Genomic DNA, 57,671 nt, shown 5'->3' with positions numbered 1-57,671 from the left:
AACATACTCAATCCACTCATGTATTGTTCCTCCTCTAAAGTTAGGCTCCCCGCCGCAAGAAGCGGCGAAGAGCAGAATTTTGACATGACAAATAGCCCGTAACACAGGCAAGTTGAACAGGTTTCTTTTACAAACCCTCTGCTAAGTTAAACTCTTTATGAATCTCAAATCATTATGCTTTCCACGCTACATTACTTCGGCAGATTAAACGATACAGGCATATCGACATCTTCAAAGGTAAAGCTCACTTCTTCCTCCAACGCCTCCGCCTCGGTATCCAGGGATGCCATGATTACACTGTCGAGGTTGACGCCTTTGAGGGTCACCGTCTGTTTACCAATCGTAGAGGAAGGATCTTCGTTGGTCACTTCAATGTCGAAGTACGTGTCCACACCATTCTGCATGTACTGGAGCATCAGCTCGCGGAAACGGGAAGTGGTATAAAAGATTGTCATGGAACCCGAACCGGACCAACCGGTTGCTTTGTGCTGTACGCCGCGGCGACCCAAGGTTTTGACTTCTGCTTTTTGTTTCTCCACCGTTGCTTCCAGCGTCTTCACATAGAACATTTCTTCCGTCTGTCCGTTAATCGTTGCGTATGCGCGGCCTTCCTGGCCGGAGATTGTGTCGCTTGCTTTCAAAAATGCCATCTTAAACCACCTTCACTTTCATATATACTTTTTCAACGGAATCCACAGGTTGGACCTGAATCTCGATTAGAATACTGTCAGTTTCATTGCCCGGAGCAACAGTGATATCTGTTTTCGAATCAAAATTTTGAATCGCCCCAATATCCTGAAGCTGCTTCAGGTAGGTGACACATTGGGAACGGAACAGGCTGCGCCCATCTTCGTTATTGTTCACTTTGCCGATATAATAGGACTCGAAAATTCGTTTCATATCGTTAGCGATGCCATCGAGAACACGCACTACACGGTTTTTGGCAAAATGACGTGCCTTTTCCGGTGTTACGGAACGGAATGTATTTACATCCTGCTCTACCACTGCGCGGTTGCTGCTCGCTGTAAACACAAACTCACCATTACTCAGGGCTGCTTCTGTCTCGCTGTGTGTCAATCGACCATTAACATCCACAGCGTCGTCATATGCACGGAATGTCAGGGATTCATTCAGGTTAGCTCCCGCTGTTGCACCGGCAGTCCATGCTACGGTTTGTTTCGGCGTAAGAACGGTACCGTCTGCGAGCACAACACCATTTTTGACACTGATGATTCCTTCATGATCTGCTGCCGGATAATCGGACAGAACCAGTTGCACCTTCTTGCCTTCGGTATCACGCAAACGCTTGATGTAAGCTGTGTAGACTGACTTGAGTGTGGCATCGTCTGAGATCAGACCGACGGTGTTAAAATCCAGCACCTCCAGCTTGGTCAGGAAATCAGCATGCTCTTGGTTAGTTGCAGCACCATCCAATCCACCTGTTAGTGGAAGCGACGCTGTAGCTGTGAGTGCACCTTCACCAGTAAATGTGACGTATGCGTTGGATTCCAGAGCTTCGATGGTGGATGAAGTTTGTTTGTCGACTTCTTTACCCACAAGCAAAGTGGAGATATCCAATTGTTCCGGGTCATTGATATTCGCGGAGATTACAACTGCCAGGTCATTACCACGCACACCACCGTGTTGGGCTGTGACTGTCAGTTTATCCAAGTTTGCCTTGGCTTTGGTCCCTGCATTGAGTCGATATAGAAGCAAGGTCTGCGCTCGTTTCAATGCCTCGCGGATCAGCAGCAATTGCGGTGCTGTCCAGTCATAGCCCAATTTGGCTTGTACATCTTCACCTGCTTGTACCGTCAGGATTGTACCTGCTTCTCCCCATGACAATGGCAATGCCAAAGCCACCGTTCCCCGCTCACCTACCGTACCGGGCAACGAGCCCTCCGATGCAAAATTCATATATACGCCGGGGCGTACCTTGTTTTGTGTTGTCCATGTTCCTCCAGCCATTATTGTGCCTCCCCATTCATAAATTGTTGGATGTGTTGCTGTGCTTCTTGTAAGGTGTATGTTTCTTGTTCCAGCAGAACTGCTGCCAAAATATCTTTCTCGATCCGGCTAAGTTGCCGGGATTCGGCGAACTGTGCTTTGCTGTATTTTGGGTTGTTTTTCTGTTGAACTTCCGGATTTTTAGGATCCTGTTCTTTTTTCGTAAACATCGCCAATGCGCCTCCTATTCCTTTCATACTGATCCCCTCATTCGGTTAGTTAAGTTCAACTAAAGAATAGTTACATTTGCCACTCCGATGACAGAACAACCTTCCGATCGCTGTTATCCCCAGATTTTTTTGATTCCCTTTTTAAAGGGAAAAATCCGGGGATAAAGGCGCAGTGTATGCTTCCGAAGTAGCTTTCTTTCAGAAAGCTTTTAGCTCCGCTTCTTCAGGTTATTTCTGTCCTCTCCGTTTTTGTGTAGATGTTAGTTCAATTTATATAGTTATTCTTTAGCAGCTTTAAGCGCGGTAGGTCGCTGTTCAAGTTGTTGCATGGTAGCGGCGGACTCCGACACTTTGGTGGTTCGCATGGTGTAGTACACCAGCATTCGCGGAGTATCGTTCTCCGTCTCCCAGCGCATCTCCGTTGCACGATAGGGTGTGCCCTCCACGTTGATGGTTTCTAGTGCTTCGAACAACTCATCTGGCAGGGTTGCGGGGATGTTGTCTGTTTCGAGCCAGCGGATTTCAAAGGCGTGAGATTGCACGAAGCGATCGCTTCGTTCGCGGGTGAGTTGAGCGGATAACAGGCGATAGGAGATGCCTTTTTCAGCAGGAGTTGAGTTGCCACCTACTGTTGCTGGGTAGGTCGGAATGTTAGGGAAATGCTGTGTGAGCGTGTTTGCGACGGCTTTGGTTAGTTGGTTTGTGGTCATGGTTCACCTCCTTGTCATACACCGCGTTCCATATTACACAGATGCTCCATTAAACTATTATAAGGAAAGTTGACCTTTGGTTGTTCTTTATAATGTCTTCATGATCTTGAACTTAATCTATGACAATTATTAAAAAAGCAATACAATTAACACATCGAAAAATACTTAACAAAATTATAAGCAGTACAACAATTAGGTGAAAAGTCTAAAATATTTTTCAAGCTAAATACCATAAATATAGACTTGTTTTAGTCTGAAATTATTGGTGTATGAATTTGTAGTTCCATTATTCGTGTAATTACTTGCACTCAGGGCAATTGTCACACTATTAGAAGAAAATTTAGTACTGCTAGTCCTCCAGGCAAAATTTAGTGCGTTATAGTATCCATCGCCTCGACTATAATTCTGTAACTGTGATGTTGTCCTAGTCTTCAATACTCCATCAATGACGTCTGCGGTCATAAGCGCATCTATCTGGTTATCATAACTAGATCCCTGATTAAACCTAACAAAATTTGTAACCAAAACTTCAACTAAAATAGGTTTAAAAGGTAAGTCATTAATGACATAAGTAATATAATTATCACTGTCCTGAACAACATTCAACCCCGTAATTCTTGAAACTTTCATCCCTGTGGAAATCCCACCTACCCCGGAGACTAATTCAGAAAATGTGGCAACACTTCCGGCCTTAGAGACTGTGCTGCCTTTGCCAGTGATGGCTGTCTCAAGCAAACCTTTACCCTCACTGACAGATTGAAAAAGCGAGTTGATATCACCTTCGTTAGAGTACGGCACATCCCTTGCCCCCGGCGTAAGTTTGATACGGCTAAAAGCTTTTGTTCCCGAAACAAGTGGTCCACCTGCTGCAAGCCTAACTACAATATTTACACCATTCGGAATCGTAATAGTGGTGGTTTTTCTGTGCCATCCCGTATTTAGATCAGCGCTAACCCTTCCAATTTCGGAGTTGTCGGCTGCATTTAGAATTTCAACTCTAATCCCGCCAGTGGTCTGTCCAGTGGTATAAAACAAGGCTTGCAAATGATACGTTCCGCTGACAATAGACACAATTGTGTCGCTATCAAGAATTGCGTATTCGCCAGCATTAACTGAGGGTGTATGAGCAAAGTATCCACTTAACCTCGCATTTGTCGACGAGGTTATCCATGTGGATCCATTTTTAGCGGTCCAATTTGAAAGGCCCAACCCGCCTGATGAGTTTTTGATAACATTACCCCACATCAGTTCAGAGGGCTTATTAAAGTTAGCCTCAGCATAACTCTTAGCGTTTGTCTCAGCCTCAACCCTCGCATCCCTAACCGCCTTCTCCGTAGCAGCCACATCTTCACGGGTGCCATCAACTGCATTGGACAGTTGGACGATACCCTTATCTGTTAAGGATGCATCATTAATAACGATTTCCTCGACTTTCTGATCGGTGTATTCCTTTACCGCTTCAATATCGTCCCTTGTAGGTACCTTTATCCATGGCCCCCAACCGACATAGTAGTTCCTTTGAAAAACTTGCAGGTTACTCGGTTCAAAGGTTGTTAGAGTCTGGACCACACCAGCATGTTTTTCTATCGTCAAATGAAAAGCTACTCCTACTGGGGAATTAGCTAAAGTTCCTACTGTCGCATTCGTTGGGCAATAATATTCCCCTTCTGTAATATAGCTATTAAGATCAGATTCCGCAGGTATAAGGATGGATTCACGTGTCGCCACACCTGCATCAATCTTTTCAAAAATCCCGTTAATACTCTCCCGGGTCACATTCTCGTTCCCCAAGGGAAGAGGCAATTTGAGTCGATCTGTTTCTTTTGGCATTACGCCCACACCTCCAGTTCATTCCACGTCAAGGACGCGGCATCGAGTTCGTCCCATGTCATCTGTTTGTCGTCCAGATCATCCCAGACTAGATAACGGTATTTATATTCCACGGCCATATGGGCCGGTTTCAGTTCTTCAATCGCACGTTTGAGATCGTCGATATTGGGCGGGATGCCCATCGTATCTACAATGCTCACCGTAAAACTCCACGCTTCTGGTTGAAAAGTTACATCCACCTTGCCCCCGGCATACGCCTCAGCCACATTTGCAACCTGCCTACCAGAGAACTTCCCGGCACCCCGCAGCTTCGATTCCACCACGGCACGCCGCTGCTCCACAGGTTTGAGACGATCCGTCTCAATGCCGAGCTCCTGCTCCCAGAAGTCCAGCCCCCACGTCGCCGTACGGACAAAAAACTGCTCCAACGTCTTATCCAACGCCTGATACAGCAGATCCATCTCGGTGCCTTTGGCCTGCATATCAGCCTGCATTACACGAGAAGTCTCATAATACCTTGGCAAATATGAGAACAACTCCCGCCCTTTCTCACTCGTCAGTCCAACATCTACAATAGAAGGAGCACTCATGCCCTGTCCCCTCCCTTCCTTGCACATCATCATGAAACGTCTCTCTCACCAGCTCTAACTCAGATCGGCGTACTTCTCCCAATCTCCCTAGGCCTCCGCACTCCCAAACTACTTTCTCATCCACCATCTGCCCAACACTACTCATGCACATCCACCGTCCCCAGCACGGCCACCTGGCTCGCGGTCATCTCGATATTCTGGTCACTTACACCGTTCACAGTAAGCTCCGAATAGTCGATAATCGGCGGAATGTCCAGCAAAATCGCGGCAATGCGGGTGTAACGAACTAGTGGATCGGCAAAAGCCAACTGCTTCAGATACGCGGTCACCCCTCGTTCGATCAATGCTCGTACATCGGCCAACGTTGCATCACTGGCAAGAGTCAGCTTCACCTGAATGTTCATCGGCACTTCCTCAGCTGGCATCACGGACACGACCGGGCCTGCTGGGGCAACACCTTCACCCTGTCCATCCTGCGTGGGGTCAACGTACTTCTGTACCGCCGCCACCAAATCGGTGCCCGCAGCGCGCTTTTCCGTGTCCAGCAGATATAATCCCACCGTGCCAGGCCCTTGCCATAACGGAATAACCCGCGTTGCACCAACACCTGGCACTTCACTGGCCCATTGCACATATTGCGATTTGTTGCCACTGGTTCCTTGGTTGCGGACTTTGGCATAAAAGCGTTCCAACAACGCCGTATCGGCCTCAATATCTGCACCACCTTTGATCACATCAACGTTCGTGACAGAGGTCACGCCACTTACAGGTGTAGACAACACAGTTACCGTGCCCGCGGGCACATTGCTTTCTTTTCCGGCAACAAGCGCTCGCACGCCTACCACACCGGAGCCCTCAACATCCAGTTCCACACGTCCTACCGTCTCATATTCGAGCGAAGCTTCAGCAGACACTTCATCCGCGAGCGTAGCCACGACCGTTCCCGCAGGCACCACTTTCCCCGGCGTACCCATGAACCTCACTGCACCTTGTGCCGCCACCGCAGCTCGCCGTGTGATGCCGTGCTCTCCTGCCCGCAGATCCAGCTCTTCCGAACGAAAATTCGGATCACTGCTCGCAGCCGTACTTGCAAACCCCCGCCGCAATAATTCCTGTGCCCACAAAGCTGCCTCAGACAGCATAAACGCAACCGGAGCCTCCGCATCCCACAAGAACGAACCCTCCGACTTATCCAGATCCGCGGGCAGACGATCCAGCATGCGCTGCATAATCTGTTCCTCCGTCTGGTCCTCCAAATAACGCGGAATCTCAGCCATCCCGTCAGATCACCTCACTTTCCAGAATAAACATCTCTTCCTGCACACTCGCCACCCGGCACGAGAACATACACTGCTCCCGATTCCAATCAAACGTAAACTGGTCTACCGAATCCGTGCGTGGATCAGCCAGCAACGTTTCCGTCACCATCCGGGTAATCTCACTTTCCATGACACCCCGACTGTCACCCTGACCCACCAGTTCCTCCAGTTCCGAACCGTAGTTCCGGGAGTAAATCACATGTCTGTACCGCGGCGTCTTGACCGCCTTGATGCACCATTGCACCCAGGCTTCATGCCCACCAGCCGCGGCTACTTTGCCACTTGGAGTCAATACAAAATCCCCTGCATCGTAATCAAATCGCCAGCTCCGTCCAAAGCGTACCTCATCCGAAGCCGCCCCCGACAGATCCTCCTCATCTCCCCAGACCACACCCGTTTCCGGAAACAAACTAGGCATGCGCACTCACCACCTTACACAGCACCACAATGTCGTTACCGCCATTCACCCGCATCGCCAGCACACGATCTCCCGCTTTTAATCCTTTACCAAGAGACCACACCGCTTCTTCCACTTCCTCTTCTTGCAAAAGAAACCGTCCTGTGCCCGTCGTTCCGCCGTTTGCCACGTCAGTTATACCGGAGATCGCGCCAGCAGCCTCGCGCTCCGGCAGTCCAAGCGTGCCCGGCAACTCGGCCACGAGGTAATCCTGCACTTCGTGCTTGAAATCATCCAACTTCACGCCCGACGAGGTCATCGTACCCAGCACCGCACCTAGCCCGCTCACGGCCTGACGGGAATGTGTACTCATCGCACCCCGCATGACGTCGGCAAAATGCCCATACGGATCATCTTTATTCAAGGTAATACCTCCTTTTCACCAGCTCAGCAGTCCCCAGCTCCAACGTCATCGTTCCAGGTCCGGCAGACAGATCACGGCTGACCGACATGACGATTAGCTTCAGTCCTTTTAACAACACTGCGTCCCCGGCGCGAATCGTATTCACATCCGGTGCTGATATCGTAAAGGTCTCCTGAATACCCGTCAGATGACTTTTCGCCAGTTTTTTCGCCGCGGTTGCTGTTTTGACCTGATCGTCTTCAATCAGCTTTTGCAATGTGCCCAGTTCTTCCACACCATCCTGCTCAATCGCCAGCACTTTGGAAGGGACCTCTTTGCCACTCGTGGACTCCGAAGCTGCCATGACTTTAACTTTGGTAACCGCTCCTTCGAGCGTACGCATCTGGGTCAGATCAATTAGTCGATCCAGCTCATACACCTTTGCATTACTTCCCACTTGGAAGAGCTGCAAGCCACCGGGTGTCATCCGTGGATGGTACATGTCCCCGCCGGACTTCGCCGTTTCCTTCAGATCGGCAAACATCATCGAAAAGATCGTCTGTGACCGATACACGGCTTTTCCCAGCTTTGTCTTGGTTTCCGGCAGCGTAACATATGGAATCTTCCACTCTTTGGCGTAGGTTTTGAGTCGTTGTGTGGCAGTCTGATCCTTCGGCAGCAGGAACTCGTCCTCCGATTTTTCCAGATAAATCATCCGGTCGTACACTGTGAGGGACAGCCGCTTGGTGCCGCTGTTCGAGCTTTCTACCTCCCAGATGACTGCAGGATGCAGCAAATGAACCATGGATTTTTCGCCAAAAGAAACCCCGCTAATCCGCACCGCCATACCCGGTGAGATCGAAGGCAGACCGGAAGATGCAGGCACCGCCAGCCGGATGTTGGCCTGATAGGCAATCTGGTCGAGCGAGTCCTTCAGTGTAATCGTCTCCACCAGCTTGGTGATGTCATATTTGTCGTCGACAATGACCTTGTAGGTCATGGCATCACCAGCTTTTGTCCGGGCTTGATCCAGTTCGGATCACTCCCGATGATCTTTGCGTTGAGCTTGTAGATCTCGTTCCATTTGGAACTGCTGCCCAGCTCCAGCTTTGCTATTTTGGACAGGGAGTCGCCAGATTTGACGGTGTAGGTCTTGCTAGACTTTTTCAAATCCGTACGAGAACCTGACTTGCTCCCGGATGCGGCAGAACCCACCTTCTCCACCTTGGAATCCCGCCATGTGCGCAGGGTCAGGTCGAAGTAAATATCCCCTGTCTCCCCGCCGCGAAAGCTCGAATTAAGCGAAACAAGAAATACAGGAACGTTCACTCCGGTTTCGGAGATGATGAAACGCAGCGGCTTTTTGGAGATCAGAAAGGTGTTCAGCACATTCATCGCCACACGTGGATCTAGAAAAGATTTTTCATCCATGCAATAGGACGGATCAAATCTTTTGGGAAAAAAAGAAGAGAAAGTGATCTCCTTCACCTTCTCCCCTTGTGCAAAATCAAATTCGCCATGCTCCAACATATTGACCGTTTCATATCCCTTAGACCTGGAAATATTAACTTCTTCAGGGTTCACTGGGAATTGAAATGGAGTGTTGCCGTCCTTCAACGTAAATGACATTTTGTTAGGACCAACTTTATCTTCAAGTACTGACATATCTGCGGCCTCCTTTCTGCTTAGGCCATAATTGTTTTGCGATTTTGCATCGCACGGCGGAACTCGTTAGAGATCCGTTGCCCCACCTGATGAGAAACTGCGTCATAATCAATAGCGTTCTCCCGAACGGTCACTTGTACCGTACCCGGTGCAATATTCACAGCAATCTGGTTCGTCGTTTCCGTTTTGAAATCCTTAAGGTAACCTGCCAGACTGCTCATCTGTTCTTCGGAAATACGCACTGTGAGCGGCGAAGCTTTCTCATTGGGTTGACCCGCGTTATTCATTGCTACCGCTTGGGATTGCATCACACTTGTTCCCATAAGACCCGCAGCCGTCGGTGAACCAAATCGATTGTTCATGTAGGCTTCTGGACCGGTGATCGATAGAACTGCCGGCCTGTATGGAGGCGGCATCTGAGGTGCTATCGGTGGAGGGGGTGGTGTCTGCGTTGCTACAGGTGTTGAGGGTGACGTTATGACCGCTGCGGCTGGGGCGGTCTGCTCTTCCTTTTTAGAACCGAAACCAAAAAAACCTGCAACCCCATTGAACAAATTCGTCGTTTTCTCCGCCACGTAACTCGCTCCCTCAGAAGCAAATTTTGCTACTTTTGAGATGTCTTCCGCGTTGTTTTTTAGGAATCCACCTACCTTGTCACCCAGCCAACCGCCTGCCTTTTCACCCAGCCAACCGCCTATTGAACCGCCCAGCATGTTCCCAACCACCGGAATTGGAATTACACTGCCAAGTACGGTACCAATAGCTGTTCCTACTGCATTACCAGCAACCGAACCCACCGCACGAGCACGATCCTCAGGTGGGGCGCTTGCAAGTTCTTTAATATTGTTATACATACGGAGTGGTGCGAACAATTTTCCTGCTCCTTTAACGAGGTTGCCACCAAGCTTGCTTATGATGCCAGACCCACCACTGCCTCCTGCCCCACTTCCGCTTCCACCTCCACCAAAGAGACCTTTTACATCGCCCCACAATCCATCGAATCCACCGATCAAATCGGACCCTGCGGACGAGAAATCATTCACAAACTTTGCCCCACGTTTTGTAACCTTGAACGCCTTTTTAAATTTATTCCCCGGTGTGGCAGGTGTTGTGATTTCTTTCCATAGCTTCTTCCCACTATTTCTTGCATCAAAGACTTTCCCCACACCAGATGAGATTGATTTCCCACGATCAAACATACCTTTCATCTTCTGCAAAAAAGTTTTAGGTTTCGCTTCGGCCGCTGGTGCCGCTCCAATATTGATAGAGTCTAGCTTGGTACTCAGCATATTAATAGATTGGGTATTTGTATTCAAAGCATCGATCAGTGGCTGTGAATTCACATTAACGGATACACCTGAAATCTGGTGGCTGACTTTGAGCTGCACACTAGCTGTAGCATTCAACATCTTAGATCGGATTTGCTTCATTTTCCTCAACAAACCATTTAATGCTGGGGTAGCACGGTCAACCAGATCAACCGTCGGTGTAATTCGCAGCCTGCTGATTCGCACAGCCATACTATAAATATGCTCCAACCTGCGTCCGGTCGTTCTCAGTTCATTGTTCACCTTAATCAGACTCTGATAACGAACTCTGCCCAGACGTTCCGTGGAGCGTTGGATCTGATCCAGATAACGAAGGGTTGTCCGCATTTCCACATTGGACTTGGATAAACCTACAATTATTTCTGCCATTTTTTCACCTCCTGCCCTATATTGTTATCGATTCATTTGCGAGGTTATCGCTGCCATCTCTTCTTCCGAGAACGCAATTAACAGCGAGCGCTCCCCTCGTGGCAAAGACCAGAACTCTCCGGGCCGGAGATGATGACGTACCCACATGTGATACAGGAACGTGGTCATCCCGCCGGAGTGAATCAGTTTTTTAGGTCTTCAATCTCCACACCAAAGCCGGACAACTCCAGCACTTTATCACCTACGGCATCCAATTCACCAGCCAGCAACATACGACGTACCGCCTGTTCGCCACCAGATAGCTTCATACGGCCAGTAATACGGGTATCCCCCCAGCCGGACAATTCCAGGCTGCGGACTTTTAATTTCACCGTTGCTTCAGAAATGAGCAGCGCGTTAAACGTTTCGGTATCCACCTTTTCCTCGGTGCGGCCTTTGGTCGTTTTTCGAATCGTACAGCGTTCGCGAATGTGATCCACTTTGGAGGACGTCAGTCCACGCAAGGTCAACAGCAGATCCAGACGCTGAATGCGCACATTCTCCTCTGGCAAACGTTCTGCTGCTTCAAACAACTGATCCAAAATCTGTTCTTCAGACATATTTTCATTCATACTCATCGGGTGTAATCTCCTTCTCATTTCACAAATGGGTTTATCTAGGCCATCTTCCAAGCCTGTAGAGACAACAAAGAGACCGAGATCATCTCGGCCCGCATTGGTGTCCATATTATACGAAGTAACTATGCAATCACGCTTGAGCAAACCAGCTCAATCACGTGCCTATTTCAAAGCTTAGTTCGCTACGATCGGATTCAATAATTCAAATCCTTCAAACGTAAATCCCGTTTCCTCCGGTACTTCCTCACCCGCTGTCCAGTTGGCAAGCTGAATTTTGTCCACCATGCAACCTCTCAGCAAAACACTCTCGTGTCCATACGATTCAGGGTCGTTCAGCTTGGAAATAATCTCGAATTTGGTGAAGCCGCGCTGGATCATATCCGAAGTGACTTTGTAGCCCGTCATCGTGCCTGTTCCTTTTTTCGCGCCATTCTTGTGCACCTTCCAGTCGTTACCGACCAGATTCAGCTCACGCTTTTCAATCTCCACACTCGCTTCCAACTTGTTAATGTTTGTCTGCCACACACCATCGATATGCAACTGACCATGGGTACCGAGAATTACTCTTGACGCATCCAACATATATTTTCCTCCTTGGGTTGGTTGAACTAATAAATATTACACGGTATAACTCCGCAGTCAGAACAATCTTCCGATCGCTGTTATCCCCAGATTTTTTCTGCCCTCTACGTTATCGTGTATACCATCAGTTCAACGTATAGTAATTATTTTAGAAAAACAGTTCTTTCCTTCCACACAATCTTATTGCACGTAAAATGTACCAAACAACTGCTCCATTACATCCGTCAGCTTCACATTCCATTGCAGGAATACCTGATCTGCTTCCGGTTTGAGAACTGGTGCCGTGCCGTAATACGCCGGGTCAAGAATGACATCATAACCGTCAGCTTCAATAACATTGCTCTGTGCGAGCAGCCCCAAATAGGCCTTCATGGCACTAATCAGCGCCTGACGACCCTCTTCAGTATTGTTCACTTTACCGATATACGTATCTTCCGCGGAACGTTGCAGATCCGTGTTAATCGTGTCCAGCACTCGAATGGAACGGATTTTTTTCCACGCATTATTCTGTCCGGCTGCCGGAGTTACCAGTGTGTTTACACCGCGAAGTGCTTTCACCTGACGTCCATCATGGAAGAAAATAAATACGCCATTCTGTACCGCCTGCTCCTGTTCTGCTCGCGTCCAGCGACGTGTCACATCATCGAACGGAGTAGCTGCATAAGTTGTGGATTGGTTCAGACGTTGTCCTGCAATCAGTCCCGCAACATAGGCAGACGTTTCCGCCGAGCTGTAGAATGCATCTCCAAGGCGAACGCCTGTACCGACATTAATCACACCTTCATGGTTCAGCGCAAGCGAACGTGCTGCCGCTTTTTGTGCTGCTGTAGCAGAGGTATCATCCGCTGCGGAACCGCCAAATACAGCCACCACCGGTTTACCTTCACTACGCACACGTTTCACCCATGCCGCAAAGCTTGCAAGCAGAGGTGCATCTGCCGCCTGATCCAAAGCCAAGACGTCGAATCGCTCCCCTTCCAGCGCACCCTGTACTGCAATGTACTCCGCATTGGTCAGGTCATCGTTGCCACTTACGCCGCCTTTGAATGCCGCACCCGCAATTGTTGCAACTACACCTGCACCATCGCCAATCGCCTGAGCCGTTACCCAGACATTTTGTTCATCCGCGTTAATCTCTTTTGCCAGAGAAGCTGCTGTAATATCCGCTGTCAGGAGCGCATACAACATCCGGTTGCCTTCAAAAAGGCGCACTTCATGCTTCGTATTATCAATCACACCCGGCTGGATGGTGACGTAGAACCCATTCGCACGATCCCCCGGATACTTCGCATCCAGTTGCAGCACATTGGCATCACTGCTGTCCTTCAAAGTAAGCGTAGCTGCTTTGGCCGCAGCACTTGCTACCCGATAAGCGAGCAGCTTCTTCGGCCCACCCAACAGGGCAAGCTTCAAGGACGTATAAGCCGTACCGTTGTCCAGCACATTCGCTGCATAAATGCGTTCAATCGCCGCTTCGCTACCTACTTCAATAAAAGTCCCCACCGGACCCCAGTTGGCCTTAATCGGCACAACGACAGTTCCCCGCGTACCCGCTTGAATGGCCGAAGATGCTGCCGCCTGAAAATTCATATATAAGCCCGGAAGGACCGGACGATTCGTTTGCTCCCAAGTTCCACCTGCCATTATCCCTTCACCTTCACTTTCATAAATTGGTTAATTCGTTCCTGCGTTTCTTCAATGGAAAACGTCTCTTGCGCCGCTTCGTACAGCGCACCGTACAGCACCTCTGCCTTAACGGCAAAGAGGGCTTCTGCATGATTCATCAGTTCTGCCCGTGTATACCGCGGGGCTGTCTGTTTGCTTTTTTTCACTGAGCTTGCCATTGCCTTCTCACCTCATTGTTGGACTACTAATTTCGTGAATCGTTGATCTTTAAGGTTGACCTATGAATTTTTGATCCTATGAACCTATGAATTTGAAGCTAAACCAATCTACTCAAAGCTATAATCTGGAACCACCCTTATATAGAAGGTTCCTCTCGACTAACGTTTACTCCATGCCTTTGCTATGGTGAATCTCACGAATGAAAGGCACATTCGTACCCGGACGACGAATCCGCTGTTGCAACGTCAGGCGAATCTGTCCATTCAGATATGCATCCGTCTGCAGATCTGCCGTGACCTCATCCACCGTCACATACCTTGTGTTACCTTCGTGTTCTTCGCCACCCGTTTCAGTGATGGCAAGACGAGATTGCACTGCAAGTTGCTGGACCAACCGAGTAACGGTCTGGCGTGTTAACACCGAATGATCAGTTAGCACATGCCCAATCCACTGTTGTCGAACCTCCAATGCCGAAGTGCCCGCCACAGACGTGCTGCATCCAGCCAATCGCCATAACACAGACGGCATCTCATATCCACCGGGCCAGACATCCCCATATACCGACCAGTTCGAGCCAAGCTCTTGCTGTGTCCAGTCTTGAAGCGCAGCTAGCCACGCATCCTCTGATTCAACGAGAGCAGCTCCCGAGTCTTCGGGAACATACACTCCGAACCGCAGACTGCGCGTAAACATTCCAGACTCTGCATCCACCCGGTCACTATCTGAAGAACCCAAATAGATGCAAGTGAAGGCCTCGCCTGCTTCATCCACCAGTCTTACCTGGTGCAACCCTTCGATTAGATCCGCTGACCAAGCTTCCACTTGTTCAGCGCCACCATCTTCCGGGCGAGCGTAGGGTGAGATTTTAATAATCCGTCGATATCCCGCCCAAGCAGACTTCGGCACTTCTTCGGCAAACGCAACGACTGCACAAGGCCCGGCCAACACTTCGCCTGACGCAGGTACATCCAGCACACGACCGTTCCACTCTGGAACAAGTACCGCCAGCTTCTGTTTCAGCGTTTTTTTAATGAGCGTACTCATTTTACTGGTACTCACGGCAGTGCTAGTCTCATTATTCATAGACACATTCATTTCGCCCCCTTTGGCTGCAAGTTTGAGATCTGCCCACACCATGCAGCGACAATGCAGCAGCAGTAGACTCCCCCTTTTAACTCAGAGTCGTATTCCGACCGAACCAGTGCCGGGACTACATTCACCGCATCAAAAAGACCGGCCACCTGGCCGGTCTGTAAATTAGCGTATGTGCTTTCGGTGCGTCCCTTGCTATTGATCCGATAATACAATCTTACACCCTTTCATTCCTAGCGCGGATGGTGTTCCGTACGACTTCGGTGCGATTAAGGGAGTCGTTCGGGTGGAAAAAAGACGATTCTGGAAGCATCATTTTAAAAAATAACCAACTAAGCATTAAATTGATAAATATACCCAAATATATTAATATTTCATTATTAAATTCATTGTCGCTTACGTGAAAGAAGGAGAAATACCTATGAGTAAAACATTCAAGGCCACTTCACTTGTCATCTTAGCACTTATACTCGGGATATCCTGCTGGGCCTACTTCGAACTGCTTGGTAATCCGCTCAAGAAAAATGACGCTGAACAACAGGTAACCACTTACCTGATTGAACAGAAGGGTTATTCACCCGAACAGCTTATCGAAGTACAAGGTACGTACTCTTCAAAAAGCTCTGCAGCACCTTACGGTGCTTTCGTAACATTCGCGGATGAACCCGAAGCGAAGTATCAATACATCATTTTTAACAACGGCGAGATTAAGCAGTACAGTCATAACAGTGATTATCCCAAACATGAGGAGCCCATGGTGAGATAGCAATTTAGTTCAGCGTTACCTGCGGGTTCAACGTAATCTCAAATGCTCGGCCCCAGATAAAATCTGGATTCGCATATTCCAGCAGCGCACTGCCATACGTCGCGTAAGACAATTCACCATCACAGATCTCTTTGATCGCCACATTGCCTGTCTGGAAGGCTGTTTTATTCGCAAGCGCCGTGGTATAAGTCTGCATCAAATCACGGAGCAATGTTTGCAAATGGGCATAGTCTTCCTCTGAGTTGAACAGCAACATATTTTGATCCGAAAGTGTAGCCACGTTGGTATACAGCGCATGGGCTCGGGAATACGTACGGATGTCCGCAATCGCTACCGCTTTGTAGTAATAATCCTTCAGGAAACGCTTAAACAACAGCGAGCCATGCGCATTCATAGCATCTCGCAACTTATGCTCATGCTTCTCTGTTGTGATCAAAGCGTACCTCGACTGTCCCATGCCTACGGCAATACCGATCTTGTTACCTGGTGTATTCCAGGCACTGTATCCCAGAACCCGCCCGGTATACGGACTGTTTAGCAACGCTTCAGCAACATCAACATTGGCTGGTCCTTTACCCACAAAATCAATCAATACCGAAGGCAGACCTTGCTCACTATTCAGCGTCAACTGCTCCAACGCAGCCTGCACCTGATCCAGAGCGCTAATCGCAATAATCTCGATGTCGATGCCTGTGTTGTCTCCGGAATTGCCCGAGTGACCCTTGGTCATACGATCCAGTTCGGAGGCCATGTCAAACGGAACAACTCCCTCGGCTGATACAGCCACCAGCTGTTCATTTTCCAAGCCAGCACTCGCCTCCGTCACCACCTCCGGTTCAGAATATGCCGAATCTGCCACAAGCACACCGCCCACAATATCCACATGACGAACCACATTCTCGTGTACATCCATGTATTCATATGTGTTAATGATGGTATTGCCGTGAGGACCAAAATATTTCACTCCGTAACGTATCTTCGCACCGCCTCGGAACAACTGGTTCGCCATGCGAGCGACCAATGCGTGCCCCAGACCATCTGCATCCGGCAGGATGATAGCACGATCTGGATTTTGTCCATTGGTTCCACCGAGCCATTCATTGATCCGTGCTTCCACGTATTTGATTTCATTGATCTGAACACCCTGCGTGTTGGCATCGTCGACGCCAACCGCGAGGAAATCGATATAACCTGTGCGGGTCAGCTGATCCAGAATGTATAGATTCGTTTTGAATTTATGCTGTCTTGTGTTGTAATATTGTTCTTTATCAAAATAGGTCGTTGTCCCATACTCCACCCCATCCGGGGATTGGTTATAACCTTGAATAATATCTTCAAACTCGGTGTACGTCTGACGTGGCTGCTGCATCAATGCACGGGACTCATTATATGCATCAAGCGCCAAGCCATCTGCAAACGAGGTTGTAGCCAGACGCATAATGGTATCCATTACGAATACGGGTTTGCGCGGATATTTCTGCTTGATCACCCGGATCACATCCAGTAAACGAGTGGTTTCCTCATCGTATTCCGGATAGGTACCTCCCCCATCTTCGCGGAGCTGACGACTGCCAATCAGACCGCCATAGGCAAGCATATCGGATGAGATAATGAATCCGTCGACTTTGGCAGCATGTTTCAGAATAAAGTCATGAATGTTGGATGGTTTACCATACACTGGCGTGGAGGTGCCGAGCAGCGTAGTGCCATTTACGGTTTTCTCCGAGTCCAGACGATTCTTAAGATCACTCAGGTTTGGTGTAACGATATGGATACCGGCTGCTTTCCCTTGCACAATCACATCATCCAGATTCGCTGGACGATCATCCAGTGGAACATACAATACTGTTTTCATATCACGTAGCCTCCTGTTATCTATTTAGTCTTTAATACCCGATCAGGGCAAGGAGGCAATCACCGAATTAAAAAACCGGCTCGATGGCCGGTCTGTACTTTAGCGTATGAGCTGTCGGTGTGTCCTCTTTGCTGCTGATCCGATAATACCATCTTACCGCCTTTGCCCACTCGTGCTGATGGTAATCGGGATGAAATACGCATGAATGTAGTTGTCTCTATGGCGGTTAATTGTCGGTTTTAATCTGTATAAAGCTAAAGTGCGTCTTTCAATTCAGGCAAGCTATACGGTGATGGATGTCAGCGTCCAAACCTCTTGAATTTCAGACCCGCTAATCCTGGCGAATAGGTAGATGATTTTCTAAGGAACACAGAACGTCTTATTTGGCCTTTGGGTCCTCTTTTTAAATTGTAAGGAACATCAGACACGCTATTTCCTAAAATGCCCTGACAAAAACGCCGAAAACAGCTTTTTATTCTAATATAGCGTGTCTCAGGTTTCTTAGATTTGTGAAGTGCTTCAAATCCTTGAATAAGACGTCTCAGATTCGTTAGCTCTCGCTTCATGTTCTGCTCCAAGCAAGAGCCGTTAAAACGACTTCGAACCCCGCCTCTAACAGAGCTTTTCATAGGAAAAATATCCGCGTTTGCGGTAACGTCTTGAGCACTTGCTCACGCACGCAAACGAGAGCATACCCCTTCCGACCATACACTCATGAAGCTGTGAACTTACCTGCTCCGGGTACGTTCGGATCTGCTTCGGCTTTCACTTTCAGTAACTTTGAAGACATTCTCCAAAAGCTCCAATAAAACAAGCACCTGCCAGCTTTGGCAAGTGCTTGTTGTTTTCATATTCTTGGTTCCATCTACGCAATGATATAACGAAAGTTTTCCCACGTTTCCGGTACGGGCTCCCCGTTCTTGGCATGATGATAGAAGCTGAACGGGAATTTGAACACATGACCGCCGTACCAGTCACGAGAACGTCTGTCGGTGAGCCAGTATTCCAATTCATGGGGGAGCGCCACCGATCGTTCCGCCCGCTCCAGTGGCAGCAAGTCTACAGGTGATTGCAGTGTCGGCATCTCCTGTTCGCTGTTCACATCTCGGCTTAAGCGTAGCGCCTTTACCATCGTAAGGAAAGGCGGAATGCCTTTGTGGAATAATGCCGGATAACCCAATTCATATAATATATTAAGCGCATGTCCATAGGTCAGCATATGGCCGATCAGGTCATGATGCGCTTCCGCGTGATAGATAGTCTGGAACGCACCAAGCTCTTCCAGAATCAGACGTGACAATTGCGTTGGATCTTCAATCTCAGGGAAACCATCGCTCTTCTCCGGCTTCAAACTGCGAATTTCTTTCACGGTTGTGTTCATCCATGATCTTCCCGGGATAGTTCGATCGAATGAATCGATCAGTTCAACCAGCCGACCAATATCCTCGGCAGTACCCCATCCATCCAGTTCGCGAATGGCTTTCAGACTGATTGCCCCGTAGATGGCCTGGTGTCCAACCCAGTGCAGCTCTCCAATCGTTCGATCCAATGCGTCCGTAATACGCGCTTCGGCATCTTCCCTGGGCATCATTTCACCAATCGGAGAGGTCTGACCAGGGCTGACTCCATGCTGGCGAAGCATGGCTTTTGCTTCGGCGGTAACACTGCCGGCGGCAAGGGCAGTGAGACGATTTTCCCGTACCCAAAAATATGCCGCAATCGCACCCGCCCCATAATGGGCATGCCACAGATCTCCTGTACGCTCACGACTGGAAACGATAATCGCTAGTCCTTCTTCCAACAAACGTCGATCCAAGCTTGCCACCACCCTTCATCATCTGTAAGCCTGACAGAACTATCTTCCAATCTCTGTTATCCCCAATTTTTTTCGATTCCCTTTCCTAAGGGAACATCCGGCGATAAATGTGAGATTATGCTTACAAAGTAGCTTTCTTTCAGAAAGCTTTTACCTTCGCTTTTTCAGGTTTTTTCTGTCCTCTCCGTTATCGTGTAAATTCAGTTCAACTTATCTATCCTAATTAACAAATAAAGCGTTTACTTCTATAACATGATGGAATGGCTCCACATATGCCCGTTTTGCTCTGCAATACAAATTTTATCCGATTCGAAGCCTGCCCACGTCACGAATGGACACTTCCAGCGGATAGATCTGTGCTTTTTGCGTAGAGAAAAACCACGTCCGATCCTTCTTCACCACAATAAACAGACCATGCACATCCCCTACAGGGGCAAAGGTTTCACTAACCTCACCCCAGCGCGTGAGTCCCATCTGCTGAAGCTCATTCACCGTAGACAGAACATCATCCGTCACCAGGCCAACTTCACACACCTGTAATATATCTTTAGTCAAGAAGTCATGGTCACTCTCGTTCTGAATACGATGATGAGCAATTAGCTCGATAATATTGCCTGCCGGATCTTCGAAATAGAGAGAATGAGAGTTCCAAGTAGCAGAGTACGTCTCATCCCGATCTTCTTCCCTGCTTAAAACAACACGTGATGCAGCCCACTGCTTCGCTTCCTTGAACCGATTCGTCGGAAGCAACCATGCCACATGGTAGAAGGGCTCACGATCTGTTTCACTCTGCTTGAAAATCATCTTTGTCCTTCCAACCTGTAGGTTGAAGGCCTGATCCGTGACACTGAACACCTCCATTCCCAACGTATCACGATAAAAGTGCTTGAGGTCCTCCAGCCGTGCTGTATATAACTGTAATTCTTCGATCATCATACGATCTTCTCCTGCATCTCCTCCCACTGACTCCATGGCACCATGCCTAGCTCAGGCTTTGCTTCATCCGGGAGCATGGCGATGAATTCAAGCGAATGACCATCTGGATCGGTAAAATATACAGATACCGCGGGCATCCAGCCGAAGACGTACAGTTCACCAATATCATCATCCAGGAAGTTCTGTGTCTTAATCCCTTTGTTCTCCAAGTGAGCCACCGCATGTTTCATATCCTCCAGAGATACATGAAAAGCAAAGTGCTGACGCTGTACCTCGGAAGGTTCCTTTTGCCACAATCCCAGCATGGCATTGCCTTTTCCACCGATCCAATAGAAGGAGTTCCCGCGTTCATTCTGCCCATAGGCATGGGGTAAACCCAGGACCGTTTCATAGAAATGATGGGATCTCTCCAGATCTGTTACGTTCAAATGTGTTTCAAATATGCCTGTAATCATGATGTTCAACCTCTTTTCCTTTTCCCAATTTCCTTTTCGTTCTCAACTCATGGATGAATTCCGCGCATTCGTTAACGTCTCGGCCAGATTTAAAAATGATCCAATGACCCGCTGCACCCGGTCCTCTATATCCTGACTGCCTTCGTACTCCTCGTATCCGTCAAATGTCGCTTCGAATCGTCTGCGCTGCGCACCACCAATGGAAATCCACTCCTGGGCATTGATGCCATGCAGATTGCGAACAATCGCTTGCAGCTGTAAAAGCGAACTTACCCCCACCGCTCCACCAGAGGAGCTGATGGACAGGACGGGCTTGCCACTGAAATGAGCCTGGCTCAGGTGATCCAGTGCATTTTTGAGCACACCGCTAATACTGCCATGATACTCTGGCGTAGACAGGATGATGGCGTCTGCCTCAAGCATACGCGTGTTCAGGTCTGCCAGATGTTCATGATCCGCTTGTTTCTCATCTGGCGCGTAGAATGGAAGGGGCGTCTGATACAGATCAAACAAGCTGGCCTGATGCCCCTGAGCCCGAATAATCTCCACTGCGTATTCTCCCAAACGTGTACTGGTTGCATTGTTCCGATTGCTACCTGCCAAAATAACGATATTCATCCATGTCACTCTCCTTGGTTTTTTTATTGTTTTTGAATTTAACGTTCCTTCAACCGATCCATCTTTGGCTATCTTTATCTTACCTTTCTTCCGCAGCCAATTCGTCAGCAGATAGACTTAACTTGAAATACCAAAAAACTCAACCTTTAGGTTGAGTTTATACGACTTAAGTATGAAGATATGTCGGAATTGGTCAGACGACCCAGCCATTTCTTACGGCATGAAGAGCCGCTTGTGTCCGATCCGCCAGCCCGAGTTTGTCCAGCAAATGACTGACATGGGTTTTGACCGTTTTTTCTGTGATGACTAATTGAACCGCAATTTCCTTGTTGCTCAGCCCTTGCGCAATCAGCCCCAAGACTTCTTGTTCACGGCGAGTGAGCATATCTGGACCACCAAGGGATGTTTCATTTGATTTTCCAGCCTGCTTTGGCTCCTGATGTTGATTGTCTGCTGACCGATCTGTCGGTATATGCTGTGGTTGTTGTTCATTTATAGACCAATCGGATGAAGCCATCACATGCATCAATTGACCTGCTGCGGCAGGATGTAATTCTACCTGACCTGCATGCACATTACGAATGGCTACGGCCAAATCCTCTGGTTCTATATCCTTGAGCAGATATCCTTTCACCCCTGCGCGAACAGCAGGAACGACATGATCCTGATCGGAAAACGATGTGAGCACAATGATTCGTGTTTCTGGCATTAACGTACGCAACCGTCTGGCTGTTTCAATTCCGTCCATAACCGGCATATGCAGATCCATTAATACCACGTCGGGTTTTAATGCTTCCGCCTGCTCCAATGCTTCCTGCCCGTTCGATGCTTCTCCAACAACCTTCATATCTTGTTGCGTGGTCAAAAAAACATGTAGCCCTCGTCTCACCATCGCATGATCATCTGCGAGCAATATTGTAATCGGCATCTCTTCTTCCCCCTGACTTTATACAGCTTCGAACGGAAGTGGAATGACTGCCGTTACTGTCGTTCCCTTACGGGAAGAACTAACTATTTCTAACCTGCCCCCAAGTGATTCAGCCCGTTCCTTCATAATGGACAGACCAAGTGAACTTCCAGACGACGATTTTGGCTTGTTCGCTCCGCCTTTTCCCTTGTCTGTGACGGTGAGCATCGCTTCATGATCACTTAGCTTGAGGGTGGCCTCAGCAGAACGAACACCAGCGTGTTTCCGTACATTATTCAGTGCTTCCTGCCCGATTCGCCACAATGCTTCTTCTATATTACGTGATAGAGACCGCATTCCCGTCCGATCCACCACCACTTGTAGACCCTGGCTGGTGCCATATTCCTGTAGCGCATGAAGCAGTCCTGCTTCCAGTCCCGCGGGGCGAAGCTGCATAATTAATGCACGCATTTCCTTAAGCGCCTCCTGAGACAAAGACCGAATATCCTTCATCGCTTCCACTGCCGGGTGCAACTGTTCGGAGCCGGATAACATACTTTCCACACCTTTAGCCGTTAACGATAGGGAGAACAGAATCTGATTGACCGAATCATGCAGATCTCGAGCCAACCGGTTTCTCTCTTCCAGCCGTGCCAGTTCACGGCGATTCTCGGCCAGCTTCAGACTCTCCCATGAGGCCGTAATATGCTCGGCCAATGCCTCCAGCACTTCAAAGTCCGCCCGTGTGGGACCCGATGTTCCAAGTCCAATCATTAGAATTCTCGTTTCACCTGGTGTATGGTAGGGAAGGGGAGCAGCAATCCCCGAGACAAGGGAATCCATCGTTTTGTCAGGCTCGCCCCTCGTGAAAATCTCATTCATTTCTATCGCAGACAGGGACACAGCTCTGTGACTATTGATCACACGGTTCATGTGGTTTGCTGCTTCCAAAGATAATGACGCACTTGATAACGTTTGAACGATGCCACCTGTATAGGCTGCCTGTACCGTATATACATCGTTTTTCTGTTGAATCATTGCGATCAAAGGCCAGTCATAATGCTGCCCAAGCAGCTTCACAACTTTTACAGACAATGCGTCAGAACTGCTACATTCGTTCACTGCGAGACCCAAATCCGTACTGAACTCCCCCAGCTTGGCATACAGATCAGCTCGTCGCTGCTCCGCACGATATAATCTCATCCGCTCCATCGCGCTACCAATCTGGTACGCCACGCCCTGTAACAGTGCCAGTTCACTGTCGATGAAATGCTCCTTAGCTGGCGCAGCCACGTTGAGCAGGCCCAGCATCTTATCACCTGATCTTAACGGAACGGTCGCATGATGGGTAATATTATGGGTTTCTCCCCATTTGAATTCCACGGCATTTTCCAGCCGCTTGCAGTTAATGATGTTGACCGCATGATTCAATCGACCATCCTTGAAGCGGTTCACACACCAGCAGGTACCCGTTCGCATGGGTTCTTTATCTTCACGCAGTAATGCCGGGGGCAGATTGTAATCTGAAACACAGGTATAGTCTCCGCGTTCATTAATGAGGAACACCCAGCCGGCAGTTAATCCGGTCAACTCCAGCAATTTGCTCACCACCGTATCCAGCATTAAGCTCAGATCATTGGACGTATTGAGCGTTTCCGCGATTGTCTTCAGCGTGACCATTTCCTGCATTCCGAGCTCTTCCGACATGGCAGACTTCTCTCCTTTGACTGATGCCAACTGTGGTTTGTTCAACTATTGTAACCAATCCACCTTGGATATTAAAGGATCAACTTCTTACTCGGTTCGCTTAGCCCAGCTTCTGCCGTTCTTTACGGGACACGGACAAAGGCTCCATATTAATCAGACCGCGGTCCGACAGAGCCAACGCCATTTTGTAGAAAGCACGTGTACGAATCTTCGTATACGTATCCTTGCTGACAGGCGGATCAAACACATGGTTATACACTTTATAGTCAAACACATCATCGTCTTTCAGATATCGTTCACAGACGAGTACACGTTCCTTCTCACTCAGCCGGGACACCACAAAATCAATCGTATCGCAGTATGCCTGACGCGCGCGCTGCACGTCCACATTGAAGATCGCCGTTCTGGCCGTGGAATCCCCCGTCACATTGGTTGCACCGTGGAAACGCTCGGCATAACTTGCCGTCACCATGACCTCTCGTTCTTCAAATGCAATGGTCTTATAAATGCGGTATTTTTCCAGCGCAGCCTCAACAGCTGTTTGCGTTTTACGTCGGTCCAATTCGGGCAGCATCAATTCCATATTCATTCTCCTCCTTTAGTATTCTTTATAGGATAAATTTCTAATAGTTTCGCATGATCACTCCGATGACAGAGCAGCCTTCCGATTACTGTTATCCCCCGATTTATTTGATTCACTTTTACAAGTGTGAAAATCTGGGGATAAAGGCGAAGCATATGCTTCCGATGCAGCTTTCTTTCAGAAAGCTTTTAGCTCCGCTTCTTCAGGTTATTTCTGTCCTCTACGTTTTCGTGTAACTATATCGTTCACATCATATTGTTTTGCCATCGTTCTTTGCACGATAGCAAAATACTCTTAATCATAGAGTTGTCCAGTTTTCTAAAAAAGTAACGACATTTCTTCATATTTCCCCTGTTGCCTTTTGGAATCACTCCAAACCGCTATAATCCGGGGAATTCCATTGTTCATAGGTTAATTCCCCAAACTCTAACCTGTGTCATTGTTACATTTTGTTCGTATATTGTTCGTATTTCTATTTGAGGATACCACTTTCTGGAGATCGGAGTAAACCTCCATTTTGGTTCGTTTTAACGATAAAATAAAACCTTCGCTCTCATTTCCTATGCCTTTTGGCATAATTGTTTCATATCTCTTTACCTAATGGTATATATACGTTATAGTACTGTTTAATTAATGAACTTCCGTATAAGTCATTTGATTTTTATAAAGAAGCCACCGAGATTTTTTGGGAAGAGACTTAGGTGTGTATCACGCGCATACGCAGTGAAGGAGACGGAATCGATTCTGAAGAAGCGAAGCGTTCGCCTTTATCCCCGGATTTCTCCCTTTAGAGAGGGAAATAGGAAATCTGGGGATAACAGCGATCAAAAGAACGATCCGAATCCGAAACGGGCATAGAACGCACATCTACCTCCCCCATCCAACTGTCTTCTTTATAATTCAAGCACTTGTACGAATCGAAGGAGTTGGCATAAATTGTGGAGCACGCTTTTGGTCCTTATATGAAACAACTGCGCGAGCAACATGGATACAGCATCAATCAGCTCGCCGAAGCAGCCGGAATAAGCAACTCACAGATTTCACGCATTGAGAACGGGGTACGGGGTGTGCCCAAACCGGCAACCATTCGCAAGATTGCAGATGCACTCTCGGTTCCCTATACAGAGATGATGAAACAGGCCGGCTATATTGAACCAGGGAGTTCCACTGAACTTCAGGACGTACCGGAATGGGCTACATACAAAGACCGTCGTGATTTTAAAAAGATGCTGGAAGACGATGATGATCTGATGTTTGACGGCATTCCACTCGATGAAGAGGACAAGAAACGCATCAAGGATGTGCTGACAGGTCTGTTCTGGGAAGCCAAACAGATGAATAAACGCAAAAAGACAGACGAATCGGACAATCGCCCATGAAGCATGACGAACTGAATTTAATGAGGCAGCAGGTGAGATCATATGGATGACATCGTAACAAAGCTGATTCGAAAACACCGGACCAACTGCCCGTTCAGCATTGCCCGCGCGGTTGGAATACAGATTCGTTTCACCAATTTGGGGAAATCCACCAAAGGACTGTACTTTCGCAAGCTCCGGCGCAGGTTTATCGTCATACACAATGATTTGCCGCCGGAATGGCAGCGGTTCGTGTGCGCCCATGAGCTTGGCCATGACCGGCTTCATAAAGGGATCAATCGTTTCTTTCTGGAGGAGCATTCCTATTTTGCACCAGGCAAACTGGAAAGACAGGCCAATCGTTTTGCCATTCAGTTGTTAACGTCCGGAGTGATGCCTGAACCGGATGAATCTCTCGAAAAATTCTGTTTACGTACCGGACTGCCGCGTGAAGCGCAGCATTTTTTTTACACCATTTAAGAACATATGTTCTTTATCAGGATTATTTTTTCTCTATTTTTCATTAGCAGAATCACATGTCACTTTCAGGTTACTTATTTTTACGTAAATCGCGAGATTTCCACATAATAGTCTGTTAAAATACTATTTGAGCTGTGTAAACGCTCAAGTAGATTATTATTTTGGGAGGTTTCGGATTCATATGAAAATCTGGAAGAATTACGTTTCACTTCTGCTAACGGTCTGTTTGCTGTTTGGCAGTGTAGGTATTGCCGCGGCTGCAACGGACACCACTCCGGGCACAGGCAAACACATTACCATTCTACATACGAATGATACGCATGCCCGTGCAGTTGAATCTTCACCTGCTATGGGTTTTGCTAAAGTAGCTGGAATCGCTGATAAATATCGTAGCGAAAACCCGAACACGCTCTTGCTCGATGCTGGAGATGCTGTGCATGGTACAACATTTGCCACTCTCGTGAATGGTGAGAGCATCGTGAAAGTCATGAATGAAATGGGATACCAAGCGATCGTACCGGGTAACCACGAATTCAACTATGGTTCGGATCGCCTGATCGAACTGGCAGACATGATGAACTTCCCCATGCTGAGTGCCAACGTGAAGAAAAAAGACGGAACACGTCTCTTCGATCCTTATCTCATTAAAGAAGTTGATGGCGTGAAGATTGGTATCATCGCCTTGACTACACCAGAAACGTTGTACAAAACAAATCCGAAAAACGTAGAAGGTTTGGATATTACAGATCCATCTGCGGAAGCTAAAGTTCTGGTAAACGAAATCCGCAGCAAAGTAGATGTTGTTGTTGTATTGGGACACCTTGGACAAGATGCGTCCAGCACCGATACTAGTTTCAAAGTTGTTAAAGAAGTTCCTGGCATCGACGTATTCATCGATGGTCACAGTCACACAGTACTGCAAGATGGCCTTGTATCCGATAACGGAACATTGATCGCAAGTGCAGGAGAATACACTAACTACGTAGGTGTCATTGATCTGTGGGTAGACGGTGGTAAAGTAACGAAGAAACAAGCAACATTGATTGATGAAACTGAAGCAAAAGACATCAAACCGAATGAGAAAGTCGCGACTCTCGTGAACTCCATTCAAAAAGAACAAGAGCCAATTTTGAAAGAAGAAGTAGCCAATACAGCTATTCTGCTGGATGGTAAGCGTGAACAGGTACGTGCAGGAGAAACCAATTTGGGTGACCTGCTTGCAGATGCCATCCGTGATGTCAGCAACGCTGATATCGCACTGACTAACGGTGGTGGTATCCGTGCTTCCATCGAAAAAGGCATCGTAACCAAAGGTGCTATCATCACAGTGCTTCCTTTTGGTAATCAAGTGGTAACGCTTGAAGTAAAAGGCTCCGATGTATTGGCAGCCCTTGAGAACGGTGTAGGTTCTTACCCGGAACCAAGCGGTGGATTCCCGCAAGTATCCGGAATCAAGTTCAAAATTGACGCTTCCGCAGAAAAAGGCAGCCGTGTACATTCCGTAACCGTTGGCGATAAAGCCCTTGATCCGGAAGCAACGTACACACTAGCAACGAATGATTTCACAGCTGTTGGTGGTGACGAATACACCATGTTCGCCAAATACCCAACTACAGGTATGTATGGCGCGCTGGACGAAGCATTGATCAACTACATGCAGAAGCTTGGCGCTGTAGACATCAAAACAGATGGTCGGATCAGTGAAGCGAAGAAACCTGCAGTAGAGCCAGAAACTCCGGCAACCGAAACACCAGCTCCAACTACGCCAAAACCAGAAACACCAAAACCGGAAAAACCGGTTAAACCAACACCAAGCAAACCAGTTCCAGCCAAACTGCATGTGGTGAAATCCGGAGATTCCTTGTATTCCATCTCCAAACAATACGGCACAACTTGGCAAGCATTGCAAAAGCTGAACAATATCAAAAATCCACACTGGATTTATCCAGGTCAACAATTGAAATTGCCTGCAGCTTCTTAAGTTCAGCAAAGTGCATATACGCATGACTGCTTGTATAGTGCAACAATATAACGGAACTATTTTGTTATAACAAAAGGGTGTCTTCTAGGCCAGATTACTGGTTTAGGAGACACCCTTTCTTATTACACTTGATCTTCATCGATTGCATTCTACCTTCTAATTAAGTCCATTGTAATGGCTGAAAAATATATCCAAGAGGAGCTTTTATCGCCCTTCCGCTTCCTTTATCATCGACACTGAACTATAGAAGATATTACCACAAAAGCTGAGATCATGCGGTTATGTTGTATTCATTGGTGCACTTCTGTTCATTCATTCGTTGCATATTTGCACATCAATCTCCATGAAATTCAGGGTTCCGTGATCTCTTAATTATAAAATGTTCGATAGGCCAAATTCGTGTCATCCGGGTATAGTTATTTCGTCCGATACTCTTCCAGGATTCTGAACTTTCATATGTCTGTAGCCCTCAATTTCACGCATTCATTCAGCTTCTGGTATGCATAAACAGATTCGTCATAATATCCAGACCTATTATATGAACATACACAATATCTGTACACATATCTGAAAATCTGGAGGTACACATCAACTATTTTCTAGAATTTACGAACGTACTTGTTCCTTCACATAAAGCACAGCCTCCTGTGCCGTCAACCCGATTCGTTTCAATTCACCTGATGCTGCAAGCGCATGTGATCCCAATTCAACCTGTCCTTCAGCTGCACCTCTGCCAATCACGATCTGCACAGGCAATCCGATCAGCTCGGCATCCTTGAATTTCACACCTGGACGTTCATCCCGGTCATCGACCAGTACAGTGTAACCGCCATTGACCAATTGTTGTTCCAGTTCAAGGGTGAGCTGACGTTGCTGCTCATCCTTCCAGCTCACTGCTATCAGATGCACATCATATGGCGCCACAGCAGCAGGCCATCTTATGCCTTCATCTCCTGCATATTGTTCAGCTATCGCAGCCATCAGGCGGGATACACCAATTCCGTAACATCCCATGACTGGCGCACACTGGCGGCCATTGCGATCCAGGAAGGACGCTCCCATGGCATCACTGTATTTCGTCCCCAATTTGAAAATATGACCAACCTCGATGCCTTTGGTAAACACAAGTGGCGATGCACACGTTGGACAAGCATCCCCTTCGGCAGCAAAACGAATGCGCTCTACTCGCTCCAATGTAAAATCAATACCTGGACGTACGCCGGAAACATGCACATCCACTTCATTGGCTCCTGTAATTGCGCTCTTCATCACTGCAACGTCAGCGTCCACCACCATCGGCAGATTTAGTCCAATCGGACCCAGAAAACCTACCTTCAGGCTCGGATGTGCAGCAATGGCTGCATCGTCTGCTAGAATCAGTTCTTCTGCACCCAACACCTGCTTCAATGCGATGTCATTCAGTTCATGGTCTCCACGTACAAGGGCAGCAACGAGCTCACCATCCGCCACATAAAGCAACGTTTTGATCATATGTTCAGCACTTTCGCCCACAAAGGAACTTAACTCTGCAATCGTACGAACACCAGGTGTCGAAATTCGTACTACACTTTCCACGCCTGCCCGCTCATCCGTTTGAAACGCAGAGTCTGCATTCGTAGAAACAGCCTCAACTTCCGATCTTCCTTCTTTTTTACCAATATCTACGGAAGTCTGATAATCAGCTTTCTCCAGATTTGCAGCATATCCACAATGTTTGCAGGTTACAATCGTGTCCTCACCCACATCAGCAAGAGCCATGAACTCGTGCGTTTCTCCTTGACCACCAATCGTTCCCGCGTCTGCCTCAACACGGATGTAGTCCAGACCACAACGCTCCAGAATACGACTATACGCTGTATTCATGGCCTGATAAGTACGATCAAGCTCTTCCCAGTCCGAAGCAAAAGAATACGCATCCTTCATGATGAACTCACGTCCACGCAGCAATCCAAATCGAGGACGGCGCTCATCCCGGAACTTGGTTCCGATCTGGTACAAGGTGAATGGCAGTTTACGGTATGAGCTCACCTCGTCCCGCGCTAACGCAGTTACGACTTCCTCATGCGTTGGTCCAAGGGTAAATTCTCGTGCATGCCGATCCTTCAGACGCATCAATTCAGGACCATATTGTGTGTACCTTCCGGATTCTTCCCATAGCTCGGCAGGCTGCATAATTGGAAGCAAGACTTCCTGACATCCGGCACGATCCATCTCTTCACGAACGATCCGTTCAACGTTTAATAATATACGACGTCCAAGGGGCAGGTAACTGTAGATCCCTGCTGCCAGTTGGCGAATCATGCCGGAACGCAGTAACCAGCGATGTCCCGCCGCATCTGCCTCCGCTGGCGCTTCACGTAATGTTGGAACAAGCATTTCACTTTGACGCATCTGAACACACTCCTACTCTTCCTCATATTTATGATCTTGAGTTATTAACAGCAAAAAGACACATCCGTCAAGGGACGAATGTGTCGTGGTACCACCCTTGTTTAACTGCAACTTATTCCGTTCGCAACCTGTGCGATCTGTAGCATGCAGTCCTTCGGGGCATAACGGGCCCTGCCGGCGGAGGTTGCAACCCTGGATGGGCATTCTCTTCCGCAGCTCGCGAGGTAGGAATTACGAAGCAGCAACAGGAACCTTGCACCACACTGTTCCCTCTCTGTTGAAGCTGACCAACGAAATCATGTCCTCGTTATAACGCTGTTATCATTTTTGATCACATTAGTTCATTTACAAGAACTTGTCAACCATACCGCGTTAACATAAAGTACAATGAATTCCGTATCGATGGCTGACATGACAGCGCGTTCCCTGTAATATAGAGAAATAGAAATATACCCTTGGTATTAATCGATAAAGGAGCTTGTCCTATGCCATATATTATATATGATCTTGAATTCACAGTAAGCCGGAATACTCGCTATTCCTCTGAAATTATCGATATCGGCGCCGTCAAAGTTACGGAAACTGCGGATGGATTGACCGTTACAGATACATTCCATACGTATGTTCGTCCTTCCAACAAGTCCGTTCTGTCCACTGACACGATTCAGTTCACAGGCATCACGCAGAAAGATATTGATGCAGCCCCTCTTTTTCCGGCAGCATTGAATCAATTCATCGCCTGGATGGGAAGCGAACCCTATTACATGTGTTCCTGGGGACCCGACGACCGCAGCAAACTGATCTCTCATTGTCGTACCCACCAACTCGATGTGGCCTGGATCACCAATCATAACGATCTCCAGCAGCAATGGTCCCGCACTGTTCGCAAAGAAGGCAAGTTCCGTCAACTCGGACTCGCGCAGGCTCTTGAAATCTGTGGCATCGAATTCGACGGTACCCAGCACCGGGCTTTGGATGATGCCATCAACACAGCCAAGGTGTTCATGCATCAATTTGACCGCTTCACACTGGAAAACAACTGCGCAGCGGATGATGAGGGCATTGCATCCAAGGTCGTCTATTCCAGCTCCACAGAAGATGAAGAGAAAGAATCACCTTTTGGCAATCTGGCAAGCCTTTTCAAAACCAAAGAGTAGCCGTCCACAGCACGAAATTGATTGGTGTTTTGGCATCTTTGTTCTTGCTTCAGATTGCATGCAAATCTCAACTTCTATTGTACATTTGTTGCCAGCTGTTCAGGCGTTCTTTCATCTTGATGCGGCAGATCTCGGGTTCAAGGATTTCCGCATCAGGTCCATATTTAGAAATCCATACGAGAAATTCCTCAACATCACTTAATATGGCTTCAAATAACAGGCTACCTTCCGGTTCAATGGTTAAGATGGGGCGTATAAAAAATTGCTCCTGCATCACACGCTCCACAGCATGGGGTGCAAATCGAATTTTGAACGCAGTCCACTCCGTACTTCCCTCATATGCCCAAGGAATGCGGAAGTGCGATTGGATCAGATAATCCTCTTTGCGGAACGTTCGTGGCAATATTCGTATCTTTTGCAGCCGGCTCACCTGAAATATTCGAAGTTTCTCCGACAGGTGACAATACGCTAACAGCTCAAATCTGTATTCACGAGGGATAAGACAGTAAGGATCTATGCGTACGATCCCTTTTTTACCTTGAGACAGATACTCCCCTTCAATGGTGTTCTGTGAAATGCCAGCCTGAAGCAGGGTAATCAGGGATTGATTCTGTAGATCGTTGCTCTCATTTTGCCATGCGGGCAACCCCGCTTTGAACAATCCACTAATTTGCTCCGACCATTCCACTCGTTCTGTTTTGTTTTTCTGACTCGAAGCAACCACTTTCTCATAAGCGCTCTCAAAAGCAGGTTTCAGCAAAGGACGAATATTCTCCATAACTTCAGCAAGATGCATGAACGCTTGGGCTTCTTCATCAGACCAATTTAATGGATACATGGCAAATTGGCTGATAAACATGTACCCTTGCCCGTGTCCCATATTGGCGATCGGGATATGCATTGCACTGAGGGCCTCCATGTCGCGGTATATCGTCCTTTCCGTCGTCTCGCATCGCTGGGCAAGCTCACGTGCCAGAATACCTGGCTTGGCCTGCACCAGCGTTATAATGCGCATTAATCGGATTAGTCGGTCTGTCATTTTGCCGGACCCTCCACGATGTTGTTTCAATAAATTTGATACAACTCCATCCATTGTTTAATATGATATTGATACATACATTCGACCTTCTCCTAAACTTCACCTTCAAAATATATGTAGACTCGTTCTCTCTATACCGTTACCATCTGAAATCAACCCTATTCGCCTAATATCTTTTTTTCACGGTCATGATATCCGGTTGTAAACGTGATCCCGTAGTGATAACGCAGCTGTTCAATGATCTCCGCTTCCGTGTAATAGTCCAAATCCTGCTTCCGTGCAGCTTCAATTAACAGCGCATCTGCATGACGACGCAACATATTACTACCCTCTTGAACCCGGCCTCTTTCATAGGCGCGTAAGGCTTGTTTGATCAAGGGCACCGTTTCACTTAATTTGATCGTCTTCTCCACCTTGGGATCTTCCGGCTGTCGCAACATGCCCAGATGACTGGTGTACTGGATATACAACTGTTCTCTTCGTAACAATACGCGTTGACTTTGCTTCAACTTTCTTGTGCTCCAATAGGCTGAACATACGGCAGCTTTTCCTGATACACGAGGTCCCATGACGAATTCAAGCAAAATTTGTTTGCTTTCCCCCTTGTACATATCCCCAAGCCTAAGTAACCAGCCAATATCCGTTTCTTTGGAACGACATCCATAGATGCCTTTTAGCTGTACGCCAAATTCCGGTTTGAGCAAAAGTTCCAAATCTCTTGATACAATTTTGGGTGCTATTTTCCTAAGTCTTTTGGCAGGGGCACCGTTACGCCACTCTACCATCATATATACGGGGTCGGCTCCCCCTGTCGGTATGGCCTCTTTATTCCACGAATAAGATACTTCAAAGACTGAGTTCACTGGTAGTCTCTCCCCCGATTTATATGTATTATCTTCTAAGTTATCAGGGTGAATGGACACTATATTGTCACGGAACACATGTTCTCATTAAATTTTTCCAATATATTAGTTTTATATCCCTAAATCCGTCTCAATACGACAATAAACGACGAAAAAGCCTGGCGCTATGCCAAGCTTTTCAATGACTTCTCTATGACAAGTCCCAAATTAAACCGTAGGATGATTGATTCCCATTTTGTGTAAATATTGTGCGCCGTCTGCTTTGGTAACCGGAGCATAGGTGACACTGTCAATAACCAGCTTACGTCCTACTGGCTCTCCGTTAACAGTGATCATAATGGTTTTGGTTGATGTGTTCTGATCTGCTGTATACATATTTTTCTACTCCTTCATGTTCACGATCTTATATTCAATCGGATATATTGGTATCGTTCATTAAATTGCGTATTTGTGAATAGCATGCACCCGGAACTGAAGTAAAATATCTGTTAGAACGGTCCGGTGTGCTTGCCTATCGTTCTATTACCCCATAGATTTATAAGCTAAACAGCTCTGTTCATAAATAATTTTAAATATTTCGGGTAATAAAACGATATCATCTTGAACCCATCGTCCCGGTTTTGACGTATAATGTAAGAGCGCATTTCATCAATAGACGACGAATTCGGCGATCTATATTATCTACCGAAGAAAGAGGTGTTAACGATGCCAAAATCCATTCAGGGTTATTTCATTCGGGTGTTATTCACCACATGTATTCTATTTTCCGTTTCAATCGCTTCCACAGTAAGTGCAGCCAGTGCCAATATATTTACTGATATATACAGCGGATGGGAGCGAGTCTCCGAACTGCCCGGAGAAGTGAACGCTCTGCAGGAAAGCTATAAGCAAACGATGGAGCAACTAAATCAAACGTCCGCCCAGTTGGGACAAGCCCAGGCTAATGTCGAAGCATTCAAGACCCAGAACGAACAGTTGCTGGCTCAGAACCAAAAACTTACTGAGATGGTAAGCAAGTTGCAGGATGACCAGAATGCCAAAGCAGCTACCACCAAACGAATTCAGACGATGATCATCACTGTCGTTTCTCTCATATTAGGTTACTTTATTCTGATTCGTGTGATGCGCTGGGGAATGCGTCGCCGTTCGGGCCGAGTATAAAAGAACAGGAGCAACTGCATGAACATACACCTGAACAATGCTGAAGCAGGCGGAGCTGGACAAGTCGTCACATTCTCGTTGATTAAAGATGACCGACTTCATATTTTGCATCCGCAGCAAATTGTGGCCTTCCGCGGTCCAAGTGGTAGTCGCAATGATAAATTCATGAATATCACGGGCATATATCGCAAAAAAAAGCTGATTAAATCCGAAATTACCGGACCATGCCAATTTGTGGCTGCCCTGCCTCCCGGATTCACGATGAAGGAAGTAGAGCTCACGGAGGACAGTGATCTGCTCTATGACTTCCGCCACCTGTTCTTCTACTCGGATGGTGTAACCATGCATACCAAAATTCAGAAAATCAAAAACATGCTGATCACCCGTGACGCAGTGAAAATGAAATTTTCCGGCAAAGGCAAGATCGGATTGCTCACCCAAGGTCAGGTTTGCCAACAGGAACTGCATCCGACTGCCCCGCTCTATGTGGATGCTGGAAGTATTATTGCCTATCCCGAAAATGCACATCTGGAACTCACGGTATATGGTAACAATCTTGCCAGTCAGCATATGAACTATCATTGGAAGATGACAGGACATGGATCGGTACTCTTTCAGGCTGGGCGTGAAAATCACCGCTTGGAACAGGATCTCAACGATGAGGGGCTGTTCAAACGAATCCTGAAAGAAGTTATTCCTTTCGGTAATGTACTGATCAAATAAGCTGTTAGTTGATGGAGCCGACCGATTAGCTGCCACTATGCTCCAATGGGGTGGTCACCACGCGGTTTCATGTTATAATGGTTCAGACAATTGAAGAAGAAAATCCATGCCTACGGCATGGGAGAGGTTCGCGAACTCCCTCTATAAGACTTGACCATGTGATGGTTAGTATAAGTCTTGCGTACACGTTGTTTAACGGAATGTACGTAAAAAACTAAGGACACTTACTCATGCCTGCTTTTTTTGAAGCGGTTATCGAGAAGGTGTGTTTTTTGATGGATGCCAGTTCATGAACTTCTCTGTTCTTCCGACACTCTATGCCTATGTGCATGGTTTGATCTCAAGAAGATGGAGAGGTTTTTTTATGTTGAACGAAGAAAAAGCAGTCGTTGTATTCAGCGGCGGTCAGGATAGTACCACGTGTCTGTTCTGGGCGAAACAACAGTTTGCCGAAGTCGAGGTCGTTACGTTTGATTATGGTCAGCGCCACAAGTTGGAGATTGAATGTGCAACAGAGATCGCACGTGATCTGGGCGTACAGCAAACGGTACTGGATATGAGTCTGTTAAACCAGCTCGCACCCAATGCGCTCACTCGCACGGATGTGGAGATTACGCATGAAGAAGGCGAACTGCCGAGTACCTTTGTGGATGGTCGGAATCTGCTATTCCTCAGTTTTGCAGCCATTATGGCAAAGCAAAAAGGAGCACGTCACCTGGTTACAGGTGTATGCGAGACGGATTTCAGCGGATACCCGGATTGCCGGGATTCATTTGTGAAATCAATGAATGTGACGCTTAACCTGTCGATGGACTATCCATTTGTCATTCACACGCCGCTCATGTGGCTGGACAAAGCCCAAACGTGGAAGATGGCGGATGATCTCGGCGCCTTTGATTATGTACGCGAGCGTACCCTAACCTGCTATAACGGCGTGATCGGCAACGGATGTGGAGAATGCCCTGCCTGCAAACTGCGCAAAGCCGGACTGGATCGCTATGTACAGCAGCGTTCTGCTGCTGAATCTGCGGGAGTGGATGTGCGATGAGAGAACCGGGAACGTTTCGCATTGTTGAACATCTGCAACGCATCGGAGAAGATATTCTACCTACCCAGCTACGCTACCACCGCAAACGCGTGCTTGTAAGCAAAGAATTCACCTTTGACGCGGCACATCATCTCCATTGTTATGAAGGCAAGTGCAAGAACTTGCACGGTCATACGTATAAAGTTATTTTTGGCATCAGCGGTTATCCGGGTGAAACCGGGCTGACGGTTGATTTTGGACATATCAAGGATATATGGAAAACTCAGATTGAGGGATATCTGGATCATCAGTACCTCAACGAGACACTTCCTTTAATGAATACAACGGCTGAAAATATGGTCGTGTGGCTGTTCGAACAGATGGAACATGCGTTACAAACGGAGCCCTATGCCGGGCTGACAGACGGTGGACGGACGGAGTTTGTCCGACTCTTCGAGACACCAACCAGTTACGCGGAAGCGAGACGGGAGTGGATGATTGATGAGTAGTGTGACACAGCAGGTGAATGAGACGGGAACTCGCAAAGAGACTCGTATTCCCGTGATGGAGATTTTTGGACCGACAGTTCAAGGCGAAGGCATGGTGATCGGGCAAAAAACGATGTTTGTTCGCACCGCGGGCTGCGATTATCGCTGCTCCTGGTGCGACTCGGCCTTTACCTGGGACGGCAGCGGTAAGGACCAGATTCGCATGATTACGCCGGAGGATGTATGGGAAGAATTGCGCCGCGTTGGCGGCACGCGTTTCTCCCATGTCACCATCTCCGGCGGTAATCCCGCCCTGCTCGCTTCGCTGGGCGGATTGGTTGCATTGCTGCGGGAGAACGGCATCCGCACCGCGGTGGAGACGCAGGGCTCCCGCTGGCAGCCATGGCTGGTGGACATTGACGAAGTTACCGTCTCGCCCAAGCCACCGAGCTCCGGCATGGACACCGATTGGGCCGTGCTGGATGATCTGATCGAACGGCTAGCCGCTGGCCCGGTAGAACGAAGTCATAGTCTGAAGATCGTGATCTTCGATGAGACAGACCTGGACTATGCCCGCCGTGTGCATGCACGGTATCCGGGCACGGATTTATTTTTACAAACCGGGAACCCGGATGTGACTTCCGCCGATACGCCAGATCTGGCGTCCTCGCTACTTGCTCGTTATGAGTGGCTGATCGACCAAGTCAGTGCCTCCGATGACCTGAACAATGTTCGTGTGCTTCCACAGCTTCATACGCTGGTATGGGGCAACAAACGCGGCGTGTGATGGGCAGTATGGGTAGAATGGGCGGCATGATGTAGGGATGAGGACGAAATGTCCTTTAAAAATAAGAGAATTTAAACAGGCGAGATTGCCTATTCACATATACCGCGAGGCTTCGGCTTTGACGGAAACAAGGAGCGTTTAATAAGCGATGAGACAACCTGAAGAGATGCAAGATGTGACGTTGCTGGGCAACCAGAACGTAAAATATACGTTTGAATATGATCCGGGAATCTTGGAGAACTTTGATAACAAGCATCCGTACCGCGATTATTTTGTAAAATTCAACTGCCCGGAGTTCACTAGCCTTTGCCCGATTACGGGTCAGCCTGACTTTGCAACGATCTATATCAGCTATATTCCTGATATCAAAATGGTGGAAAGTAAATCACTCAAGCTGTACCTGTTCAGCTTCCGCAACCATGGTGATTTCCACGAGGACTGTGTGAATATCATCATGAACGACCTGATCAAGCTGATGGACCCGCGCTACATCGAAGTATGGGGCAAATTCACACCGCGCGGCGGCATCTCCATTGACCCGTACACGAACTACGGTAAGCCGGGAACGAAGTACGAACAGATGGCCGACCATCGTATGATGAATCATGATATGTACCCTGAGACGATTGATAATCGTTAAATCGTGAGGTTCATCCATTCTGCTATAAAATAGAATCATAGAATGCCAAAAGCCGAACTCTGCTAAATAAGTTGAACTAAAGATTATTTACACTGACACTACGATGACAGAACAACCTTCCAATCGCTGTTATCCCAAGATTTTTTTTCTATTCCCTTTCTTGAAGGGGAAAATCCGGGGATAGCGTATGCTTCCGATGCAGCTTTCTTTCAGAAAGCTTTTAGGCGAACGCTTCGCTTTTTCAGGTTTTTTCTGTCCTCTCCGTTATCGTGTAAATGATTAATTCAGCTTATATAGCTTAAAAAGTTCGGCTTTTTAGTATAAACCTGTAGAACCTCCGTGTCTCAATCCTAAGCTTGGAGACACTTTCAAGTAGATTGATCTTTCTTTAGTTCTTTGACTTTTTTAATGTAATGTCTCAACATAAGCACACCAATTGACTGAAAAATGATAAATATGACGATGGCAGCAGATAGAGATTTTGGTGCTACATAGATAGCCTGAAACGTTATTACAGCCATATACAAAATAGTCATCACCAACTCACGTTTAGCGGATTCATAAGGTGATAAGGATTTCATATCCATCCCTCCTCTATCCTTATTAAACATAAATATGGATTTTCTTACAGTAGATGCTAAAGTAATACGTTTCTTTTGTAAATGTACGTTTTCTCATGTTCCCCTTGTCGGTCCAATCAATCTATCCTATTATGTAACAATATGCTTACACGCATAGATTACAACATCAGGCGCTGATCCCTCGTGACCGCGACCAAAGGAGAATTGTACATGTCTACACAATCCACATTAACCAAGGACGCCGCCGCGCGTTCGAAAGCCCCACCCGAATCGGATGCCCAAAGCACCGTTTACCGGATACTCATTGCCATCAGTCTGGTCCATCTTTTCAATGATTCGATCCAGTCGGTTATTCCAGCCATTTTTCCGATTCTAAAAGATTCCATGCATCTCACGTATACTCAGATCGGATGGATCTCATTTGCTATTAACTTTACCGCATCCATTATGCAGCCTGTCGTAGGCTGGTTTGCAGATAAAAAACCGACGCCTTCCATTCTGCCCATTGGCATGGGTTTTACATTTACCGGCATGTTGCTGTTGGCCTTCGCTGACAGTTATATGGCTGTCCTCATTTCCGTTATCTTTGTCGGACTGGGTTCCGCCGCTTTCCATCCAGAGGGTTCACGGGTATCGCATATGGCTGCTGGTCAGCGCCGTGGGCTGGCACAATCCATCTTCCAAGTCGGTGGTAACGCAGGGCAATCCCTTGCCCCATTGCTTACACGTTGGATCTTTATCCCGTTTGGACTGTTTGGTGCCATTGGATTTACAGGCATTGCTGCCATGGGGATTGCAGTTCAGATCTACATCGCCCGTTGGTATGGACGCATGCTGCAATCGGGAGGATACCTGCGTAGACAGGCTGCTGCCCGTCGTGCACCCAATCCTGCCTTACGTAAAAAGATTACTGCCGCCATCACGCTTTTGATCTTGCTCGTCTTTGTTCGTTCCTGGTATATCGCTTCCATCGGCAGCTTCTATGCGTTTAATCTGAAAGATACTTTTGGATTGTCCACAGAGGACGCGCAGATCTATATCTTCTTGTTCCTGGCTGCCGGAGCACTGGGTACGTTCTTTGGAGGCCCCTTGGCGGATCGATTCGGCAAACGTAACCTGATCTTCCTGTCCATGGCCGGAGCTGCTCCACTTGCTCTGTTGTTGCCTTATGCGAATCTGTTCTGGACAGGCGTACTGCTAACCATTATTGGTTTTATTATGTTATCCAGCTTCTCGGTTACGGTTGTATACGCGCAAATGCTGATTCCAGGCAAAATCGGAACGGTCTCGGGCCTGATTACAGGTCTGGCATTTGGTATGGGAGGTTTGGGCGCACTTGTTCTGGGCAACTGGATTGATGTCTTCGGTGTATCACCGGTGATGCAGATGTGCAGCTTTCTGCCCCTGCTCGGAATTTTCACGTTCCTGCTTCCATCCGATAAATTACTGAATATCTGGGCCAAAGAAAACGGTAGTGAAGAGTAACTTACATTTGTAGTAAATAAAAAGTCTGACCACAACAAAAGGGTTCCCTCCAACTCTGTATTTACAGAGCGGTAGGAACCCTTTTGTTATATTTGTTTTTCTCGAATTTAGCTAAACCCGTTTTATTCCACGTCACACATGACAACGCTACTACCTTGATCTGTAATCAATTCCTTCACATCTTCAAATTCAAGGAATACCGTCGCCGTATTTTCCATGGGATGAATTCCAATTTTCTGACCGACTAGATCCTTGTCAAAGACGACGGTTACGTTCTTCTGAACATTATTAAGAACCCCCATAGGGTTAACATGCCCTTTTTCCAATCCGAGTAACTCCAACAAATCCTTCTCACTCGCAAAACTGAGTTTGCGGCTAGGTATCTTTTCGCCTAAACTTCTCAAATCAACTGACTTCGTTCCAGCAATCGTTACCAGATAATAGTTGCGCTTCTTGTCATCACGCAGAAACAGATTTTTAACGATATGTTCTGTATGTGGAATCTGATAAGAGAATATTTCCTCCATCGTATATACTGCGGGATGTTCTATACTCTCGTAAACGATATTGTTGCGATCTAAAAGATCATAGAAACCTTGTTTGTTTAACATTTCAGATTCATCTCTTTCAATTAAGTATTCTGCTATAAGACTACTTCTTCTGTAACCTTATTTCAAACGCTGAAGGATCAGCCGTTTTTTGTACAGCATTTTACCTGCTTCGGCTACATCACGGATCGTATTTTTGTTGCTCACTGAACCAAAGACCATGCCGGCAATCGGCACGAGTTGGAACAGCTTCTTCCAACCAAAGGATTCACTGTAGGAGTTAAAAACTTCACGCCAGCCCTGCATCTGCGATACCACTTCAATGGGCTTGTCTGGATCATCGTAAGCTGCCAGTTCTTCAATGATCGCTTTCTTGCCTACGATATCGGCGGAAGAGAATTGCAGACATTTGACGATAAAGATACGCTCCAGCGGTTCATCGGGATCATAGCCGTAACATAATGCCATCTCCTGCAGTACCTTCAGAGAAAGCCCCATCACCATCGGAATATCTGCTGCAATGGTTACAATGCCACCGAACCCTGTAGCTGCCCCCTGAGCCGCGGCAAACTTCGTTCGACTCTCGGTAATGTTATCGGCTACCTGGTCCAGCACCTGAAGTGGCAGATTCTCTACACTATGAATCTTCGCTGTCCCCTCAGCTTCAGCATACTGTTCCAGACGATCAGTCGTGTCCGTCATGGAATAACCGGATTTCTCGGCTTCCTCTTGCAACAGCTTGGCTACTTTTTTCTTCTGTACGAGGAACTTGCCCCCATTCTGTACATATTGACCGACGTCATTCAGGGAATCTCCGATTTTCTGTTTCAGCGCTTTAGGCATCACTTTATCCAACATCGCAAACGGCAGACGCCCGATTTTATCCCATATAAACAAGTCTTTCTGTTGTTTTTCCCATTTCAAAATCTGTTCAAGTTCGTGGTCCAATGTTTCGCGTGAATCCATATGTGATCCTCCTAATAGGTTGTGTATCGTAATCCGTATCTTTCTCATACGCAAAAATCATCGTTGTGGTTGCTTTGTTTTATATCCAAGACATCGATACTTAGGCCGTTCTATCTTATCGTTCACATACAGAAGAGCCCTTAATCAGCATCACTCGCTAACTAAGGGCTCTCGTATTTAAGGTTTCACTATCTCTTATTTCGCTTCTGCTACTGCTTTGCCATCTGGAACCGGAACACCGAAATCAGGTGTGCCATCTTCACGCCAATGAATCACTTGAGCACGAGCGTGACGGTTCGGATCATACAAGGGATCACCCTCGATGTCTTTGTAATTACGCGCATGATAAATCATAATATCGGTCTTGCCATCCGGTGATAGCGTAAAGCTGTTATGGCCCGGACCGTATTGGCCGTTCGCTTCACAAGTCTGGAATACCGGCTCGGGTGATTTTACCCAGCTTGCCGGATCAAGCAGGTCGGCATTCTCATCTGCAGTGAGCAGACCCATACAATAATTGTAATCAGTCGCGCTGGCTGAGTAGCCGATAAACAATCTTCCATTTCGGTGCATCACGGCTGCTCCTTCATTGACCTTAAAGCCGATGATCTCCCAATCGTACTCTGGCGTAGAGATCATGACCTGTTCACCTCGTAGCGTCCACGGGTTTTCCATTTCGGAAATGTACAGGTTCGAGTTGCCCACAATATCAGGATCTTTCTGCGCCCACACCAGATAGCGGATTCCCTTATGTTCAAAGGTCGTTGCATCCAGCGCGAATGATTCCCACCGGGTGTAAATCTGCCCTTTTTCTACCCACTCTCCTTCAAGTGGATTCGCAGAATCGTTCTCCAGAACATACATCCGATGATCGAACAAGCCTTCGTTGGTCTCACTGGTGTGAGCCGCAGCGTAATGTATGTACCATTTGCCATCGATAAAATGAATTTCCGGTGCCCAGATGTTGGCACTCATTGGCCCTGTGTCACGCTTGGTCCAAGCCGTTACTGGCTCGGCATCTCTTAATCCTTCCAACGTCTCTGCTCGCCGGATCTCAATCCGGTCAAAGGCTGGTACGGATGCGGAAAAGTAATAGTAACCGTCCATATGACGGTACACCCACGGATCAGCACGCTGCTCCAGGATAGGATTAGTAAAAGTAATGGAATCAGTCATGGGAATGCTCCCCTTTCAAATGTGTGTGGTGGCTCGGAGTTGAGGTTGTGTGTACGATGCAGAAAAGAGAAGAGCTATTTGAGTGCACAGCGGGCGTTCGGGGGTGGCAGGGCCTTGGTTCTCTCTTGTCCTCCGATTTCTTTTTCCCACCGCTTCTGGCGGTTGAAATCGGATGCCAAACTCGCTCCTGCGGCTCCTTCCTCCCCCTCACTGCTTGTGCACCTTTGGTTCAGTAGCTCGCTCTCTTCGCGCTCGCTGGGTTACAGCCTCACTCCGAGCCTTATTTTTGGCTCGGTTTTATGGGGTCGACCGCTTCGCAGGGTCGACTCTCCCCATATTTAGTGCATGATTGGTCTCAGACATAGGCCAGCACAGATAAATCTTGAGTGTCTATCTGTGTTAGCGCACCTTAATAGGACAGCTTGCATACACAGCGGACGTTCGGGGGTGGTAGGGCCTTGGTGCTCTCTTGTCCTCCGATTTCTCTTTCCACCGCTCTTGGCGGTTGAAATCGAATGCCAAACTCGCTCCTGCGGCTCCTTCCTCCCCCTCACTCCTTGTGCACCATCGGCGCGGTAGCTCGCTGGCCGCCGCCTTATTCCTCAGCTGCGCTGATTTGCTTGCCCCAGACCGCCACGCCGTGGTCATCGAGGCCTGTTACCACTAGCGTAGGCTGGCTTCGCTCCCAGTCCCAGGACGGGAGCAGCTTCAGCTCTTCCGTAGAAGCGCCGCCCCATGGGCTTTCTTTCCATTTTAGTGTCAATGTTTGTTTACCATCAAACGTCCAGGTTCCTGAACCGTTTTCGCTTTGAATTTTACCGTTGCCCGTTAGGGTATATGGCACGGCCTGAATTTGCCCGTCTACGGACGGGTCAAGCGCCATGCCTTCCCACTCCCCGGCTATCATGGACTTCGGAATGTCCTGTGCTTTCTCACCAGCGTAACGTTCAGGTGAAACTACAGGCCATCCGTCCTTGGTCCATAACATTTTGCGTACATGCAGATATGGCCAGTTTTTATCCGTCTCACCCCGCGCATGATGCACGATGTAATAATCGTCCCCGTCCTTCAGAACGGAGTTATGTCCGGGCGCAACCCAGCCCTCGCCTTCCGTGAAGCGATACCCGCCCAGAATTTTGGTGCCGATCTCATATTGAGGCAGATGCTCGGTATCCAGCATGTTCATGCCGTTTATGTCCGTATACGGCCCTGTGATTGAATCAGCACGCGCAACCCGCACGTTATAGTCCTCGAATAAGGAATCATAGGAGACGAACAGATAATATTTTTTGAACTCCGGGTTATACACAATGTAAGGACCTTCGACTGCACCTTCTTCGGTAGCACGATCCCGAGCGGCAATGCGTGTACCATAACCCTCGTCCTTGAATTTCCCGGTGTCTGGATCAAGTGGCAAAATGTAGATTCCGTCAAAGAATGAACCATATACCATCCACGAATTGCCCTCGGCATCTACGATGGGATTAGCATCAATGGCATTTAATTTGTCCTGTTCATTCGCAGAAGTTTTCACAACCAGTCCTTCATCTGTCCATGGACCTTCGGGAGATGAGGATGTCTGAAGACCAATGGCCGACTGGGTACTGCCAAAAGAAGAAGCCGAATAATACATCCGATAGGTATCGCCAACCTGGATCACATCCGGTGCCCACAGATTGACTGCACCTGTCCAATCCAGCGCTTCTTGCGGAATACCGGGCAGAGCCTGACCTACCCATGTCCAGTTAATCAGATCATCTGATTTTCGTACCATGACACCGGGTTTCGCTTCTCCTGCTACACGAACGTCTGTGGAATAGACGTAGTATCCCTGATCGGTTTTGATAATAGCTGGATCATGCGCATTGTTTACCGTCCAACGGGATTCATCATCCAGTATGGATGTGTCATACAGCTGAGTATCTTGAGGAGCTTCAGGAAAGACGGGACGGGACACCGTTTCTCCTGCTCTTTCTCCAGAACAACCCGTAGCTCCAACAATCAGCATCAGCAACATGGAAGCAACAACCCCTCTCTTCGAAAATATCCACCCTCGGAATCTCTTCCGCTGATTCATCCCTTCACTCCCGAAATGGCAACCGATTCAATAATCTGCTTCTGGAAGATCAGGAAGATGATTAATACCGGCAACAGGGCTACAATGGACGCTGCCATAATAAGTGGGTAATCGGTTTGAATCGCATACGTCGCGTTAAAGTTCGCGATAACCAGCTGTAGTGTCTGCTTCTCCGGTGAATTGAGATAGATAATCGGTGCCAGATAATCGTTCCAGATGCCCATGAACCAGAGAATCAGCTGTGCAGCAATCGCCGGTTTGATGAGCGGGAACGTAATACTGGAGTACAAGCGGAAGTAGGAACTTCCATCAATCTTGGCCGCCTCAATAATCGCATCAGGTACACTAAGCAGGTATTGACGAAGGAAGAAGATCATGATTACGTTACCGAACAGGCCTGGAACAATCAGTGGCAACAATGTATCCACCCAGCCCAGCTTCGCGAACATGATGAATTGCGGGATCATGACTGTCGGATAAGGAATCATCATGGATGCTAACAACGCGAGAAACAGCTTGTTTTTGTGCGGGAATCTTAATTTGGCAAAGGCAAAGGCAGCGATACTGGACGTAAATGTACCCACCACCGTTACACTCACCGCAACAATAAGGCTGTTTTTGATCCCGCTGAGCAGCGGACCAGCTTCCCAGATTTCTTTATACTTACCAAATTGGAATACTTCAGGTATCCACACAGGCGGAAGCGCGAACACATCCTGCTTCTCCTTCAATGAAGTGGACAGCATCCAGATCAGTGGTGCAATCATCGCAATCGCACCGATCGCGAGTACGATAAAGATGATCGAGTTCGTTAATTTCCTCTTTTGACTGTAAGACATCTCCGGTTCACTCCTTTCCTTGACAATCAATCCCCATCATAGGCTGATTTTTCGTTCATTTTGAATTGCACCAGGGTAATGACAAAAATGAAAATACCCAGAATCATGGCCATCGCTGAGGCATAACCCATCTGCAAGTTACCGAAGGCTTTCTGCCAAATGTAGAAGACGATTGATGCCGAAGAATATTCAGGACCACCCGTAGGCGTCATAATGTTCATCTCGGTGAAGATCTGGGAACCACCAATGATATTTGTAACAATGAGGAAAAAGGTAACTGGCTTCACCATAGGCCAGGTGATGTTGCGGAAGATCTGGAACCCATTGGCTCCATCCAACTCAGCCGCTTCGTAGTATGTACGTGATACACTTTGCAGTGCCGCCAAGTACAATAACATCGTGTATCCGAGACCTTTCCATATCGTCATAATAATTAGAGCGGGTTTGACCGTGTCTTTATTCGCGAGCCAGTTTGGACCCTTGATACCAAACAGGTCAAGGAACTGATTGACCAGACCGTAATCCCCGTTGTATGCCCAGTTCCACATGATGGACACCGCAGCGAGGGAAGAAATAACCGGAATGTAATAGATCACACGGAATGTCGTTGTGCCGGGAATTTTACGATTCAGACCCATTGCCAGCAATAGAGCCAACAACAGACCAATCGGGATACCGAGCATCAGGAAGAATGTATTAAACATCGCTTTGTAAAAGAGGTCATCCGTGAGCAGATCCTTGAAGTTGGCCAAACCGATAAAATTCATCTGTCCCAGTCCATCCCAATCGGTAAAGGAACCATAGAGGGAATAGAGGAACGGGAACATGACAAAGATTAGCAACCCAAGAATCGGAGGCAAAATAAACAGATATCCGTACAGCATCTCTTTGCGATACAAACTCGATTTCGTAATCACGGCGTTCACCCCTGTTTCTAGTATCAGCATGTGGCATCCTTCGATTGAACTTGTCGATCAACGAATGCCACATGCCCGTATGGAATCCAATAAGCTCCAATAAGAACGATGCCAGCAGCATGATTGCTGGCCGCCGGCATCGCCTTTTCCTATCTACTTATTCTGAGATTTCTTTTCCTGTTCAACCGCTTTGTCGAGCAGCTTCTGCATTTTCGGTTGCTGCTGCTTCACATAATCTGCGGCTGTAATCTTGCCATCCAATACCGGCTGAATGTCCGTGAAGAACAGGTCATACCATTCCGCATTGTACGTGTAGTTACCTGGCAGAGCCCGGCCATAATCCTCTACGATGTCAATGAATTCTTGCTTATTGGCTGGTTTCGTGGATGTATCTTTGGCCCACTCGTCTGCCATATCAAGCAAGTTCGGGATTTGTACCTTGGCATCTACCAGTTGCTGCATGCCTTCCTTCGAAGCCGTAAGGTAGTTCACCAATGCTGCCGCTTCTTCCGGATATTTCGTTTTCGCCGATACCCCAATGCCCAGAGAGCCGATCCACGTTGCCGATTTGCCAGTCGATCCCGCAGGGAAAGGCAGCAAATCATAATCGAAAGGCAGTTTTTCAAATGTGCTCATATCCCATGGACCTACAGGGAAGAAAGCCATTTCACCTTTCATCCAGCGTTGGTACGTATCCAATGTTTGCGCTTCCTCAATAGAAGGTGTGATTTTGTATACGTTCTGCATGTCCGCGAAGAACTGCAGTGCTTCAGCGAATTTCGGATCATCAATCGTTACCTTTGTTTTGGTTTCATCCAGCCAGTCGCCACCGTTGCTCCATACAAAGGATTGCAGGGCCCACTGTACGTTGAATCCAGTACCGTATACATCCGGTTTACCGTCTCCATTGGTATCCTTGGTCGCTTGCTGGTTCACCTTGATGAACTCTTCCCATGTATATGGTTTATCCGTGTCAGGGAATGGAATGCCCTCTTTTTCAAACAAAGTCTTGTTGTAGCCCAGTGCAAATGGCCCCAGATCTTTCGGCATACCGTAGATATCACCTTGGCCTGCCATTTGGCCATCATAACGATACAGATCCACGCCGTATTTCCAGATATTATCAAGATCAACATCCGGATTATTTTCAATATACGATGTGAGGTTCATCAGCACATTACTGTTCACATACGCTTTCACATCGCCCGGATTGATGTAGAATACGTCAGGCAAGCTGTTGCCTGTAATTGCCGCTCTCAGCTTGGTTGCATATTGATCCGCAGCCGTTACGATGATTTTGACTTTCACACCCGGATGATCTTCTTCGAATTTCTTGACCACCGCCTGGTAAGCTTTCTGCTCGTCTGTACCTCCGCGGAACATAAACGTTAACTCCTTGTCCCCACTCGCGCCGCTGTTACCTCCACAACCTGCAAGTACCAGCGCACTTACCAGCATAAGAAGCATAAATGTGACCCAATTCTTTTTCTTTACCATCTGAACCCCTCCTGATCTGGATTTGTAACCGTATTCAATTGGATGAAATAGGATTTCTGTTGTTAAATTTATCAAATCCAGATCACTTTAGTCAACACTTTTATAAAACATTTTATATTTATATAAAATAAATCAATACATCGGCCAGCCATTCGCGTCCCACAGCAAGTCATTAATCAGCAATTTCGGATTGCCATTATCCTCTGCATCATAGGCGTGTCGTGCAATGACATTGCCGTTGTACACGTCCTGACCACCTGGACCTTTCCATTTCACGTTGCCTGTATCCAATATCGTTCCGCCGCCATTCAGCATATTCACTCCGTTTTTATCCACATAAGGGCCTGTAATACTCGTCGAACGCCCATAGACCATTTTGTAGGTACTGTTTACCCCTTGGCAGCAAGAATCAATTGAAGCAAACAGGTAATAGTATCCGCCACGATATACAACACTTGGTCCTTCAATAGCCCCCCCGTTATTCGGACGCGCAGCAATGGAAGTTATGCTTCCTGTCGGTTTCATCGTGTTTTTGTCCAGCTTGACAATCTTCAGACCGCTCCAGAAAGAACCGAAGGCCAGCCATGGGTTGCCTGAAGCATCAATGACCAGATTCGGATCAATCGCATTATAATTATTGGCGGTCGTAGTCTGAAGCACCAATCCTTCGTCCTTCCACTGCCCTGCTCCAATGCTGTTGGCAGACGCAAGACCAATCGCAGACCGATTGGAGCCAAAGGTGGAGATGGAATAATAGAGCCATACTTTTCCGTTATACTGCTCTACGTCTGGTGCCCATACATCCAATCCACTTTGTCCCGGAACAGCAGAAGCCCACCAGGATGGCTTGCTTAAGAAGATTTGTGGAACACGATACCAGGACGATCCATTATCAGATTTCAATACCTGAATACCTGGGCCGGTTGAAAAGGTGTACCACGAGCTTCCCTCTTTGATAATTGATGGATCATGAACGGCGGTATCTCCGGTCAGATTCCAGAACGCCGCCAAAGCTTTTGACTGACCTGCCAGTAGTAATACCATCACAAGTAATGCCGGTAAAGCCAACCGTTTCCACTTAAACCTCTTCACATTGCTCAACTTTTCCAAACCGAACTCCACCTTTCCTGATCAAATGGTTAATTAGGTTCATGAAGTAATGAATCAATTTAGGTATAATAGGATTATAAAAGCGGTTTCATTACATTTCAATGGTATATTTCAAACATATGTAAACTGATTAACACTTATTTTAACCGGAATAGTGAACAAAATATAGTTTATATCTTCATATTTGCGCTATGTACAGGGGTTTTGGCTTCCATTTCTCAGCCCTTCCCTTCCATGAAGGAATGATTTATAATTATCTGAAATAAAACATATAAATGTGCAAATGTCTGCAATGAAAAGAGACTTTGTTCAGAACGGGGAAAGGAATCCACCTATGATTTATATTAAAGATCTGATGTCGGGTGTGAATATCTTCAAAGCGCTCAGTTCGGAAATCCGGATTCAGATCATCGAGCTGCTGGCCAAGAACCAAAGTCTTAATCTCAATGATCTCGCAACTAAGCTGGGTCTCAGTAATGGCGCTATCACAATGCATATCAAAAAGCTCGAAGAGAGCGGATTGATTGAGATCAACACCGCTGTTGGTAAACATGGCATTCAGAAGATATGTTATCTCAATGAGGAAAAATTAATGGTTGATCTGCGTTCACAGGAGATTAACAATCGTTACGAGGTGGAAATTCAGGTCGGTCATTACAGCGATTATCAGGCTGCGCCTACATGTGGTCTCGCTACCCGGGACAGCATTGTTGGAGAGTTCGATGATCCGCGTTACTTTGCTGATCCATTGCGAATTGATGCGGAGATGATCTGGCTGGCTGAAGGTTATCTGGAGTATCGGATTCCCAACTATCTTAAGCCGAATCAGTCGTTTAGCGAAATTCAGTTGTCGATGGAACTGGGTTCAGAGGCACCTGGCTTTTGCGACAATTATCCTTCGGATATTTATTTCTACATTAATGGTATTGAGATTGGCTGCTGGACGAGTCCAGGCGATTTTGGCAATACACGCGGTACCTTCAACCCGGAATGGTGGCCTCCCCATCTCAATCAGTACGGCATGCTGAAGCTAATCCGGATCACACAGGAAGGCAGCTATATCGACGGATGTCGCATCTCGGACGTAACACTGGACCAAATTGGTTTGGATTACAAAAGCGATATTCACTTCCGCATTGCAGTTACCGATGGCCCTTTGAACAAACGGGGCTTGACGATCTTCGGCAAAAACTTTGGCAACTATGGACAGAATCTGCTTGCTCGCGTTCTCTATAATGTGCAAGAAGAGTAGTAGAGCCAGCTCTGACTAAAATCTCGAAATAAAGGCTCGACAGAACTGCCAAGATATCGGTTCAACACAACAATAATGTATCCTTAGAAAGAGTGCGATCCAGCACTCTTTTTTTGTTTTCTCTCACTATAGAGCATATTCAAGCTTAGCCGCCGAAGGATTAGAAGGATACGAGTTGACGAACTCCCTTCCGGTTCATATTGCTGTGATATAATAATGGCCTGGAATGACAAAATGGAATAACGGGCGGGGATAGCTTTTGAAATTGGAGCGATTAATCTCAATCATATACAAACTGTTGAACCACGAAGTGTTGTCTGCCTCCACCTTGGCGGAAGAGTTTCAGGTATCCGCAAGAACGATCTATCGGGATATTGATGTGATCTGCGCAGCTGGCTTCCCGGTTGTCTCCCATCAGGGACTTAAAGGTGGCTACGGCATGATGGACGGATACAAAATGGATAAAAGCTTGCTCGGTTCGTATGATGTCGATGCCCTGATTACGATCCTTAGCAGTCTCTCCACCGTCTTTGAAGACGCGCGTGCACAGGGAACGATTGAACGTCTGCAAACCATTGGACCGGAGCATCAGACCTCAAGTCTATCCGTGGATTTGGAGACACGTCGAACAGAACCTGATGCCCTTCCTAATCTCCGTACAGGAATTACGAAGCATCAGGTTGTGCGTTTTGACTACATCAATACGAAGAATGAACATACTCCCCGCCAGCTGGAACCGGTAAGACTTCATTTTAAATATCGTAATTGGTATGTTTATGGATTTTGCCAGACAAGGCAGGATTATCGGGAATTCCGACTGTCCCGGATGATGAATGTGCACCTGACATCGGAACACTTTCAACCACATCTTGAGCTTCCTCAAGAGAATCTTGTGTCAGATCCATCATGGCAAGATCAGATTAGTGATGTTGTTTTTCGAGTGAAACCGGAATCGCTATCGGAAGCCATGGATCATTTTCAACAGGCAGATAAGCAATTTCACGAGGATGGAAGTATGACGATGCGCATCCAGGTCCATCAGCCGTTACAAGCCAAGTGGTTATGGTCGTTTCTACTCAGTTTGGGCAGTGGCGCCGAGGTGCTTGAACCGATTGAATTACGAAGCATTCTGAAAGAACAACTTCGAAATGCACTTAACCTCTATGAAGAAGTATGACACGCTGTTGTCATACTTCTTTTTTTATAATTATCTCAGTAAGTTAACCCAATCCACCCCCAAATTAAAGGAGACGATCATCCATGAATCATCCGGTACAAATGTATAATTATCACGCATGGGCCAACCAAACCATCCTGAGCAGAATCAAGGAACTGCCCTCTTCCGTACTGAGTCAGGAAGTGAATAGTTCGTTTCCAACCATCGCTCATGCACTCAGCCATATCTATGCAGTGGATAAGATGTGGTACCTGGTGTTAACTGGCACAGGTATGCCCGAGGCACTGCAAGCATGCATACCTCTCAATAGTGAAATTCACGGTTCTGTGGGTGAGTACATTCAATGTTTTACCGACCTGTCAGCACAATACAGTGAGTGGTTACGGGGCCAAGCTGATCTGGAGCAAACCGTTCTGCTCGATAATCCATTTGCCGGAGTTCGCGAAACCAGTTTATCGGAAATGGTATTCCATCTGGTAAATCACGGGACCTACCACCGGGGCAATGTATCTACTATGCTGCGTCAATTGGGGCACGCCTCCATCATGAACGACTATTCTCTATTCTGGTATCAAGAACCGGCTCAAGTATAGACAACGATTCGATGGAAAATGTACATTGTATCCCCGTGACATCGAGGGATGAATTGAGAAATTGGTTGCAAGAGCACGGAAAAGTCCAGAAATCTTGCTGGGTCATCGTAAGCATGAAACCAACTTCGGATGCCCTGCTGTACTTGGACGTGGTTGAAGAGTCGCTGTGCTTTGGATGGATCGATGGAATCAAAAAGAAAATATCCGAGACCCAATTAGCACAGAGATTGTCTCCTCGAAGCCAACGAAGCTCTTGGACTGAATTGAACAAGGAACGTGTCCGCCGTCTTGAAAAGTTGGGCTTCATGCATGACGAAGGTAGAAAGGTTCTTCCTGTTATGGACCCGAATGCTTTCATTATCGATGGTGTAATCGAACAAAGGCTGAAAGAGGATCAGCAGGTTTATGCGAATTTCATCGCCTTCCCTGCTCTGTATCAAAAGATTCGGATCGATACGATCCAAAGTGTGAAACAGCAGCCCGCATTATTCCAGAGTCGATTGGACAAATTCATAACCAATACGAAGGAAAATAAAATGTACGGTCAGTGGCATGATAACGGACGGCTTTTGGATTATTAGCGTGTCTCTGAAAAACATTAAACAGGACTTCCCTATGCGGAGGCCCTGTTTTGTTGTTTCCCATATTAATGATTTTGCCTGTATGTTTTGGGAGACTTGCCATAGGCTTTCTTGAATTGACGGGTGAAATAATTACTGTCGTTAAATCCGCATTCATATGAAATTTCCGTAATGGACAGGTTCCCGTTTTTCAATAAATGACATGCCTTTTCCAGACGCAACTTCTGCAGATAAGAGATCGGAGTCATCTGATAATAGGATCGAAAAATCCGATTCAGATGCCTTATCGAGATGTTCGACTTCCCCGCAATGTCCTCCAGCGACAATGGCTCCAGATAATGATCTTCAATATATGAAATGGCATTCGCCAGATGCATCAGATTGTTGCCCTCAATGCCCTTTTCCTGCGTATCATATTGCCTCGACAAATATACAACCATCTCCGTTAGACGTGAGATCAACATCGTCTGATAGCCTTGCTGTTTACTGTGATACTCCTCAATCATGAACGATATCAACGATTCGACATACTCCAGACTGGAAATGGATAACGCCAGTTTACTCGGAAATGAGTGGGTATTGCGATAGAACGGTTCCAAAACAAACAGTGCCTGGAAGCCGTTGGATTTCCTGAGATCAGGCCCAGCCGAAGCAAGCATCTCGGGACTGAACATCACGTTACAGATCCTAAAATCATGAGGGTCTTTATACGCATGATGGGTGTCACCATTGATGACAAACGCGTTTCCTTTTTTAATAAAAAATTCCTCGGTGTTCACCACATGAGTTGCATGACCATTCAGAACAATCACAAGTTCCGTAAAATCCATATGATTATGAAGCTCCATGTCCTCAACGTGTCCACCATACTGAATGAAAAACGGAAATTGTTGATGATCTGAAGTAAACCATCTCAAATAGGCATTACTCAAAAGCATTCCCCTCCACGAACATTGTTGGGCTGAATGTCTATATCATGCTATTCCAGGACCGAAAAATCAAGGTTTAATATCCTTAAAACCGTTATAATTCGCCTTGTAGCAAGGATTCTCTAACATGTCCAGATTCGTACTAAACTCTCACAATGAATAGGAGCATAACATGATGAAATATACCAATCCGGTCATTCCGGGTTTTTATCCCGATCCAAGCATCTGTCGTGTAGACGAAGACTACTATCTGGTGACCAGTACCTTTGAATATTTTCCGGGTGTGCCTATTTTTCATAGTAAAGACCTTGTGAACTGGCGACAGATCGGCCATGTCCTTACTACCACAGAACAGCTCCCTCTAGCGAACGCGGGCAGCTCTGGCGGCATTTATGCTCCAACACTCCGGTATCATGATGGCTGGTTCTATATGACAACAACCAATGTAAGCGGCGGCGGAAATTTTTATGTACGTAGTACCCAGCCCGAGGGACCGTGGTCTGCTACGATTTTTGTTGATCAGGACGGCATAGATCCCTCTTTCCTCTTTGATGATGATGGACGTGTATACTTTCAAACTGCTTGTAATGGCAATGAAGGCGAAGGTATCTATCAGTGCGAGATAGACATCACAACCGGAGCCAGACTGACCAATAGTCGATTGATATGGAGAGGAACCGGAGGCGCGGCCCCCGAGGCTCCCCACTTGTACAAAATAAACGACCTCTACTATCTCATGATCGCCGAAGGTGGAACCGAGTATGGTCATATGGAGACCATTGCTCGAAGTGCAAATCCATACGGACCATTTGATCCGTGTCCTCATAATCCGATTCTGTCCAATCGCAGCATGAAATCCAGTATCCATGCAACCGGGCATGCAGATCTTGTCCAGATTCAGGATGGAAGCTGGTGGGCCGTATGTCTGGGCCTTCGTCCCGCAGGTTACCCCATGCGACACCATCTGGGACGCGAAACGTTCCTGGCACCCGTCACTTGGACGGATGGCGGTTGGCCGATGATTGGTGTGCACGGACATATTGAGCCGGAGATGACTAGACCTTCGTTGCCTGAGCACCCCTGGTCGCATCAGGCTATCCGGGATCATTTTGAGGAACCAACATTGAACATGAACTGGATCTTCCTGCGGAACCCGGCTCCGGATAGTTGGACGCTCACAGTAAATCCCGGGCAACTCATCCTGCGGGGTCATCCGGTTTCGCTCGATGATGGAAGAAATCCATCCTTTGTCGGGCGTCGATTGAGCCATTTCTTATGTAACATGGCGACCGAACTGCATTATGAGCCAAGTGCAAGCGGCGGTGAAGCTGGTTTAACCGTATTTATGAATAATAAATATCATTACGATTTGGCTGTAACACAGATCAACGGCCAGAAAAAAATCATACTACGGCGAACTGTCGGTTCTCTACGAACTGTACAGATGCTTGACTGTGAGAAGGGTCCGGTTGTTTTACAGATCAAGGCCGACCGTAATCACTTTACGTTCCTCTACCAGCAAGGCTCATCCGATGCCATCGAAGTAGGTTCAGGGGAAACCCATCTGTTATCTACCGAAGTAGCAAGTGGTTTCACAGGTGTTATTGTAGCTATGTATGCCTACGATCCATCGGGGGAACGCACCCCTGCAAGTTTCGATTGGTTCGACTATGAACCTCTGGAAGAATTATCATTTTAACTCCTATATTCAATAATAAAAAATATAATATATGATCAGCTAAAATTTATCCCCTTAAAGTAGACACTCTCTGAAAAGCCTTATGTGGTAGCATAAGGAAATGAGTGAACTTCGAGGGGATTTTGCTATCGTTATATCTTTCTTTATATTTGCTCTGAAATTTATAAAAGAACCATTGCTTTATTAGAGAAGTTCTCCTAGTATTTTTAGAAGGAACACCCCAGCAGCTCCCGTCTTGGCAATACCTTCACTGTCCATATGAGAGCGCTATCGCTGCAGCACGAAAGATAAACGGGAGGTTGCAGATATGAAATGGAATCACTTCAAGTCCAAGCTTCTGCTTAAGTACACACTATCCTATATCTCCATTTTCCTGATCCCTCTTGTTATTTTAACCATCATTATTTATCACAACGCTGTGGACACGCTCCGTTCAGAGATTGAACAGACCAATGTCAACCAGCTCACTCAAGCCAAAACTGTCATTGATGATCGCATGAAGGAACTGCAAGACATCGCGTTTCGCATCGCCTACGATGAGCAGTTAACGCGGTATTGGACCCACCATCCGTACTATAGCCGAGAATCGATTGGCGCATTGGTCAAATACAAAGCCACCAGTTCCATTATTGATGAGCTGTTCCTATTCTTCCGAGGAGATGATAACATCTACTCTTCTCAAGGCTCTGAAAATCTGAATGTATTTACTGGCCGCTACAAATTTAATACATGGAATGAAGCGGACATGATCCAGGATTTGAATAACGTGCAGTCTCCCACGATACGACCGGCGGAGCAGGTCGTTCAAGGAACCAAAATACCCAACTCCATGCTGGCCTACCTTGTACCGATTGCGCCTAACAATACGCCCGCCCATGGAACCGTCATGTACCTGATTCACGAGTCCAATCTGACGGGCTTAATTGATACCATCCTCAGTGATTATCACGGAATGACTTATATTTTCGATAATTACGGGCAAGTTCTGGCAGCCAACTACAAAGGAGAAATTATTACCGAACAGGAAGTCAGTGCTCTGTTTGCACTTGAGCCCGGAACGCACAGCATCTCCTTAAACCAGGAACCGCATTCAGTCGTATCCGTTAAATCGGATGCGGGCTGGACTTATGTAACCGCTATGCCCAGCAACCAATTTTTTAGCCGGATTGTCCATATTCGCACCTTTGTTGTTCTTGTTTTCTCCTTCATGGTGGTGATGGGCACGTTCCTCGCTATTATGTTGGCCCGAAGACAATACCATCCGATTTCAGACTTAATGGAGTTCATCCGGTTGAAAAATGATCCTGATCCGCCCTCAACCACCAATGAGCTGGAATGGATCAAGAAAACACTGCACGATTATAGTCAGCGCGTGGATCTTCAGGAGCCTTACGCTCGTAATCATATTTTGCTTATGTTGCTGAAGCACGGCCATACCGGAGATTTCCCCTCTGAGTTTACCGACAAGCTCGGTATACGCTTCAACCGATCCCATTACTTTGTCATGATTATGGGCTGGGAAATGCATGCTTTCCCTATCGGTGATAACACTGAGCAGCGAACTGCCATTCAGTTAATGAAC

General features: G+C 47.2%; 58 protein-coding genes (2 of these 58 cut by a window edge). 18 read left to right on the top strand and 40 right to left on the bottom strand.

What is annotated here, in order from left to right; genetic code table 11:
* The 18 genes from OM416_RS17970 to OM416_RS17885 all read right to left on the bottom strand — a co-directional run.
* On the bottom strand, positions 1-20 hold the 5' end (the start) of the coding sequence (locus tag OM416_RS17970; protein ID WP_036611390.1) for a phage tail assembly chaperone. It extends 403 nt beyond the left edge of the window; 20 of the gene's 423 nt are visible here — the first part of the coding sequence; its start codon is at positions 18-20; its stop codon lies beyond the left edge, outside the window.
* 171 nt (positions 21-191) lie between these two features.
* Positions 192-650 carry a phage tail tube protein gene (locus tag OM416_RS17965; RefSeq protein WP_017690162.1) on the bottom strand — a complete coding sequence of 153 codons (459 nt, stop codon included), beginning with the start codon at positions 648-650 and terminating at the stop codon, positions 192-194.
* 1 nt (position 651) lies between these two features.
* On the bottom strand, positions 652-1,968 hold the full coding sequence (locus OM416_RS17960) for a phage tail sheath family protein (protein WP_264931735.1): 1,317 nt from the start codon (positions 1,966-1,968) through the stop codon (positions 652-654).
* On the bottom strand, positions 1,968-2,177 hold the full coding sequence (locus OM416_RS17955; protein WP_264931733.1) for a hypothetical protein: 210 nt from the start codon (positions 2,175-2,177) through the stop codon (positions 1,968-1,970). The genes OM416_RS17960 and OM416_RS17955 overlap by 1 nt, the downstream gene beginning before the upstream one ends.
* 278 nt (positions 2,178-2,455) lie before the next feature.
* On the bottom strand, positions 2,456-2,887 hold the full coding sequence (locus OM416_RS17950; protein ID WP_264931731.1) for a DUF6838 family protein: 432 nt from the start codon (positions 2,885-2,887) through the stop codon (positions 2,456-2,458).
* Between the two features lie 222 nt (positions 2,888-3,109).
* On the bottom strand, positions 3,110-4,717 hold the full coding sequence (locus tag OM416_RS17945) for a tail fiber protein (protein ID WP_264931729.1): 1,608 nt from the start codon (positions 4,715-4,717) through the stop codon (positions 3,110-3,112).
* A complete protein-coding gene (locus OM416_RS17940; RefSeq protein ID WP_264931727.1) occupies positions 4,717-5,307 on the bottom strand; it encodes a YmfQ family protein in 591 nt (196 codons plus the stop codon). The genes OM416_RS17945 and OM416_RS17940 overlap by 1 nt, the downstream gene beginning before the upstream one ends.
* 137 nt (positions 5,308-5,444) lie before the next feature.
* Complete coding sequence (locus OM416_RS17935; protein WP_264931726.1) at positions 5,445-6,584, bottom strand: baseplate J/gp47 family protein; 1,140 nt, start codon at positions 6,582-6,584, stop codon at positions 5,445-5,447.
* A 4-nt stretch (positions 6,585-6,588) separates the two neighbouring features.
* The gene (locus tag OM416_RS17930) at positions 6,589-7,044 is read right to left on the bottom strand and encodes a DUF2634 domain-containing protein (protein ID WP_264931723.1); all 456 of its coding nucleotides are present in this window, start codon (positions 7,042-7,044) and stop codon (positions 6,589-6,591) included.
* Positions 7,037-7,447, bottom strand: coding sequence for a hypothetical protein (locus OM416_RS17925; protein ID WP_264931721.1), 411 nt, complete (start codon positions 7,445-7,447; stop codon positions 7,037-7,039). Before OM416_RS17925 ends, OM416_RS17930 begins: the two co-directional genes overlap by 8 nt.
* A complete protein-coding gene (locus tag OM416_RS17920) occupies positions 7,440-8,426 on the bottom strand; it encodes a phage portal protein (RefSeq protein WP_264931719.1) in 987 nt (328 codons plus the stop codon). Before OM416_RS17920 ends, OM416_RS17925 begins: the two co-directional genes overlap by 8 nt.
* Entirely contained in the window at positions 8,423-9,055 is a 633-nt protein-coding gene (locus OM416_RS17915; protein ID WP_264932088.1) for a LysM peptidoglycan-binding domain-containing protein, read from the bottom strand. The genes OM416_RS17920 and OM416_RS17915 overlap by 4 nt, the downstream gene beginning before the upstream one ends.
* Positions 9,056-9,111: 56 nt before the next feature.
* On the bottom strand, positions 9,112-10,788 hold the full coding sequence (locus OM416_RS17910; RefSeq protein WP_264931717.1) for a hypothetical protein: 1,677 nt from the start codon (positions 10,786-10,788) through the stop codon (positions 9,112-9,114).
* Between the two features lie 182 nt (positions 10,789-10,970).
* Entirely contained in the window at positions 10,971-11,405 is a 435-nt protein-coding gene (locus OM416_RS17905; RefSeq protein WP_017690174.1) for a phage tail assembly chaperone, read from the bottom strand.
* 174 nt (positions 11,406-11,579) lie between these two features.
* On the bottom strand, positions 11,580-11,987 hold the full coding sequence (locus OM416_RS17900) for a phage tail tube protein (protein WP_036611426.1): 408 nt from the start codon (positions 11,985-11,987) through the stop codon (positions 11,580-11,582).
* Positions 11,988-12,167: 180 nt separating this feature from the next.
* A complete protein-coding gene (locus OM416_RS17895) occupies positions 12,168-13,631 on the bottom strand; it encodes a phage tail sheath family protein (RefSeq protein WP_264931715.1) in 1,464 nt (487 codons plus the stop codon).
* A complete protein-coding gene (locus OM416_RS17890) occupies positions 13,631-13,831 on the bottom strand; it encodes a hypothetical protein (protein WP_264931714.1) in 201 nt (66 codons plus the stop codon). Before OM416_RS17890 ends, OM416_RS17895 begins: the two co-directional genes overlap by 1 nt.
* Positions 13,832-13,997: 166 nt before the next feature.
* A complete protein-coding gene (locus OM416_RS17885) occupies positions 13,998-14,921 on the bottom strand; it encodes a hypothetical protein (RefSeq protein ID WP_264931713.1) in 924 nt (307 codons plus the stop codon).
* Positions 14,922-15,345: 424 nt separating this feature from the next.
* On the opposite strand from OM416_RS17885, the gene OM416_RS17880 reads away from it, so the two are divergent.
* On the top strand, positions 15,346-15,690 hold the full coding sequence (locus OM416_RS17880; protein WP_264931712.1) for a DUF3139 domain-containing protein: 345 nt from the start codon (positions 15,346-15,348) through the stop codon (positions 15,688-15,690).
* 4 nt (positions 15,691-15,694) lie between these two features.
* Here the strand turns inward: OM416_RS17880 and OM416_RS17875 are convergent, their stop codons facing one another.
* The 8 genes from OM416_RS17875 to OM416_RS17840 form a co-directional block, all read right to left on the bottom strand.
* A complete protein-coding gene (locus OM416_RS17875; protein ID WP_264931711.1) occupies positions 15,695-17,545 on the bottom strand; it encodes a DUF4127 family protein in 1,851 nt (616 codons plus the stop codon).
* 865 nt (positions 17,546-18,410) lie between these two features.
* Positions 18,411-19,370, bottom strand: a complete 960-nt coding sequence (locus OM416_RS17870; protein WP_413775803.1) for a hypothetical protein — start codon at positions 19,368-19,370, stop codon at positions 18,411-18,413.
* Between the two features lie 291 nt (positions 19,371-19,661).
* Positions 19,662-20,297 carry a VOC family protein gene (locus OM416_RS17865; RefSeq protein WP_264931709.1) on the bottom strand — a complete coding sequence of 212 codons (636 nt, stop codon included), beginning with the start codon at positions 20,295-20,297 and terminating at the stop codon, positions 19,662-19,664.
* Positions 20,294-20,752, bottom strand: coding sequence for a VOC family protein (locus OM416_RS17860; protein ID WP_264931708.1), 459 nt, complete (start codon positions 20,750-20,752; stop codon positions 20,294-20,296). The genes OM416_RS17865 and OM416_RS17860 overlap by 4 nt, the downstream gene beginning before the upstream one ends.
* Before the next feature lie 42 nt (positions 20,753-20,794).
* Positions 20,795-21,370 (bottom strand): NADPH-dependent FMN reductase, encoded by a 576-nt coding sequence (locus tag OM416_RS17855; protein ID WP_062833004.1) that lies wholly within the window; start codon positions 21,368-21,370, stop codon positions 20,795-20,797.
* 193 nt (positions 21,371-21,563) lie between these two features.
* Positions 21,564-22,298: a response regulator transcription factor gene (locus OM416_RS17850; RefSeq protein WP_319951918.1), complete on the bottom strand. Its 735-nt coding sequence runs from the start codon at positions 22,296-22,298 to the stop codon at positions 21,564-21,566.
* A gap of 18 nt (positions 22,299-22,316) precedes the next feature.
* The gene (locus tag OM416_RS17845) at positions 22,317-24,029 is read right to left on the bottom strand and encodes a GAF domain-containing sensor histidine kinase (protein ID WP_264931707.1); all 1,713 of its coding nucleotides are present in this window, start codon (positions 24,027-24,029) and stop codon (positions 22,317-22,319) included.
* Positions 24,030-24,084: 55 nt separating this feature from the next.
* Entirely contained in the window at positions 24,085-24,567 is a 483-nt protein-coding gene (locus OM416_RS17840; protein ID WP_264931706.1) for an ArpU family phage packaging/lysis transcriptional regulator, read from the bottom strand.
* A 935-nt stretch (positions 24,568-25,502) separates the two neighbouring features.
* On the opposite strand from OM416_RS17840, the gene OM416_RS17835 reads away from it, so the two are divergent.
* From OM416_RS17835 to OM416_RS17825, 3 genes are all read left to right on the top strand, one after another.
* Positions 25,503-25,946, top strand: coding sequence for a helix-turn-helix domain-containing protein (locus tag OM416_RS17835; protein WP_082762673.1), 444 nt, complete (start codon positions 25,503-25,505; stop codon positions 25,944-25,946).
* A 42-nt stretch (positions 25,947-25,988) separates the two neighbouring features.
* Complete coding sequence (locus OM416_RS17830; RefSeq protein ID WP_101314157.1) at positions 25,989-26,405, top strand: ImmA/IrrE family metallo-endopeptidase; 417 nt, start codon at positions 25,989-25,991, stop codon at positions 26,403-26,405.
* A gap of 181 nt (positions 26,406-26,586) precedes the next feature.
* Entirely contained in the window at positions 26,587-28,386 is a 1,800-nt protein-coding gene (locus tag OM416_RS17825; RefSeq protein WP_264931705.1) for a 5'-nucleotidase C-terminal domain-containing protein, read from the top strand.
* A gap of 606 nt (positions 28,387-28,992) precedes the next feature.
* Here OM416_RS17825 and OM416_RS17820 read toward each other — a convergent pair.
* Positions 28,993-30,777 (bottom strand): proline--tRNA ligase, encoded by a 1,785-nt coding sequence (locus OM416_RS17820; protein WP_264931704.1) that lies wholly within the window; start codon positions 30,775-30,777, stop codon positions 28,993-28,995.
* 485 nt (positions 30,778-31,262) lie between these two features.
* Between OM416_RS17820 and OM416_RS17815 the strand changes: the two genes are divergently transcribed.
* Positions 31,263-31,934, top strand: a complete 672-nt coding sequence (locus OM416_RS17815) for a 3'-5' exonuclease (RefSeq protein ID WP_264931703.1) — start codon at positions 31,263-31,265, stop codon at positions 31,932-31,934.
* Positions 31,935-32,001: 67 nt separating this feature from the next.
* Here the strand turns inward: OM416_RS17815 and OM416_RS17810 are convergent, their stop codons facing one another.
* From OM416_RS17810 to OM416_RS17800, 3 genes are all read right to left on the bottom strand, one after another.
* The gene (locus OM416_RS17810; RefSeq protein ID WP_264931702.1) at positions 32,002-32,973 is read right to left on the bottom strand and encodes a helix-turn-helix transcriptional regulator; all 972 of its coding nucleotides are present in this window, start codon (positions 32,971-32,973) and stop codon (positions 32,002-32,004) included.
* A gap of 158 nt (positions 32,974-33,131) precedes the next feature.
* Entirely contained in the window at positions 33,132-33,836 is a 705-nt protein-coding gene (locus OM416_RS17805) for a hypothetical protein (protein WP_264931701.1), read from the bottom strand.
* A gap of 207 nt (positions 33,837-34,043) precedes the next feature.
* Positions 34,044-34,211, bottom strand: a complete 168-nt coding sequence (locus tag OM416_RS17800; RefSeq protein WP_264931700.1) for a hypothetical protein — start codon at positions 34,209-34,211, stop codon at positions 34,044-34,046.
* Between the two features lie 330 nt (positions 34,212-34,541).
* On the opposite strand from OM416_RS17800, the gene OM416_RS17795 reads away from it, so the two are divergent.
* The 6 genes from OM416_RS17795 to queF all read left to right on the top strand — a co-directional run bounded on the left by OM416_RS17795 (position 34,542) and on the right by queF (position 38,662).
* Positions 34,542-34,997, top strand: coding sequence for a hypothetical protein (locus OM416_RS17795; RefSeq protein ID WP_264931698.1), 456 nt, complete (start codon positions 34,542-34,544; stop codon positions 34,995-34,997).
* Between the two features lie 18 nt (positions 34,998-35,015).
* On the top strand, positions 35,016-35,720 hold the full coding sequence (locus OM416_RS17790; protein WP_036668803.1) for an AIM24 family protein: 705 nt from the start codon (positions 35,016-35,018) through the stop codon (positions 35,718-35,720).
* Positions 35,721-36,087: 367 nt separating this feature from the next.
* Positions 36,088-36,768, top strand: coding sequence for a 7-cyano-7-deazaguanine synthase QueC (queC, locus tag OM416_RS17785; protein ID WP_264932084.1), 681 nt, complete (start codon positions 36,088-36,090; stop codon positions 36,766-36,768).
* Positions 36,765-37,256 (top strand): 6-carboxytetrahydropterin synthase QueD, encoded by a 492-nt coding sequence (queD, locus tag OM416_RS17780; RefSeq protein ID WP_036611465.1) that lies wholly within the window; start codon positions 36,765-36,767, stop codon positions 37,254-37,256. Before queC ends, queD begins: the two co-directional genes overlap by 4 nt.
* Complete coding sequence (gene queE / locus OM416_RS17775) at positions 37,249-38,022, top strand: 7-carboxy-7-deazaguanine synthase QueE (RefSeq protein WP_264931697.1); 774 nt, start codon at positions 37,249-37,251, stop codon at positions 38,020-38,022. The genes queD and queE overlap by 8 nt, the downstream gene beginning before the upstream one ends.
* A gap of 148 nt (positions 38,023-38,170) precedes the next feature.
* Positions 38,171-38,662, top strand: coding sequence for a preQ(1) synthase (queF, locus tag OM416_RS17770; RefSeq protein ID WP_076331905.1), 492 nt, complete (start codon positions 38,171-38,173; stop codon positions 38,660-38,662).
* Between the two features lie 368 nt (positions 38,663-39,030).
* On the opposite strand, the gene OM416_RS17765 is transcribed toward queF, so the two are convergent.
* Positions 39,031-39,243, bottom strand: coding sequence for a hypothetical protein (locus OM416_RS17765; RefSeq protein ID WP_264931696.1), 213 nt, complete (start codon positions 39,241-39,243; stop codon positions 39,031-39,033).
* Between the two features lie 210 nt (positions 39,244-39,453).
* Between OM416_RS17765 and OM416_RS17760 the strand changes: the two genes are divergently transcribed.
* The gene (locus OM416_RS17760; RefSeq protein ID WP_264931695.1) at positions 39,454-40,728 is read left to right on the top strand and encodes an MFS transporter; all 1,275 of its coding nucleotides are present in this window, start codon (positions 39,454-39,456) and stop codon (positions 40,726-40,728) included.
* Positions 40,729-40,850: 122 nt separating this feature from the next.
* Here the strand turns inward: OM416_RS17760 and OM416_RS17755 are convergent, their stop codons facing one another.
* The 8 genes from OM416_RS17755 to OM416_RS17720 all read right to left on the bottom strand — a co-directional run bounded on the left by OM416_RS17755 (position 40,851) and on the right by OM416_RS17720 (position 49,792).
* On the bottom strand, positions 40,851-41,339 hold the full coding sequence (locus tag OM416_RS17755; protein WP_264931694.1) for a YbaK/EbsC family protein: 489 nt from the start codon (positions 41,337-41,339) through the stop codon (positions 40,851-40,853).
* Positions 41,340-41,396: 57 nt separating this feature from the next.
* Positions 41,397-42,242, bottom strand: a complete 846-nt coding sequence (locus tag OM416_RS17750) for an EcsC family protein (RefSeq protein ID WP_264931693.1) — start codon at positions 42,240-42,242, stop codon at positions 41,397-41,399.
* Between the two features lie 195 nt (positions 42,243-42,437).
* A complete protein-coding gene (locus tag OM416_RS17745; protein WP_264931692.1) occupies positions 42,438-43,418 on the bottom strand; it encodes a family 43 glycosylhydrolase in 981 nt (326 codons plus the stop codon).
* A 595-nt stretch (positions 43,419-44,013) separates the two neighbouring features.
* The gene (locus OM416_RS17740) at positions 44,014-45,435 is read right to left on the bottom strand and encodes an arabinan endo-1,5-alpha-L-arabinosidase (RefSeq protein ID WP_264932082.1); all 1,422 of its coding nucleotides are present in this window, start codon (positions 45,433-45,435) and stop codon (positions 44,014-44,016) included.
* Positions 45,436-45,491: 56 nt separating this feature from the next.
* Positions 45,492-46,334: a carbohydrate ABC transporter permease gene (locus OM416_RS17735; protein ID WP_036611483.1), complete on the bottom strand. Its 843-nt coding sequence runs from the start codon at positions 46,332-46,334 to the stop codon at positions 45,492-45,494.
* Positions 46,335-46,360: 26 nt separating this feature from the next.
* Positions 46,361-47,251, bottom strand: a complete 891-nt coding sequence (locus tag OM416_RS17730) for a carbohydrate ABC transporter permease (protein WP_264932080.1) — start codon at positions 47,249-47,251, stop codon at positions 46,361-46,363.
* A 153-nt stretch (positions 47,252-47,404) separates the two neighbouring features.
* Entirely contained in the window at positions 47,405-48,748 is a 1,344-nt protein-coding gene (locus tag OM416_RS17725) for an ABC transporter substrate-binding protein (protein ID WP_264931691.1), read from the bottom strand.
* A gap of 132 nt (positions 48,749-48,880) precedes the next feature.
* Positions 48,881-49,792, bottom strand: coding sequence for a glycoside hydrolase family 43 protein (locus tag OM416_RS17720; RefSeq protein WP_062835909.1), 912 nt, complete (start codon positions 49,790-49,792; stop codon positions 48,881-48,883).
* Between the two features lie 400 nt (positions 49,793-50,192).
* Here OM416_RS17720 and OM416_RS17715 point away from each other — a divergent pair, with 400 nt between their 5' ends.
* The 4 genes from OM416_RS17715 to OM416_RS17700 all read left to right on the top strand — a co-directional run bounded on the left by OM416_RS17715 (position 50,193) and on the right by OM416_RS17700 (position 53,461).
* A complete protein-coding gene (locus tag OM416_RS17715; protein WP_062832986.1) occupies positions 50,193-51,110 on the top strand; it encodes an ArsR/SmtB family transcription factor in 918 nt (305 codons plus the stop codon).
* A gap of 259 nt (positions 51,111-51,369) precedes the next feature.
* On the top strand, positions 51,370-52,287 hold the full coding sequence (locus OM416_RS17710) for a helix-turn-helix transcriptional regulator (RefSeq protein WP_264931690.1): 918 nt from the start codon (positions 51,370-51,372) through the stop codon (positions 52,285-52,287).
* Positions 52,288-52,370: 83 nt separating this feature from the next.
* Positions 52,371-52,880 carry a DinB family protein gene (locus OM416_RS17705; RefSeq protein ID WP_076331899.1) on the top strand — a complete coding sequence of 170 codons (510 nt, stop codon included), beginning with the start codon at positions 52,371-52,373 and terminating at the stop codon, positions 52,878-52,880.
* A gap of 11 nt (positions 52,881-52,891) precedes the next feature.
* Positions 52,892-53,461 carry a YdeI/OmpD-associated family protein gene (locus tag OM416_RS17700; RefSeq protein ID WP_264931689.1) on the top strand — a complete coding sequence of 190 codons (570 nt, stop codon included), beginning with the start codon at positions 52,892-52,894 and terminating at the stop codon, positions 53,459-53,461.
* A gap of 65 nt (positions 53,462-53,526) precedes the next feature.
* Here OM416_RS17700 and OM416_RS17695 read toward each other — a convergent pair whose 3' ends face one another.
* Entirely contained in the window at positions 53,527-54,399 is an 873-nt protein-coding gene (locus tag OM416_RS17695; RefSeq protein WP_397351877.1) for a helix-turn-helix domain-containing protein, read from the bottom strand.
* Between the two features lie 166 nt (positions 54,400-54,565).
* Here OM416_RS17695 and OM416_RS17690 point away from each other — a divergent pair, with 166 nt between their 5' ends.
* Together OM416_RS17690 and OM416_RS17685 are read left to right on the top strand one after the other, a co-directional pair.
* Entirely contained in the window at positions 54,566-56,089 is a 1,524-nt protein-coding gene (locus OM416_RS17690) for a glycoside hydrolase family 43 protein (RefSeq protein ID WP_264932078.1), read from the top strand.
* 307 nt (positions 56,090-56,396) lie between these two features.
* Positions 56,397-57,671, top strand: the 5' portion of a protein-coding gene (locus OM416_RS17685) for a helix-turn-helix domain-containing protein (protein WP_264931688.1). It continues 1,026 nt past the right edge of the window; 1,275 of the gene's 2,301 nt are visible here — the first part of the coding sequence; the start codon lies at positions 56,397-56,399; its stop codon lies off the right edge, out of view.

The organism is Paenibacillus sp. LS1, from assembly GCF_026013365.1.
Lineage (GTDB): Bacteria > Bacillota > Bacilli > Paenibacillales > Paenibacillaceae > Paenibacillus.
Note: the sequence above shows the minus strand (reverse complement) of the source record. Positions and strands in the feature narration are given on the sequence as shown.

Bases quoted from the DNA above. Each gene is read 5' to 3' on its own strand.
- OM416_RS17720 (WP_062835909.1), bottom strand. From the start codon at position 49,792: ATGGTATTACTACTGGCAGGTCAGTCAAAAGCTTTGGCGGCGTTCTGG.
- OM416_RS17740 (WP_264932082.1), bottom strand. From the start codon at position 45,435: ATGTTGCTGATGCTGATTGTTGGAGCTACGGGTTGTTCTGGAGAAAGA.
- OM416_RS17800 (WP_264931700.1), bottom strand. From the start codon at position 34,211: ATGTATACAGCAGATCAGAACACATCAACCAAAACCATTATGATCACT.
- OM416_RS17955 (WP_264931733.1), bottom strand. From the start codon at position 2,177: ATGTTTACGAAAAAAGAACAGGATCCTAAAAATCCGGAAGTTCAACAG.
- OM416_RS17960 (WP_264931735.1), bottom strand. From the start codon at position 1,968: ATGGCTGGAGGAACATGGACAACACAAAACAAGGTACGCCCCGGCGTA.
- OM416_RS17760 (WP_264931695.1), top strand. From the start codon at position 39,454: ATGTCTACACAATCCACATTAACCAAGGACGCCGCCGCGCGTTCGAAA.
- OM416_RS17790 (WP_036668803.1), top strand. From the start codon at position 35,016: ATGAACATACACCTGAACAATGCTGAAGCAGGCGGAGCTGGACAAGTC.
- OM416_RS17875 (WP_264931711.1), bottom strand. From the start codon at position 17,545: ATGAAAACAGTATTGTATGTTCCACTGGATGATCGTCCAGCGAATCTG.
- OM416_RS17945 (WP_264931729.1), bottom strand. From the start codon at position 4,717: ATGCCAAAAGAAACAGATCGACTCAAATTGCCTCTTCCCTTGGGGAAC.
- OM416_RS17940 (WP_264931727.1), bottom strand. From the start codon at position 5,307: ATGAGTGCTCCTTCTATTGTAGATGTTGGACTGACGAGTGAGAAAGGG.
- OM416_RS17860 (WP_264931708.1), bottom strand. From the start codon at position 20,752: ATGATTACAGGCATATTTGAAACACATTTGAACGTAACAGATCTGGAG.
- OM416_RS17705 (WP_076331899.1), top strand. From the start codon at position 52,371: ATGAATCATCCGGTACAAATGTATAATTATCACGCATGGGCCAACCAA.
- OM416_RS17865 (WP_264931709.1), bottom strand. From the start codon at position 20,297: ATGATGATCGAAGAATTACAGTTATATACAGCACGGCTGGAGGACCTC.
- OM416_RS17965 (WP_017690162.1), bottom strand. From the start codon at position 650: ATGGCATTTTTGAAAGCAAGCGACACAATCTCCGGCCAGGAAGGCCGC.
- OM416_RS17765 (WP_264931696.1), bottom strand. From the start codon at position 39,243: ATGAAATCCTTATCACCTTATGAATCCGCTAAACGTGAGTTGGTGATG.
- OM416_RS17895 (WP_264931715.1), bottom strand. From the start codon at position 13,631: ATGGCAGGTGGAACTTGGGAGCAAACGAATCGTCCGGTCCTTCCGGGC.
- OM416_RS17950 (WP_264931731.1), bottom strand. From the start codon at position 2,887: ATGACCACAAACCAACTAACCAAAGCCGTCGCAAACACGCTCACACAG.
- OM416_RS17745 (WP_264931692.1), bottom strand. From the start codon at position 43,418: ATGACTGATTCCATTACTTTTACTAATCCTATCCTGGAGCAGCGTGCT.
- OM416_RS17915 (WP_264932088.1), bottom strand. From the start codon at position 9,055: ATGTCATTTACGTTGAAGGACGGCAACACTCCATTTCAATTCCCAGTG.
- OM416_RS17725 (WP_264931691.1), bottom strand. From the start codon at position 48,748: ATGGTAAAGAAAAAGAATTGGGTCACATTTATGCTTCTTATGCTGGTA.
- OM416_RS17755 (WP_264931694.1), bottom strand. From the start codon at position 41,339: ATGTTAAACAAACAAGGTTTCTATGATCTTTTAGATCGCAACAATATC.
- OM416_RS17795 (WP_264931698.1), top strand. From the start codon at position 34,542: ATGCCAAAATCCATTCAGGGTTATTTCATTCGGGTGTTATTCACCACA.
- queD (WP_036611465.1), top strand. From the start codon at position 36,765: ATGAGAGAACCGGGAACGTTTCGCATTGTTGAACATCTGCAACGCATC.
- OM416_RS17825 (WP_264931705.1), top strand. From the start codon at position 26,587: ATGAAAATCTGGAAGAATTACGTTTCACTTCTGCTAACGGTCTGTTTG.
- OM416_RS17880 (WP_264931712.1), top strand. From the start codon at position 15,346: ATGAGTAAAACATTCAAGGCCACTTCACTTGTCATCTTAGCACTTATA.
- OM416_RS17840 (WP_264931706.1), bottom strand. From the start codon at position 24,567: ATGGAATTGATGCTGCCCGAATTGGACCGACGTAAAACGCAAACAGCT.
- OM416_RS17920 (WP_264931719.1), bottom strand. From the start codon at position 8,426: ATGACCTACAAGGTCATTGTCGACGACAAATATGACATCACCAAGCTG.
- OM416_RS17890 (WP_264931714.1), bottom strand. From the start codon at position 13,831: ATGGCAAGCTCAGTGAAAAAAAGCAAACAGACAGCCCCGCGGTATACA.
- OM416_RS17820 (WP_264931704.1), bottom strand. From the start codon at position 30,777: ATGCGTCAAAGTGAAATGCTTGTTCCAACATTACGTGAAGCGCCAGCG.
- OM416_RS17715 (WP_062832986.1), top strand. From the start codon at position 50,193: ATGATTTATATTAAAGATCTGATGTCGGGTGTGAATATCTTCAAAGCG.
- OM416_RS17815 (WP_264931703.1), top strand. From the start codon at position 31,263: ATGCCATATATTATATATGATCTTGAATTCACAGTAAGCCGGAATACT.
- OM416_RS17855 (WP_062833004.1), bottom strand. From the start codon at position 21,370: ATGAATATCGTTATTTTGGCAGGTAGCAATCGGAACAATGCAACCAGT.
- queF (WP_076331905.1), top strand. From the start codon at position 38,171: ATGAGACAACCTGAAGAGATGCAAGATGTGACGTTGCTGGGCAACCAG.
- OM416_RS17695 (WP_397351877.1), bottom strand. From the start codon at position 54,399: ATGCTTTTGAGTAATGCCTATTTGAGATGGTTTACTTCAGATCATCAA.
- OM416_RS17735 (WP_036611483.1), bottom strand. From the start codon at position 46,334: ATGTCTTACAGTCAAAAGAGGAAATTAACGAACTCGATCATCTTTATC.
- OM416_RS17700 (WP_264931689.1), top strand. From the start codon at position 52,892: ATGGAAAATGTACATTGTATCCCCGTGACATCGAGGGATGAATTGAGA.
- OM416_RS17690 (WP_264932078.1), top strand. From the start codon at position 54,566: ATGAAATATACCAATCCGGTCATTCCGGGTTTTTATCCCGATCCAAGC.
- OM416_RS17935 (WP_264931726.1), bottom strand. From the start codon at position 6,584: ATGGCTGAGATTCCGCGTTATTTGGAGGACCAGACGGAGGAACAGATT.
- OM416_RS17905 (WP_017690174.1), bottom strand. From the start codon at position 11,405: ATGAGTATGAATGAAAATATGTCTGAAGAACAGATTTTGGATCAGTTG.
- OM416_RS17830 (WP_101314157.1), top strand. From the start codon at position 25,989: ATGGATGACATCGTAACAAAGCTGATTCGAAAACACCGGACCAACTGC.
- queE (WP_264931697.1), top strand. From the start codon at position 37,249: ATGAGTAGTGTGACACAGCAGGTGAATGAGACGGGAACTCGCAAAGAG.
- OM416_RS17900 (WP_036611426.1), bottom strand. From the start codon at position 11,987: ATGTTGGATGCGTCAAGAGTAATTCTCGGTACCCATGGTCAGTTGCAT.
- OM416_RS17750 (WP_264931693.1), bottom strand. From the start codon at position 42,242: ATGGATTCACGCGAAACATTGGACCACGAACTTGAACAGATTTTGAAA.
- OM416_RS17810 (WP_264931702.1), bottom strand. From the start codon at position 32,973: ATGACAGACCGACTAATCCGATTAATGCGCATTATAACGCTGGTGCAG.
- OM416_RS17930 (WP_264931723.1), bottom strand. From the start codon at position 7,044: ATGCCTAGTTTGTTTCCGGAAACGGGTGTGGTCTGGGGAGATGAGGAG.
- OM416_RS17850 (WP_319951918.1), bottom strand. From the start codon at position 22,298: ATGCCGATTACAATATTGCTCGCAGATGATCATGCGATGGTGAGACGA.
- OM416_RS17910 (WP_264931717.1), bottom strand. From the start codon at position 10,788: ATGGCAGAAATAATTGTAGGTTTATCCAAGTCCAATGTGGAAATGCGG.